Origin of the sequence: Streptomyces sp. NPDC127190, assembly GCF_042672505.1 — a bacterium.
Classification (GTDB): domain Bacteria; phylum Actinomycetota; class Actinomycetes; order Streptomycetales; family Streptomycetaceae; genus Streptomyces.
The window spans coordinates 53852-111522 of record NZ_JBHXVE010000021.1 but is presented as its reverse complement, the minus strand read 5'-3'; the positions used below and the strand labels follow the sequence as shown (position 1 = coordinate 111522).

Below are 57671 nucleotides of genomic sequence, written 5' to 3'. Positions count from 1 at the left end.
CGCCCGGGCTGCTCGACCTGGACACCGACCAGCTGGAGGCCACCGGCCTGTACCGGCTGATGCGCTCGGCGGGCATCACCCTGCACAGCGCCCGCCAGTCCATCGGCGCCCGCGGCGCCACCGCCGCCGAGGCCGAGCGGCTCACCGAACCCGAGGGCGCCCCGCTGCTCACCATGCAGCGCACCACCTTCGACGACACCGGACGCGCGGTCGAGTTCGGCGACCACATCTACCGCCCCGCGCGCTACTCCTTCGAGTTCCAGCTGCTCGTCCGCCCTTGACGACCGCCCCGGCCTTCGTCCCAATGTCCGGACAATGTGACCGGTGAGGGCCGACCCGGTCGTGTCATGGGTGTTCCCTGTGTTCGATACTGAAGTGTTTGGGGCTGGTGAGGTCGCCGCCGGACTGTGCCGACGGTGAGATCGCCCGCCCCTCACGCACGTCGGAGCAGAACAAGAGCACAGGAAGAAGGGCACGGCCTCGTGGCACGGTTTCGGACCTGGGTAGGCATAGCGCTGGCGGGGGCACTCTCCGTGTCCCTGGCCGGGTGCAGCAGCACCGGCGGCAAGCGGGCGGAGGACGCCCGCAAGGCGGCCGCGGCCCAGGGGCGGGCGGCGGTGAACACCCCCCGCTGGACCTTCGCGATGATCACGCACTCGGGAGACGGCGACACCTTCTGGGACATCGTGCAGAGCGGCGCCAAGCAGGCCGCCGTCAAGGACAACATCAACTTCCTGTACTCGCACGACGACGACGCCCAGCAGCAGGCCCAGCTCGTCGACGCGGCGGTCGACAAGAAGGTCGACGGCATCATCCTCACCCTCGCCAAGCCGGACGCCATGAAGGCCGCCGTCGCCCGCGCCGAGAAGGCCGGCATCCCGGTGATCACGGTCAACTCCGGATCCGAGGAGTCCAAGGCCTTCGGCGCCCTCGTCCACATCGGCCAGGACGAGACCGTGGCCGGCGAGGCCGTCGGCGACGAGCTGAACCGGCGCGGCCGCAAGAAGGCCCTGTGCGTACTGCACGAGCAGGGCAACGTCGGCCACGAGCAGCGCTGCGACGGCGTCGCCAAGACCTTCCACGGCACCCTGCAGAAGCTCTACGTCAACGGCACCAACATGCCCGACGTCCAGTCCGCCGTCGAGGCCAAGCTCCAGGCCGACAAGGACATCGACGCCGTCGTCACGCTCGGCGCGCCCTACGCGGACACCGCCGTGAAGGCCAAGGGCGACGCCGGCAGCAAGGCCGAGATCGACACCTTCGACCTCAACGCCAAGGTCGCGGCCGGCCTCCAGGACGGCACCCTCGGCTTCGCCGTCGACCAGCAGCCGTACCTCCAGGGCTACGAGGCGGTCGACCTGCTGTGGGCCTACAAGTACAACGGCGACGTCCTGGGCGGCGGCAAGCCGGTGCTGACCGGCCCGCAGATCATCACCAAGGACCAGGCCGCCACGCTGGCGAAGTACACCGAGCGGGGCACCCGATGAGCGCGGCCACCGACGACAAGATCCTGGACGAACGGCTGCTGCGCACCTCCGTGCCGCGCCGGCTGCTCTCCCGCCCGGAGCTGGGCTCGGTGGTCGGCGCCCTCGCGGTCTTCGTCTTCTTCGCCTGCGCCGCCGACGGCTTCCTGCGCGCCGCCAGCCTCAGCACGGTCCTGTACGCCTCCTCCACCATCGGGATCATGGCCGTACCCGTGGCCCTGCTGATGATCGGCGGCGAGTTCGACCTGTCGGCGGGCGTCCTGGTGACCTCGTCCGCGCTGGTCTCCTCGATGTTCAGCTACCAGATGACGGCCAACACCTGGGTCGGCGTCGGCGTCTCCCTCCTGGTCACCCTCGCCATCGGCGCCTTCAACGGCTTCATGCTCAGCCGCACCAAGCTGCCCAGCTTCATCATCACGCTGGGCACCTTCCTGATGCTGACCGGCATGAACCTCGGCTTCACCAAGCTGATCGACGGCACGGTCTCCACCAAGACCATCGCCGACATGGAGGGCTTCTCCAGCGCCCACGCCGTCTTCGCCTCGACGCTCACCGTCGGCGGCGTCGACATCAAGGTCACCATCCTGTGGTGGCTGGGCCTGGTCGCCCTCGGCTCCTGGATCCTGCTGCGCACCCGCGCCGGCAACTGGATCTTCGCCGTCGGCGGCAACGAGGACGCGGCCCGCGCGGTCGGCGTCCCCGTCGCCCGCACCAAGACCGGCCTCTACATGGGCGTCGCGTTCGGCGCCTGGATCTCCGGCCAGCACCTGCTCTTCTCCTTCGACGCCGTCCAGTCCGGCGAGGGCGTCGGCAACGAGCTGATCTACATCATCGCGGCCGTCATCGGCGGCTGTCTGATCACCGGCGGCTACGGCAGCGCGGTCGGCTCCGCCGTGGGCGCCCTGCTCTTCGGCATGACGAGCAAGGGCATCGTCTTCGCCGAGTGGAACCCCGACTGGTTCAAGTTCTTCCTCGGAGCGATGCTGCTCCTCGCGACCCTGCTGAACGTCTGGGTCCGCAAGCGCGCGGAGGCGAGCAAGTGACACTCGTGGAGCTGACCGACGTCAGCAAGCACTACGGCACCGTCCGCGCCCTGGAAGGCGTCTCCCTGGAGGTCCACGCGGGAGAGATCACCTGCGTCCTGGGCGACAACGGCGCGGGCAAGTCGACCCTGATCAAGATGATCGCGGGCCTGCACCGGCACGACGGCGGCACCCTGCGCATCGAGGGCGAGGAGACCCACCTCGGCTCCCCGCGCGAGGCCCTGGACCGCGGCATCGCCACGGTCTACCAGGACCTCGCCGTGGTCCCCCTGATGCCGGTCTGGCGGAACTTCTTCCTCGGCTCCGAGCCGCGCAAGGGCACCGGCCCCTTCAAGCGCCTGGACACCGACCTGATGCGCCGCACCACGCGCGAGGCACTGCTCCGCATGGGCATCGACCTGCGCGACGTCGACCAGCCCATCGGCACCCTCTCCGGCGGCGAGCGCCAGTGCGTGGCGATCGCCCGGGCCGTCCACTTCGGCGCGAAGGTCCTCGTCCTGGACGAGCCGACGGCGGCCCTGGGCGTCAAGCAGTCCGGTGTGGTCCTCAAATATGTGGCCGCAGCACGCGACGAAGGCCTGGGTGTTGTCTTGATCACCCACAACCCGCACCACGCATACCTGGTGGGGGACCGGTTCGTGCTGCTGCGCAGGGGCACGATGGTGGGCAATTACACACGGGACGAGATCACGCTCGACGAGCTGACGAAGCAGATGGCCGGCGGAGCCGACCTGGACGCTCTGGTCCATGAACTCCAGCGCGGTTGAGGGGCGCAGGGGGCCGGACGGGCCACCACGGCGCACCCCGCGCCCGGCGACGCTCCCGCGCCCCCGCCTCCTACCCGCGCGGCACCCCACGCGCGCGTGCGGCACAATCGACAAGCGATGAGCACCTACCGCGACCTCACCGCCCCCATCGGCTCCCGCCGGGCCCCCGTGCTCCGCACGGTCGGCACCAGGGAACGCCGCTCCCACCTGACCGCACCCCGGGTGCCGACGGTCGGCATCGACATCGGCGGCACCAAGGTCATGGCGGGCGTCGTGGACGCCGACGGCAACATCCTGGAGAAGCTCCGCACGGAGACCCCGGACAAGTCCAAGAGCCCCAAGGTCGTCGAGGACACCATCGTCGAACTGGTCCTCGACCTGTCCGACCGGCACGACGTGCACGCGGTGGGCATCGGCGCCGCCGGCTGGGTCGACGCCGACCGCAACCGCGTCCTGTTCGCCCCGCACCTGTCCTGGCGCAACGAACCCCTCCGCGACCGCCTCAGCGGCCGGCTCTCCGTGCCGGTCCTCGTGGACAACGACGCCAACACGGCCGCCTGGGCGGAGTGGCGCTTCGGCGCCGGCCGCGGCGAGGACCACCTCGTCATGATCACCCTCGGCACCGGCATCGGCGGCGCCATCCTGGAGGACGGCCAGGTCAAGCGGGGCAAGTACGGCGTCGCCGGGGAGTTCGGCCATATGCAGGTCGTGCCCGGCGGCCACCGCTGCCCGTGCGGCAACCGCGGCTGCTGGGAGCAGTACAGCTCCGGCAACGCCCTCGTCCGCGAGGCCAGGGAGCTGGCCGCCGCCGACTCCCCGGTCGCCTACGGGATCATCGAGCACGTCAAGGGCAACATCGGCGACATCACCGGCCCGATCATCACCGAGCTGGCCCGCGAGGGCGACGCGATGTGCGTGGAGCTGCTCCAGGACATCGGCCAGTGGCTCGGCGTCGGCATCGCCAACCTCGCCGCCGCGCTCGACCCGTCCTGCTTCGTCATCGGCGGCGGCGTCTCGGCCGCCGACGACCTGCTCATCGGCCCCGCCCGGGACGCCTTCAAGCGCCATCTCACCGGCCGCGGCTACCGCCCCGAGGCCCGGATCACCCGCGCCCAGCTCGGCCCCGAGGCCGGCATGGTGGGCGCCGCCGACCTGGCCCGGTTGGTCGCCCGCCGGTTCCGCCGCGCCAAGCGGCGCCGGGTGGAGCGGTACGAGCGCTACGAGCGGTACACCCAGGGCCGCCGCGACCGGGACATGGCATGATCGCGTCCCTGCCCCGCCAGGCCGCCCCGCCGGACGAACCGCACCGCCCCGTCGAGAACCCGGGCCGGCGGATCCGGCGCCGCGCGCTCACCCTGCTGATCATCATGCTGCTGATCGGCGTGCCCGCCCGCTACCTGGTGATCTCCGCCAACCTCAGCCGGGACAGCGGCAAGGACAAGCAGGCCAAGTACACGGCGACGGGCCTGACCCCGGGCATGCCCGCGAAGGTGCAGCGCCGCCTCTACCAGGTGGCCGTCCCCTACCCCGCCGACGACGTGGCCTCCTACGAGACCAACAACTGGAAGACCAGCCGCCTCTATGTGGAGTTCCGCACCAACCCGGCCGGCCTGGACGTCTTCCTGGAGTCCATGGGCGTCCGCCGCGACCAGCTGAAGAAGGGCGACATCGCCATCAGCGACCGCGACCAGAAGGTCAGCGGCTGGACCTTCGCCGACACCGGCACCTGGTGGGGCCTCACCCACACCCAGAAGAACCCGGCGCCCACCCAGGACGTCGTCGTGAACCTGGCCGACCCGGAGTACCCGACGGTCTACGTCGTCTCCCGCACCGTGCCGTGACCGCCGGCCCGGCCGGGTGCCCGGGGCCGGTTGTCAGACCCCGCCCGTAGAGTCGAAGACATCTGATCCGGCACACGGGCGGGAGGTGGCAGAACGTATGAGCACAGGCACGGCCGCGGCGGCGGCGCGCACGGCAGAGGCCCGGCGGACCGGGCACCCGGTCCCGGTGCGCCTCGCCTCCGTCTACCTGCCCGCGCCCCTCCCGCGCGAGGGCCGCGTCGCCTTCTGGGACCCCGCCGGCGACCCCCTGTCCGAGGGCGGTACCGAGGGCGCGGGCCCCGGGCCGGCCACGGCCGTACGACACGAGGAGCTGACCGTCGTACGACGTCAGGGCGCCACCGTGCGCCGCCGGCAGGTGCCCGCGCTGACCCTGCCGCTCCCCGACGCCCTGCCCCTGCTCGTCGGCGCCCGGCGCGACCCGGCCGCCCACCCGGCCACCGCCTGCTGGGGCGCCGCCACGCTGCACGCCCTGCGGCTGGTCGCCCGCGGCCGGCTGCTGCCCGGCCTCACCCCGAGCGGCCACGACGCCTGGCGGGCCGGCCCGCTCGACCCCGCCGACCTCGCCCACCTGCGCGCCATCGCCGCGGCCCTGCCCCCCGAGGGCCACGCCGTGCCCCTGCCCGGTCCCGGCCCGCTGCGGCTGCCCGAGCCGGAGGCCCTGCTCCGCGCCTTCCTGGACGCGGTGGCCGACACCCTGCCCCGCACCCCGGCCGCCCCCCACACCGCCGGCCGGCCCTTCGCCGCCCGCGAGCCCCAGCCGCTGCCGCACGCGCACGCGTGGGCCGCCGAGGTCGCCGCCGGCATGGACGCGGGCGTCCGCGTCTCCCTGCGCCTGGACCTGTCCGCGTACGACGTCTTCGACACCGGGGCGGAGGACGGAGTACGGCACGCGGGCGCGGCGATCGTGCAGGTGCACAGCCTCGCCGACCCCACCCTGGTGGCCGACGCGGCGGCCCTGTGGGCGGGCGAGGCCGACACCGCCTTCGGCCCCCGGGCCCGGGTGGACGCGGCCCTCGCCGTGCGGCGCGCGGCCCGGGTCTGGCCGCCGCTGGAGCGGCTCGCCGAGCAGGACGTGCCCGATGTCCTCGCCCTGTCCCAGGAGGAGGTGGGCGACCTGCTCGGGGCGGCGGCCGGCCGGCTGGCCGCCGCCGGGGTCGCCGTGCACTGGCCCCGGGACCTCGCCCGCGACCTGACCGCGGCCGCGGTGGTCCGCCCGGCACCCGGCTCCGCCACCGACGGCACCGGCTTCTTCGAGAGCGAGGAACTGCTCCAGTTCCGCTGGCAGCTCGCCCTCGGCGGCGACCCGCTCAGCGAGACCGAGATGGACACGCTCGCCGAGGCCCACCGGCCCGTCGTCCGCCTGCGGGACCGCTGGGTGCTCGTGGACCCCGCCCTCGCGCGCAAGGCCCGGCAACGCGAACTGGGTCTGCTCGACCCCGTCGACGCCCTGTCCGTCGCGCTCACCGGCACCGCCGAGGTCGACGGCGAGACGGTCGAGGCCGTCCCCGTCGGCGCCCTCGCCGCCCTCCGCGACCGCCTCACCGCCGGACTGCGCCCCGCCGTCCCGCCGCCCGGCCTCGACGCCACCCTCCGCGACTACCAGCTGCGCGGCCTGGCCTGGCTCGACCTGATGACCTCCCTCGGCCTCGGCGGCTGCCTCGCCGACGACATGGGCCTCGGCAAGACCGTCACCCTCATCGCCCTGCACCTCACCCGGGCCCGCACCGAGCCCACCCTGGTCGTCTGCCCGGCGTCCCTGCTCGGCAACTGGCAGCGCGAGATCACCCGGTTCGCGCCCGGCGTCCCCGTGCGCCGCTTCCACGGCCCGGACCGCACCCTGGACGGCCTCGACGGCGGCTTCGTCCTCACCACCTACGGCACCCTGCGCTCCACCGCCGACCGACTGGCCGCACAGCCCTGGGGCATGATCGTCGCCGACGAGGCACAGCACGTGAAGAACCCCTACTCGGCCACCGCCAAGGCGCTGCGCACCATCCCGGCACCCGCGCGCGTGGCACTGACCGGCACTCCCGTGGAGAACAACCTCTCCGAACTGTGGGCCCTGCTCGACTGGACCACCCCCGGACTGCTCGGCCCGCTCCAGTCCTTCCGCGCCCGGCACGCCCGCGCGGTGGAGACCGGCGAGGACCCGGAGGCGGTCGAGCGCCTCGCCCGCCTGGTTCGCCCCTTCCTGCTGCGCCGCAAGAAGTCCGACCCCGGCATCGTGCCCGAGCTGCCGCCCAAGACCGAGACGGACCACCCGGTCCCGCTCACCCGCGAACAGGCGGCTCTCTACGAGGCGGTGGTGCGCGAGTCGATGCTCGCCATCGAGACCGCCGAGGGCATCGCCCGCCGCGGGCTGGTCCTGAAGCTGCTCGGCGCGCTGAAGCAGATCTGCGACCACCCCGCGCTCTACCTCAAGGAGGAGGCCCCGGCCGGGCGCCTGGTCCACCGCTCCGGCAAACTCGCCCTGCTGGACGAGCTGCTGGACACGGTGCTCTCCGAGGACGGCTCGGCGCTCGTCTTCACCCAGTACGTCGGCATGGCCCGCCTCATCACCGCCCATCTGTCTGCCCGCGCGGTACCCGTCGACCTGCTGCACGGCGGCACACCGGTGCCGGAGCGCGAGCGCATGGTCGACCGCTTCCAGAACGGCGAGACCCCGGTCCTGGTGCTGTCCCTGAAGGCGGCCGGCACCGGGCTGAACCTCACCCGGGCCGGCCATGTCATCCACTTCGACCGCTGGTGGAACCCGGCCGTGGAGGAACAGGCCACCGACCGCGCCTACCGCATCGGACAGACCCAGCCCGTCCAGGTCCACCGCCTGGTCACCGAGGGCACGGTCGAGGACCGCATCGCCGAGATGCTCACCGCCAAGCGCGCCCTGGCCGACGCCGTCCTCGGCTCCGGCGAGGCGGCCCTCACCGAACTGACCGACCGCGAGCTGTCCGACCTCGTCTCGCTGCGGAGGACGTCATGACGGGCACGGGCATGGGCACGGGCACGGGCACCGGCGGCGAACCCACCCGGCCCCGCCCCGCCGACGCCGCCCGCGAGGCGCTCCGGGCGGCCCGCCGGAAGGCGGCCTCCGTCGCACCGGAGCAGCCGGCGCAGGACCCGGCCCCGGCCGCCACCGGAGCGGCCCCCGGCCCCGCCGCCCAGCCCAGCCGACCCGCCGCCCAGCCCAGCCGACCCGCCGACGCGGCACGAGCGGCCCTGCGAGCGGCGGGGGAGCCCCCGGCGCGGGCGGATGGCGGACTGGCAGCGCTGGCAGAGGTTGCGGCATCGGTGACGGGGGGCCTTGCGCCGCGGGCGGACGCGCGTGTGCGAAGCGCGGAAGCATCGGCGGCGGATCCATCGGTTCCGGCGGCGGATGCTTCCATCGCGTCGGTGGATGCTGCTGTTTCGGCGGCGGATGGTTCGGTCGCGTCGGCGGGTGCAGCTGTTTCGGCGGCGGATGGTTCGGTCGCGTCGGTGGATGCTGCTGTTTCGGCGGCGGATGCTTCCATCGCGTCGGTGGATGCTGCTGTTTCGGCGGCGGATGGTTCGGTCGCGTCGGCGGGTGCAGCTGATCCGGCGGCGGATGGTTCGGTCGCGTCGGCGGACGCGTCCGCCCCGTCGCCGTACGCCTACGTTCCGGCGGCCGATGTCGCTGCCCCGGCGACCGAGGAAGGCCGCGGCGAGGCCACACCGCCGGCACCGCGCTCGGGCGCCGATGCCGATGCCGATGCCGCTGCCGTGGCCGGACGCTCCGATGCCGCCCAGTCGGGCGCGCCGTCCGCTGCCCTGGCGTCGGCCGGGCGGTCCGCTGGGGCCACGTCGAGCGGGCAGCCTGCGCAGACTGGGCGGCCCGGGGATGTCGCTCGGGAGGCGCTGCGTGCCGCGCGGCGGGAGGCGGCGCTGGCCGAGGCGACGGAGCCCCGGCGGCGCGGTCGTACAGCCGCGCGTCCCGGTGTCGACGCACCGCGCAGCGCGCCCGTGTCCGGGCCGGACTCCGGTACCGCCCGGGTCAAGGCCGCCCAGGAGATGCGGCAGTACCTGGCGACCGCCTTCCGCATGCCCGCCTGGGCCGAGACCCCCGACGAGACCTCCGACGAGACGACGGGCACGGAGCCGGCGACGGACCACGGCGACACCCGCACGCCCCCCGACAACGGCACCGACACCGCCACCGACACCGCCACCGGGCCCACCGGCGAGACCGACACCACTCCCGCCGTACCACCCACCATGGCCAGCCCTCGTCGCGACACCGAACTGCGCCGTACCTTCCCGGCGTTTCCGCCGCGCGCGGCCGGGGCGGAGGAGCGGCCGTTCGCCGCGACCTGGTGGGGGCGTGCCTGGACCACCGCGCTGGAGCGGGGCGCGCTGGACCCCAAGCGGATCGCCCGCGGACGCGGTTACGCCGACCAGGGCCTGGTGGACGCGATCACCGTGACACCCGGACTGGTCCTCGCGTACGTCCGCGGGAGCCGGCCCCGCCCCTACCGGGTGCAGCTGCGGATCCGCACCCTGGAGGACGCGGACTGGGCGCGGTTCCTGGACACGGCCGCCGACCGGCCGGGGCACATCGCGGCGCTCCTCGACAAGGAGCTGCCCCAGTCCCTCGCCGACTGCGGGGTGCCGCTGCTGCCCGGCCCCGGCGACATCGCCCCGCGGTGCAGCTGCCCCGACTCGGGTCACCCCTGCAAGCACGCGGCGGCGCTGTGCTACCAGACCGCGCGGCTGCTCGACGCCGACCCGTTCGTCCTGCTCCTGCTGCGCGGCCGCGGCGAGCAGGAGCTGCTCGACGCGCTCTCCCGGCGCAGCGCCGCCCGCGCGGCCCGCGCCGCCCAGGAACGGCAGCCGCGGCCGCTGCCCGGCGTACGGGCGTCGGAGGCCCTGGCCGCGCGTGAACTCCCGCCGCTGCCATCGCCGTTGCCGCTGCCGCCGCACCCCGAGCAGCCCCCGGTGTATCCGGCGGCGCCCGGCGGCCCGGACCCCCTGGCGCTGGACCAGCTGGCCACCGACGCCGCCGCCCGCGCCCATGCCCTGCTCGCCACCGGATGCGACCCGGTCGGCGGACTGACCCTGTGGCAGGACGCGGTGCGGCTCGCCGCCGCCCGCCCCGGCTCCGGCCTGACCGCCGCCACCCGCACGCTGTACGCCACCCTGGCCACCGCGGTCGGCCGCACCCCGGCCGACCTCGCGCGGGCGGTCGCCGCGTGGCGGCAGGGCGGCATCGAGGGGCTGGCCGTGCTGGAGGAGCCCTGGGACCCGCCGGCCGGCCGCTTCGACCGGGCCCGCCCGTTGCTGCTCGCCGCCGACTTCCCGGCGTTCCGCCCGTGGCGCAACCGCCTCACGCATCCGCGCGGCCGGCTCCAGCTCAGACTCGGCCGCGACGGCCTCTGGTACGCCTACGAGTCGGAACCGGGCCAGGACGACTGGTGGCCCCGCGGCACCCCCGACCCCGACCCGGTCGGCGCCCTGACCGGCCTCGGCACCCCGGACGACCTCTGACCTCGCCGCTCAGCCGCTCGCCGCTTGCGCCGGGATGGGGACGGCGGTCCAATGCTGAGGGTGACCACCGATGGGCACCGTTGTCCGGGCGCCGGGGCCGGAGCGTGCGGGAACCCTCTCGAGGAGCTTTCGCTGGAGCAGCTCCGTCGGCGTACGAGCATGAAGTGGCGCACCCATCCGGCGGACGTCCTGCCCCTGTGGGTGGCGGAGATGGACGTCCCGCTGGCGGCGCCGGTCGCCGACGCGTTGCGCGAGGCCGTCGACGCCGGTGACACCGGGTACCCCGCCGGGACCGAGTTCGCCGAGGCGCTGGCCGGCTTCGCCGCACGGCGCTGGCAGTGGGACGGGGTGGCGGTCGACCGCCACACGGTGGTGCCGGACGTGATGACGGGCGCGGTCCAGGTGCTGCGACTGGTCACCGGCCCCGGCGACCCGGTTGTCGTCAACTCCCCTGTCTACGCGCCCTTTTACGCCTTCCTCGCGCATGACGGCCGCCGGATCGTGGAGGCGCCGCTCGGACCGGATCTGCGGATCGCCCTGGACACGCTGGAGGAGACCTTCCGGCGTACCCGGCAGGAGAGCGGCGACGGCGGGATCGCCTACCTTCTCAGCAGCCCGCACAACCCCACCGGCACGGTGCACACCTCCGCGGAGCTGGCGGCCGTGGCGGCGTTGGCGCGCAGGTACGGGGTCCGTGTCGTCGCCGACGAGATCCATGCTCCGCTCGTGCTGCCGGGCGCCGGGTTCACGCCGTACCTGAGCGTGCCCGGGGCCGAGGACGCCTTCTCGCTCATGTCGGCGAGCAAGGGCTGGAACCTCGCCGGGATCAAGGCGGCCCTCGCCCTCGCCGGGCCCGAGGCGGCGGCCGATCTGCGCCGGATCCCGGAGGAGGTCCACCACGGTGCCAGCCACCTGGGCGTCATCGCCCACACGGCGGCCTACCGCCACGGGGAGGAGTGGCTCGACGCACTGCTGGCAGGGCTCGACGCCAACCGGGCCCTGCTCGGCCGGCTCGTCGCCGAACACCTGCCCGGGATCGGCTACGCCCGGCCGGAGGCGACCTATCTGGCCTGGCTCGACTGCCGGTGCCTCGGCGTCGACCCGGAGGAGGGAAGCACGGGCCTCGCCGTCATCACCGACCTGGTCGGCCCCGCCCAGCTCTTCCTGAAGCACGCCAGGGTGGCACTCTCCTCCGGTCATATCTTCGGAAGCGGGGGAGCCGGGCACGTCCGCCTGAACTTCGCCACCTCCCGGTCCGTCCTCACCGAGGCGATCACCCGCATGGGCCGGATCGCCGCCCTCCAGCGGAGTCGGCTGCCCGGGGTGTGATCGCCGTCGCGGTGGGGGCCCGCGCAGCCGCCCCGCCGTACGAAGGCTCCTCCCGGTGCGGGATACTCTCCCGATGGGTTCACGCACGTCCCGGTCGAGTCAGCCGGTCACCATACGGAGGGCCGTCGCAGGGGACGCCAAACGGCTCACGCGGCTCGTGCGCGGCTCAGGGGCCTACGAGGGCATGTACGCGTCCGCAGTCGCGGGCTACCGGGTCGGTCCCGACTACATCGAGGCCCACCGCACCTTCGTGGCCGTCGGCGCCGACGAGCAGGGAGGCCGGGTTCTCGGGTTCTACTCGCTCGTCCTCGCTCCACCGGAGCTGGACCTGTTGTTCGTCGCCGACGAGGCGCAAGGACGGGGCATCGGCCGGCTGCTCGTCGCGCACATGCAGGCCGAGGCCCGCGCCGCCGGGCTCGACCGGGTCAGGGTCGTGTCGCATCTCCCCGCCGCGGATTTCTACCACCGCATCGGCGCGGTGCGGACCGGCACCGCGCCCGCGAACCCGCCCGCCGTACCGTGGGACCGTCCCGAATTCGAATTCCGTATCCCTGTGGAATGACCGGGGGCGTAGACGGCGCCGTGAGGGTTACCCGACGGGTATGGCGAAGTTGCATCTTCCAGGGCGGGAAGCGCACCACAGCCGCGACGAGTCGCAGGCTCGCCGGGTGGCGCCCGAGGAGGCCGGACCCGCGCCCGAGGTGGAGCGCCGGGCACCCGATACGCCGACCAAGCTGCCCAAGGGCGCATGGCGCGGTGTGCTCAAGGGGGCGCTGCGGGAGTTCAAGGACGACGAGCTGACCGACCGCGCCGCCGCCCTGACGTACTACGGCGTGCTGGCGCTGTTCCCGGCGCTGCTGGTGCTGGTGTCACTTCTGGGCCTCACCGGCAGGTCGACGACCGATGCCCTGCTGGCCAACGTCAGAAAGCTCGCCCCCGGCTCCGCCAGGGACATCATCACCCGGGCCGTGGAGCAGTTGCAGAACAACGCGGGGGTCGGCTCCGTCATGGCGGTCGTCGGCATCGTACTGGCGGTGTGGTCGGCCTCCGGATACGTGGCCGCGTTCATCCGCGCGTCCAACGCCGTCTACGACATGCCGGAAGGCCGCCCGGTGTGGAAGATCCTTCCCGTACGGCTGGGCGTGACCATCGTTCTGATGGTGCTGGCGGTGGCCAGCGCGCTGATCGTGGTGTTCACCGGCGGCCTCGCCCGCCGCGCAGGAGCCGCGCTGGGTGTCGGTGACGCGGCGCTGACTGCGTGGTCGATCGCCAAGTGGCCGGTCCTGATCATCCTGGTCACCGTCATGATCGCCATCCTGTACTGGGCGAGCCCGAACGCCAAGGTGAAGGGCTTCAAATGGATCACGCCCGGCAGCCTGCTCGCCCTGGTCATCTGGATGATCGCCTCGGCCGGGTTCGCGTTCTACGTCGCGAACTTCGCCTCCTACAACAAGACCTACGGCACCATGGCCGGCGTCATCGTCTTCCTCGTGTGGCTGTGGATCACCAACCTGGCCATCCTGCTGGGCCTGGAGTTCGACGCGGAGACCGTCCGCCAGCGGGCCATCGCGGGCGGCCTCCCGCCCGACACCGAGCCCTACACCCAGCCCCGCGACACCCGGAAGTGGGACGAGGACGACCGACGGCGCCTGGACGGCGGCTGAACACGCCGCCGACGGTCCTGGTCAAGTCCTCGTACGGCCGGCTGTCGACCCCCCCCACAGCGGACCGCCCCGGCATCGGCGTCGACGGCCCGGCCCTGGCCACGGGCCGTGCCGGAGATCAGGCGGCTCTCCCCTCCACCGCCTGACAGTGGGTTGTGCCGCATCCGAACGAAGTGCCCTGCGCCGAGCCCAAGGCCGGCAGCGGATGTGGCTTGCGGACGGGTGCTCGGCCGCCGGGACGCGCTCTAGACTGCGACCGCTCCGAGATCTGACGATGTTCTGGAGGGTGTGCAGGATGAACCGAGCTCTCACGACCGCACTGGCGGCAGCAGCGTTGGTCGTGTCCGGGGGTGGCACAACCGCCTACGCTTCCGATGCCCCGCCGCGAACCACGCACGGTCCTTGCCAGTACACCGAGACACCGGACGAGCCGGCGGCGCGGCCGGTTCCCCTGCCGCCCGACCCGGGGCACACCCCCAGCCGCGGCACTGTCGGTGTGGCTGTCCGGACCAGCCAGGGACCGCTCCCGCTGCGTCTGGACCGGGCGAAGGCGCCGTGCACGGTCCAGAGCTTTCTGCACCTGGCGCGGCACCGGTTCTTCGACCGTACGGTGTGCCATCGGCTGACGGCGTATCCGACGCTGAAGGTCCTCCAGTGCGGCGATCCGACCGGCACCGGCGAGGGTGGGCCGGGGTACGCGTACAAGGACGAGCTGCCGGTGGACCTGCCGCCGGCACCGACCGATCCGACCGGCACCCGTCGCCTCTACGGGCGCGGTCTGCTGGCGATGGCCAACGCCGGGCCGAACACGAACGGCTCGCAGTTCTTCGTCGTCTACGGCGACTCCGCGCTGCGACCGAACTACACGGTGTTCGGCACGGTCGGTGCCGTCGGCCTGAAGACGCTCGACAAGATCGCTGCCGGCGGAATCGAGCCGACCGGCCAGGACCCCGCGCCTGTCGACGGCACGCCCGCGCTGAGGACCGAACTGCTCAGCGTCCGGCCGTCCTGCCGGCCCTGATCGACTGGGGTGCGGCGAAGCCGTACCGGAACGCTCCGGTGCGGCTTCGCCGCGGGTTCGACTGCACGGGCAGCGGACGCGTTACTTGAGGGAGCCTGCGGTCAGGCCCTTTCGCCAGTAGCGCTGGAGGCTGATGAAGGCGATGAGCAGCGGGACCAGCGAGAGCGCCGCACCGGTGATCGACAGCAGCGGCGGCACGCCGTTGGCGAACTCCGAGCGCCACTGCACCAGGCCCACCGTGACGGGCTGGAGTGAGGAGGAGTTGAGCATGAGCGAGGGCAGCAGGTAGTTGTTCCAGATGCCGACGAACTGGAACAGGAAGACGGTCACCAGTGCGGGGGCCATCAGCGGCAGGGCGACCTGGAAGAAGGTGCGCTGTTCGCCTGCTCCGTCCAGCCGTGCGGCCTCCAGCAGCTCGTCCGGGACGGACGCCGCGGCGAAGATCCGGCAGAGATAGACGCCGAACGGACTGACACAGCTGGGCAGCAGCACCGACCAGTAGGAGTTGGTGAGGTCGAGCTTGGCCATGAGCAGGAACAACGGCAGCGCGAACATCGGCGCCGGGATGAGAACCGAGGCGAGGATGACGTTGAACACGCTTTCCCGGCCGCGGAAGCTGAACTTGGACAGCGCGTAGCCGGCCATCGCGGACAGCAGGGTGCTGACGGTCGCACCGACGAGGCTGTACAGCGCGCTGTTGGCGAGCCAGGTGGAGAAGATGCCGCCCTCGAAGCTGAACACGGTTCTGACGTTGGCGACCAGGTCGAAATGGGAGAACCACAGCGGCGCACCGGTGTAGAGATAGCCCGAGCCCTTGGTCGCGGAGACGAACAGCCACCACAGCGGGATCAGCGTGTACACGGCCATCAGGCCCAGCACGCCGTTGACGGCGACCTTGCTCGCGATCTCGGTGCCGCGCGGGGCCGGTCGGATCGGTCGGCTGGCCCGGGTCACGCTCATGCCGTCGCTCCCTTGCGCTGGGTGTACTTGAGGAATCCGAACGAGAGCACGAGGGTGAGCAGCGCGAGTACGACGGACTGGGCGGCGGCCAGGTTCTGGTTGCCCATGTCCATGCCCAGGGTGGTGTTCATGATCGGGGAGAACGTCGGCGAGACGCCCGGGACGCGCGCGCCGACCAGCACCGCCGGCTCGGTGTACAGCTGCGCCGTCCCGATGATGGAGAAGACCGTGGTCAGCACCAGCGCGGGACGCACCAGCGGGATCTTCACCGCCCACGCCAGGCGCCATCCGGTGCAGCCGTCGAGCGCGGCGGCCTCCATCACCTCGGCGGGGAGCGTCTGCAACGCGGAATAGATGATCAGCATGTTGTAGCCGGTCCAGCCCCACGTGATCATGTTCCCGATCGAGACCGGTACCCACGACGGCGACAGGAAGTCGACGTCGATCCCGATGCGGGACAGCGGCCCGGTGAACGGCGACAGGCTCTTCGCCAGGAGGAAGGACCACATCACCGCGGCGATCGCGCCCGGCAGCGCGTAGGGCAGGAAGAACGCGAGCCGGAAGGTCTTCCGCAGCCGGGCCGAGCGGGAGTCCAGCAGGAGTGCGAGAAGGAGGGCCAGGCCGAGCATCACCGGCACCTGGACGCAGCCCAGCAGTACGACCCGGACGATCGACGCGATGAAGTCGTGGTCGCCGAAGGCATCGGCGTAGTTGGACAGTCCCGCGAACTCCGTGGACTGCGTACCGCCGAACAGCCCCGCGCGGTGGACGGTGAAGAAGCTCTGGTAGACGGCGTAACAGATCGGCGCGACCATCATGGTCAGGAAGAGCACCGCGAACGGTGCCAGGAAACCCGACGCGGTCAACGCGGTACGGCGACCGGTGCCGCGCCGAGGCCGGCCGGCGGGGGAGACGCGGGGGGTGACCGCGGGCACCGGCCGCGGCGGCGACGCGGTCCGGGCGCTGCTGGGACTGCTCATGGAAACCTCGCTGGGCGGTTCGTCGTCGGGGAGCGGGCTCCCGCGGCGCCGGGTACGGGCGGCCGCGGGAACCCTTGGGGCGGCTGAAGTGCCGCTGCCTCAGCCGTTGGTGACGGACAGTCCGAGCTTCTTGATCGCGGCGACCGTCGAGGCCTGGACCTTGGTGACCGCGTCCGGATAGGTGCCGGAGCCGATGGCACCGGTGAAGTCCGTCTCGACCTGCTGGTAGGTCGGACCGTTGGTCCAGGTGGTGGGGACCTGCGCGGCGGAGGTCTTGTACAGGTCGCCGACCTTCTGGCCGCCGAAGAACGGGTCACCCCCCGTGAGCGACGCGTCGTCCTGTCCGGCCTTCGACGCCGGGTACAGGCCGCCCTCGATCCCCGCCTTCACGGCCTGCGGATCGCTGGACAGGAACGCGGCGAACTGCGCGGCTTCGCGGGGCGTCTTGCACCCGGTCATCACCGAGGTGGCCGAGCCGCCGTTGCTGGCGCTCGTGCCGTCGCCGGCCTTCCAGGTCGGCATCGGGGCGACCCGCCACTTGCCGGCCTGGTCCTTCAGGTCCGACTTCAGGCCGTAGGAGGCCCAGGACGCGTTGACGAACGTCAGCACCTTGCCGGCTTCGGAGGCCTTGTCGAACTGCGGGTCCCAGGCGTTGCCCGTCTTCGTCACCAGACCCTTGTCCTTCATGCCCTGCCAGAAGGCGGCGACCTTACGGGTGCCGGGGTTGTCGATGCTGACGGTCCAGCTGCTGCCCTTGGTCGAGTACCAGGACTGGCCGGTCTGGAGGCTGTAGGCCGCCAGATCGTTGGCGTCGCCGGGCGCGGTGCCGAACTTCACGCTCGGATCGGCGGCGGCGACCTTCTGGGCGTCGGCCATGTACTGGTCCCAGGTGGCCGGCGGCCTGGTGATGCCGTACTTGGCGAACAGGTCCTTGCGGTAGAAGAGGACCATCGGGCCGACGTCCACCGGGACGCCGTAGATCTTGCCGCCGATGCTGGAGGCCGAGACGGCCGACGGGATGTACTTGGCCATGTCGGCGCTCGCGTACTTCGTGATGTCCATGATCGTGTTCTTCACGAGCATCGACGGGATGGTCTGGTACTCGATCTGGGCCAGGCACGGGCCCTGGCCGGCGGTGATCGCGTTGCTGATCTGGGTGTAGCCGCCCTTGCCGCCCGACGGGATCTTCTTGAAGGTGACCTTGGTGTTCGGGTGGGAGGCGTTCCACTGGTCGACGATCTTCTCGTACGGAGCCCAGCCCCAGAACTGCATGTTCACCGGGCCGGCCTGGCTCTTCTCCGAGTCGTCGGAGGTGCTCTTGGTGCTGCTGCACGCGCCGAGGCCGGCGACGAGGAGCGCCGCGGTGGTGATGGTCAGGAGTCTGCGGGTGCGTATGGTGGTGCTGTTCATGTGAGGCAACCTTCTGTGACAAGGGCTGACTTGCTGGATGACCGGTGGGCGGGCGGGCAGGGCCCGTCTACCGGCCGGTGCCGAACTCCATGCCGAACGCGGTGGGGACCGCGGCCAGGACGTGCGGTGCCGACGGCCCCGGGCCGCAGGCCGTGCTGCCCAGGCCGTGGTGGGCGTGATCGAGGTGCAGATGGAGTCTGCCGTCGCGGACCAGGTCGTACGGGTGAGTCGCGGCGGCCAGGGCTTCGGTGCTCCACGGGCGAACGGTCAGGTCGATGACCGGGTCGCCGGTGATGAGCAGGGTGCCGTCCGGGGTGGTGATCCTGGCGCGGCGGACCTGGTGCCGGTTGCCGTTCTCCTGCGGGCGGACCTGAGGGGTCTGCATCGCCGAGACGGTCGACAGATGGCGGCCGACGCGAGCCGCGGCGCGGAAGTCGCGGTACGCCTCACCGGGACCGGGACCGAACCACTCGACGTCGGCGTCGGTGCCGGGCAGCGACATCGCGACCCCCAGCCGGGGCAGCGGCACCGGCCATGGGCCGTCGGGGGTGACGACGGCGTCCAGCCGGAGCCGCGCCCGGCCCGCGTGCGGTGTGTCGCAGGCCGACCAGCGGTAGACCACGCCGAGCCCGGAGGAGGACCCGGCGGCGGCCAGCCGGGCGGTGACCGTCAGTCCCGACGCGTCGGGCTCGACACCCAGCACATCGTGGCGCATCCGGTGCAGTCCGGCGGCGAACCAGGCGTCGGACAGCGGCTCGCCGAAGGCGTTGAGCAGGTCGTTGTCGATCGGGGCCCGCCAGATGTCCAGCCTCGGACCGTCGAGCTCCAGGTCGCCGAGCCGGATCAGCACCCCCGTGCGGGCGTCGAACCGCGCGGGACCCAGGGCGATGTACCCCTCATGGGCGAAAGCCGGCGCCGGCGCGAAGGGGACGGGCGAGGCGGCCGGGGCCACGACCAGCCCCTGGGCCCAGGCGATCTCGTGACCGGCCGCGGCCCAGGACTCGTCGGCGGCGAGCACCGCGGTCACCGTCAGCCACACCTCGTGGCCGGAGTCGTTCTTGCGCGCCGCGTCGAGCGCGACGGTGACCTCGGCGGGCCATGCGACGGTGGTCGTCGTACCCGGAGCGGTCGCGGGCACGGTCAGGCCGCCGGAGCCCACCGGCTCGCCGCCGTCCTCCACGGTCCACCGGAAGTCCAGGTAGCCGCTGTCGCGGACGTGGTGCAGGTTGTGCACGCGGATCCGCCCGGCCGCCGGGTCGATGTGGATCCGGACCGGTTCGATGACCTTCTTGTACTCGACCAGGCCCGGTGACGGCGTGCGGTCGGGGAAGAGCAGCCCGTCGGCGACGAAATTGCCGTCGTGTACCTCCTCGCCGAAGTCTCCGCCGTAGGCGTAGAACGTGGGGGAGTCCTCCTGCCCGGTGCGCCGGGCGATCCCGTGGTCGATCCACTCCCAGACGAATCCACCGGCCAGGCGCGGATGTGCCTCGATGACCTGCTGGTACTCGGACAGCCCGCCGGGGCCGGTGCCCATGGCGTGTCCGTACTCGCACAGCACGGCCGGCAGGGCGCGGCGGTGTGCGTCGTCGGCCGGATCGGCCGTCGGTGCCTCCTGGCCGCGTCCTACGGCGGCCAGCTCGTCCACACCCATGTACATGCGGGAGTACAGGTCGACGTACGCGCAGCTCGCGTGGTCGCCCTCGTAGTGGATCAGGCGGCTGTCGTCGCGCTGCCGGATCCACGCGGCCGCGGCGGCCAGGTTGGCTCCGGTGCCGGACTCGTTGCCCAGCGACCAGACGATGACCGAAGGGTGGTTCTTGTCGCGCTCCACCAGCCGCGCGGCCCGGTCCAGGTAGGCCTCGCGCCACGCGGGGTCGTCGCTGGGATTGCGCCGCCAGCCGCCGGGTTCGAAGCCGTGCGTCTCGAGGTCGCCCTCGCAGAACACCCACAGGCCGTGCTCGTCGCACAGGTCCAGGAAGCGGTGGTCGGGCGGGTAGTGGCTGGTGCGCACCGCGTTGATGTTGTGCTGCTTCATGAGCAGCACGTCGGTCAGCATGATGTCCTCGGTCAGGGTCCGTCCCGTCAGCGGATGCCATTCGTGGCGGTTGACGCCCCGCAGGGAGATCGGCCTGCCGTTCACGGTCAGGACGCCGTCCACGACGGCCACGGAGCGGAAGCCGATGCGCAGCGGTATCCGCTCCCCGGCTTCGGAGACCAGTTCACCCGTGTACAGCCGAGGTTGCTCGTCCGACCAGGGCTCGACGCCGTCGATCAGATGCGGGCCGGCCGGATCGGCGGCGGATATGCCGAGCTCGGGCACCGACAGGGACACCGGGGTGGGGGCGGTGACCTCGACGGACAGGGTGCCCTGGCCCGTCGTGTGGTCGTAGGCGGCGTGGACGAAGAAGTCCTCGACACCGCGGGCGGCCACGGTCACCGACCGGAAGATCCCGGACAGCCACCACATGTCCTGGTCTTCCAGGTAGCTGCCGGACGACCACTGGTGCACGCGGACGGCGAGTACGTTCCGGCCGGGCCGCAGACTGCCGGAGACGTCGAACTCGGTGGTCAGTCGGCTGCCCTTGCCGTCGCCGAGCCGGATCCCGTTGAGCCATACCGCGAACGCGGAGTCGACGCCCTCGAACCGGAGCACCGCAGCCGCCGCCGGGAACCCGTCCGGAACCTCGAACACACGGCGGTACTCACCGGTCGGGTTCTGCCGGGGCACGCGTGGCGGGTCGACCGGGAACGGGTACAGGATGTTGGTGTAGGCCGGGGCGCCGTAGCGCGGTTCGCCGGGCAGACCGGTCATCTGCCAGCAGGACGGCACGGCGAGCAGGTCCCAGGCGGCGTCGTCGAAGTCCGGCGCGGCGAAGTCCCCGGTGAGGTCGTCCACCCCCGACGCCAGCCGGAATCTCCAGGTGCCGTCGAGCGAGATCGTGGGCAGGTCGGAAGCGAACGCGGCGCGCGGGCGCAGCCGTCCGGTGCCCGGCGACCGGTCTTCGACGTAGGCGTTGGGGTCGAGGCCGTTCACGGTGAAGGTGTTTCCTCTCGACATGCCCCCGTGGTGGCGGGAACCGGCTGGGAAGGACTGCGCCGACGGCTCATGGGGTGTGCCGTGGCAGGTCAGGCGGTGCCGGGCGGCAGACGGTCGCCCCGGGCGGGGCCGCTGCTGTCCCGCACGGTCAGGGTCGGGCGCAGCAGTGTGACGGCGTTGGTCGGCGGCCGGCCGGAGTCGACGGCTCGCAGCAGGAGTTCCACGGCCTGCTGGGCCATCTCGCGTTTGGGGAAGGTGACCGTGGTCAGTGCCGGTCGGATCCGCCCGACCTGGGCGATGTCGTCGAAGCCGACGACGCTGACGTCCTCGGGGACCCGCCGCCCGGACCGGACCACCGCCTCGACGGCACCGACGGCCAGGACGTCATGGGTGGCGAAGATCGCCGTCAGCTCCGGATCCGCCTCCAGCGCCGCGCAGGCCGCGGCGAACCCGCCTGCGGCGTCGTCGCTGGTGCAGGCGAACACCTTGCGGTCGTCCAGCCCGTCGGCGGCGAACGCCCGGCGCAAGCCCACGACGCGCGGTGTGTGTGCGGGGAGGTCGGCGATCACCGCGACATTCCGGTGGCCGAGATCCCGCAGGTGGCACCCGGCCAGAAAGCCCGCGTGCTGGTAGTCGATGGACACCACCGGGAGGGTGGTCGGCGGGTCGCCCTCCCAGGCGAACAGCGCGACCGGGAAGCTGGCCGCGGCGAGCATCGGCAGTTGCTGTTCGACGCCGTTGTCCCCGGCGACCAGCAGGGCGTCCACCGAGCGGGCCGTGAGGTTCTCCAGGTGGGCCCGGGTGTAGTCGGGATCGTCGCGGGTCGTGGCGAGCAGCAGGTTGTATCCGTGGCCGACCAGGAGGTTCTCCACCTCCTCGACCACCTCCGAATAGAAGGCGTTGGCCACCGACGGCACGAACAGGCCCACCGTCGACGTGCTGCCGGTGCGCAGTGAGCGCGCCACCAGGTTCGGCTTGTAACCGAGTTCGGCGATCGCCTTGTTCACCTTCGCCAGGGTCTCCGGCCGCACCTTCTTACCGGAGACCACGTTGGAGACGGTCTGTTTGGTGACCCCCGCCCTCGCGGCTACATCCGCCATTGTCACCACGTAGGCTCCCCGAAACATTTATCGATCCACGAAAGTGGCGTCAGCGTAGGGCGGCTGTCGCAGCAGGGCAAGTCCTCGCACCATGGCCGTAATTGAGCCGTTACGGCGCACGGTGAGGGCGCGACGGGCAAGTTACGGCGGCTTTCCACGAGTTGCGGCGCACGGAGCATTGACGCCTCCAGAAATACGGCAGTAACGTCCCCGCCACGCCGATCCCTTGGATCGGTCCACGTGGTGGCGCCGGTTCCGCGCATGCTCCGCGCCCTCTCCAGCAGGCGGCGAGTGCCTGAACAGACCTGGAGGGGACTCGTCCTGAGGAGATGACAGACATGACCAGACCGGCCGGCGGCGACGTCGACCCGAACCCCGCCCCGGCGCGACGCGCCTCGCGCGTGATGCGCTTCCGCGCGGCCGCCGCCGGCGCCGTCATCGCGGCGGCGAGCCTCCTGCTCACCGGCGTCGTCCCCGCCCACGCCGCCACCACCGTCCACACCTACGCACCGACGGGAGTGGGAGGCGGTACGACGACGTCCCCGGACGTGGCGTCCACCAAGTACCAGGTGCAGGTGGCCGGCACGCCCGTCCAGGCTGTCCAGTACACCGAGAACGGCCACAACTTCGACATCGCCCGCTTCGCCTCGGACTCCCGGACACCGACGATCACGGTCACGCTGCCCGGCACCACGATCGACACGGTGAACGTCTACCCGGCGCGCCACTACCCCGCCGGCAGCGTCTCGGTGAGCACGGACAAGCACACCCTGACGTTCCGGATGTCAGCCGCCGCCGGGTTGAACCAGGCGATCGTGATGGTCAACGGCGACTCGACCAACGCCACGGGACAGCCGTACCTGGCGGTCGTCGACGACCCTCTGGAGGACCCGGCGCAGCGCCCGGACACCACGAGCGCACCGGACGGTTCCGGCGTCAACATGCAGACCGGTGTCCTCAACTTCCAGGAGTTCGCTGCGAAGTACCTCGCGGCGCACCCGAACAGCGCGGCCCAGAAGGCTCCCGCCGCGACGACCAGCTCCATGGCCGGCAAGACCGTCGACGGCACCTCCGTCCCCGCCGGTCAGAAGACCTCGGCCGGGAGCCTGGTGAGCGCGAGCAGCGTCAATGTGCGGTACCCGAATGTGCGGGTGATGGCCGCCGACGACGTCACCTACGCCCTTCAGGCCGCCCTCGACACCATCAAAGCCCACCCCACGGCGCTCAACACGCTCTACTTCCCGAACGGCACGTATGTGTGGTCCGGTCTCCTGGTCAACGGCCTGGACGGCAGCAAGCTCAAGGGCGGCAAGCTGAAGATCTACACCGCCGAAGGGGCCCTGCTGAAGAACCGCGTCCAGGCGTACATGGAGGCGTTCGAGCCGGCGATCGGGATCATCAACTCCAGCAACATCGAGATCGACGGCCGCGGCGTCTTCGACGGTAACGGCGTGGCGAACTACCGCAGTGACTCGCACGACGCCTACCGCAGCCAGCACCAGGGCGGCGTCATGGTCATGCACTCGTCGGACATCACGTTCAACGACACCTACGAGCGCAACGCGAAGCAGTGGAACTACGAGACCCACACGGCCAACAGGGTGACGTTCAACAACATCAAGGCCCTCACCCCGTACCGCCAGCCGTGGATCGACGGGACGGACTTCGCGAGCGGCCAGGACATCACCGCCAACGGCGTCTTCACCCTCGGCAACGACGACGCGTTCGCCTCCGGCCACTACAACCCCAGCGACGGATTCGCCCCCCTGGCCTCCGGCGTGTGGACCAACTTCCAGCTCGGCACCTCCAGCGCCGACGTCCAGGGCTATGTCAACGCGGTGGCCGCCCACGACGCCGTCGCCGACGATCTCGGGTTCGACTCCTACCACTGGGACCACGAGGACTCGAAGAACATCTCGGTCAGCAACACGCTGAACTGGTCCGTCGCCGCCGGCAACGCGATCCGGATCGGATGGAGTTCGTACGGGTACCGGCTGACGAACTACACGTTCGACAACTTCAACTCCGTGTCGCCGGCGGCCGGCGGCATCTTCACGCACAACAGCCCCAACCCGTACCCGCGCATCCAGAGCATCGTGGTGAAGAACAGCTCGATCGACACCTCCCGGTTCACCCAGGGACCGATCGGGCTCAACGGCGGCAACGGATCCACCCAGACCATCACCGCCGACCAGCAGGCGACCTACGGGTACGCCCCCAACCCCGACGGGTCGGGCACCACGTACACGTACACCAGGGCCCCGATCGGCACCTTCGACCTGGACAACGTGTGGTTCTCGCAGCAGAACACGAGCAGCACGCTGAACGGCGCCACGAACGTGACCCTGAACAACATCCGTGTCGCCGGCCGGCTCGTCGAATACACCGGCCAGCTTCCGCTGACGACGAGTGGCATCGGCACGCTGACCGCCACCTACACGGACGCGAACGGCCAGACCCAGAACGTCAAGGCCGGCGCCCTCACCAGCGGTGACACCTGGGTGGGTGCGTGGACGGGGGACCAGACCACGAACAACTCCGCGGACCTGACCCTCGTCACGCGCAACACCGGGGCCGGCCTGATGGGCGAGCAGTACACCACGGGATCCGGGGACGGAAAGCTCACCTACATCCAGTTCCCCCTCGCCGGCCTCACCAGGGCACCGAGCCGGGCGACACTCCATCTCACCTACGTCGGCCACCGCTATGCGACGGTGCCGTCGACCGACACCGACCAGCTCCTCGTACAACCCGTCAGCGACACCACCTGCACCGGCGGCGGCACATCCTGCCCGGTCACCACCATGACCTGGCAGAACCGGCCGAGCTTCACCGCCACGACCTCCTCCGTCGCCACGTCGGCCACCTTCACGCTCGGTTCGACCGTCATCCCGGAGGGCGGCGGAACCCACCAGGACAACGCCGTCGACGGCCGCGACATCACCGTCGACATCACCTCCTTCGTCCAGGACGCCTACGCGGCCAACCGGTCCACGCTCCTGCTCGCCGTCTGCAACGCCGGGGGCACCAACCACGAGCTGCGCTTCGTCAGCTCCGAAGGCGCCACCGGCTCCGGAAAGCTCACCCACGGGACCGCCGAGATGGCGCCCGGAATGACCGTGACCCCGTAGCCACCCGAGGCCGGTCCGTCCCCGCGGGGCGGGCCGGCCTCAGCCGTCCGGTTCCGCCGTCGACGGCCGATCCAGCCACCGCATGTCCGACAGAGCGCTGTTGTCCGCCACCGCACCCGCACCGGTGGCACCCCTGGTCCCCGTGGTACTCACCGTCCGACAACGGAGTCCCCCCATGTCACTGCACGGCCTTCCCCTCAACCGCCGGCGCTTCCTCACCGCGGCCGCCCTCGCCGCCGGCGCCACGGCCCTGCCCGGCCTCGTCCTGGCCGACCGGGCTGCGGCCGCCGTACCGCCCCAGGTCACCCTCCCCGACCGCGGCATCTGGGACAACGACACCGCCTCGGCCTGGACCGACGGGTTCCTGAGCGGAAACGGCGAGTACGGGGCCGTCTACTACGGGGCGCCGACGCTCGAGAAGATGATTTTCAATCATCACCGGTTCGTGCTGCCCAACGGCAGCCGGAACGTCATGCCCCCGGTGATCGCGCCGTATCTCGAGACCGCCCGGGACCAGGCGCTGGCCGGTAACTACTCCGATGCCTCCGCCACCTTCGCCCACGGCTGGAGCCTGCGCTGGACCCAGACCTTCCACCCCGGCTACGAACTCCAGCTCAGCACCCCGGGCATGACCACCGTCAACGACTTCGCCCGCATCACCGACTTCCGCACCGGAGAGATCACCCACACCTGGACCGACCCGTACGGCACCTGGAAGCGCCATGTCTTCGTCTCCCGCGCCGACCAGGTCATCGTGCACGAGCTGCTGCCCGCCACCGGCCGCACCGTGGACACCACCATCAGCGTCAACACCGCTCTCACAGGCGTGCCGACCAGTGTGTCCTTCACCACCACCGCCACCGTCACCAGCGGCGACGGCTACCTGAACCTGCGCGGCACCTACCCCTCCGGCGGTGCCTACGGCTACGAGGGCGCCACCCGCGTCGTCGTCTCCGGCAGCGGCTCCTCCGTCACCGCCGACGGACAGACCCTGGCCGTCGCCAAGGCCACCAAGGTGCTGCTGCTGACCAAGCTCGCCCGGTACGAGACCTCCACCGGCTGGAACAGCCGGCCCTTGCAGACCGCCCTCGCCGCGCTGACGGCCGACTACGCCACCCTCCTGGGCCGCCACGCCCCCAGACACCAGGCCATGTACGACCGCTCCAGCATCGACCTCGACGTCCCCGCCGCCGACCGCCGGCTGGCCACCAGCGAACTCATAGCCCGCCAGAACGGCAACGCGTCCGCCATCGACGTCGCACTGCTGGAGCGGATGTACGACTCCGGCCGCTACCTCTTCATCAGCTCCAGCGGGGTCCTGCCACCACGCCTGACCGGCATCTGGACCGGCACCTGGAACGGCTCCTGGGCCGACGACTTCACCACCGACGCCAACATCAACCTCCAGGTCGCCGGCGGCAACATCCTCGACCTCACCGACGCCATGCAGGGCTACTTCGACCTCATCCTCGGCCAGCTCGCCCACTGGCGCGAGAACGCCACCAACCTCTACGGCGCCCGCGGCTTCCTCGCCCCGTCCCGGACCGACGGCGAGTACGGGCACATGCTGCACTTCAACAGCGGCAGCTTCCCCGGCGAGGCCTGGACCGGCGGCGCCGACTGGCTGCTCCACCCGCTTCTGGAGTACTACCAGGTCACCGGCGACACCGCCTTCCTGAAGAACAAGCTCGGCCCCGCCCTGATGGAACTGGCCCTGTTCTACGAGGACTTCCTCACCCGCACCGACTCCCACGGCAAGGCCGTCTTCGTCCCCTCCTACTCCATGGAGAACACCCCCACCAGCACCGGCCAGGCGTTCTCCATCAACGCCACCGGCGACATCATGGCCGGCCGGCACGCGCTCCAGACCGCGATCGACGCGGCCAACATTCTCGGCCTGGAGCAGGGCAGCGGCCAGGGCGTGCAACGCTGGACAGCCCTGCTCGCCAAGCTGCCCGACTACACCGTCAACAGCGACGGGGCGCTCGCCGAGTGGTCCTGGCCGGGCCTGACCGACCGCTACGACCACCGGCACGCCCAGCACCTGTACGGTGCCTGGCCGCTGCACGAGATCAACCCCGAGGACAAGCCCGACCTGGTCCAGTACGCCCGCACCGCCCTGGACAAGCGAGGCGACCAGAACTACTCCGCCCACGGCAGCCTCCACCGGGCGCTGGCCCGCGCCCGCCTGAAGGACGGCCCCGGCGTCTACGCCAACCTGCTGAAGATCTACGGCAAGAACATGGTGTGGCGGTCTCTGATGACCTCCCACAACCCGGACCTGACCACCTACAACTGCGACGCCGCCAACACCATCCCCGCCGTCCTCGGTGAAGCACTCGTCTACACCCGCCCCGGTGTCCTCGAGATCCTCCCCGCCCTCCCCGACCAGCTCCCGAAAGGCACCGTCAACGGCGTCCGCGGCCGCAACCGGATCACCATCCAGTCGCTGTCCTGGGACACGGCGGCCCGCACCGCCACCGTCACGCTCACCTCCGCCATCGACCAGGACATCACCTTCATCTGCCGGCGCGGCATCACCTCCATCAGCACCGGCGCGAGCGTCACCACGTCGTCGGTGGGCAACCACGCCCGCACCGTGTCGCTGACCGCCGGCACGAAAACCACGATCACGATCGGCCTGCTGACCGGCTCCTTCAAGCTGGTCAACCGCAAGAGCGGCAAGGTCCTGGACGTCTCCGGCGCCTCCACCTCCGACGGCGGGCCCGTCATCCAGTACACGTGGTCCGGCGGCGCGAACCAGCAGTGGAAACTGCTCCCCGACTACGACGGCTCGTTCCGCCTCTCCAACGTCCACAGCGGCAAGCTGCTCGACGTCCCGGGCGGCTCCACCAGCGCCGGCACAGCCCTGGACCAGTCGTCGGACACCAACGGCACCCTCCAGTGGTGGAAGCTCGTGCCGGCGGCCACCAGCGGCTACTACCGCCTCGTCAACGTCAGGAGCGGCCTGTGCGCAGACGTGCAGAGCGGCTCCACCGCCGACGGCGCCAAGGTCATCCAGTGGCCCGCCAACGGCGGCTCCAACCAGGAATGGCAGCCAGTGGGGCTGTGACGGTGCACCCGTGCGTTGACACATAGCGACAGACCGGACCTGGACGATCCAGTGACCGGGTTGCCGTACCCGCATCGACGAACAAGGGAGTTCACTGTGCCTGTGCTGATCACGCTTCGACGACTGCGCCAGGGGGTGGTTGTCTGCCTGGCCGCGGTGGCGCTCGCCTTCGCCGGCCTCGGCGCCTTCAGCGGCGCCGCGCAGGCCGCCACGCAGGGACCCTGCGACATCTACGCGGCGGGCGGCACGCCGTGCGTGGCGGCGCACAGCACCACCCGCGCGCTGTTCGCCGCCTACAACGGCCCGCTCTACCAGGTGCAGCGGGCGTCGGACAACACGGTGCAGAACATCGGGGTGCTGTCCGCCGGTGGTGTCGCCGACGCGGCGGCCCAGGACTCGTTCTGCGCGGGCACCACCTGCACCATCACCCGTGTGTACGACCAGACCGGCGGCGGCAACACCCTGGTCTACCAGGGACCCGGCGGGACCGGCGGCGCCGACACGGCGGCCATGGCGACCACCGAAGCGCTCGGCGTGGGCGGCCGGAAGGCCTACGCGCTGTACATCAACCCCGGCAACAGCTACTTCGCGTACAACTCCACCGGGGGCGTGCCGACCGGCAGCTCGCCCGAGGGCGCGTACATGGTCACCAGCGGCACGCACGTCAACAACGGCTGCTGCTTCGACTACGGCAACACCGAGACCGACCACAAGGCCGACGGCAACGGCGCCATGGACGCGATCAACTTCGGCACGGAATGCTGGTTCGGCGGCTGTAGCGGGACCGGGCCGTGGGTGCAGGCGGACCTGGAGAACGGCCTGTTCTCCGGCGGCAGCAAGACGTGGAACCCCCACCAGGTCTCCCAGACCAGCCGCTTCGTCACCGCGATGCTCAAGAACGACGGCACCACCCGGATGGCACTCAACGCCGCCGACGCCCAGTCCGGAAGCCTGACCCAGCTCTACAGCGGCGCACTGCCCACCGGCTACAACCCGATGCACAAGCAGGGCGCCATCATCCTCGGCAGCGGCGGCGACTGCTGCCAGACCAACCGCAACGCGAGCGCGGGCACCTTCTACGAGGGCGCCATGGTCAAGGGCTACCCCTCCGACGCCACCGACGCCGCGGTCCAGGCCAACATCGCCGCGGCCGGCTACAGCACCGACACCACCACCCCCTTCACCCCGGGCGCGAAGGTGTCGCTGCGGGCCACCACCTCCTGCTGCACCGGCGACTACCTCAAGCACGACACCAGCGACGACAACGTCGTGATCGCGCCGGTGACCTCCAGCAGTTCGGTCACCGACAAGGGCAACGCCACCTGGATCGTCCGCGCCGGCCTGGCCGACAGCAGCTGCGTCTCCTTCGAGTCGGCCGACGCACCCGGCCGTTACCTCAGGCACTACGCGTTCCAGCTCCACCTCCAGCCCGACGCCGGCACCAGCCAGTTCGCCGCCGACGCCACGTTCTGCCCCAAGCCGGGGAACAGCGGAACGGGTTATTCCTTGCAGTCCTTCAACTACCCGGCCAGGTACATCCGCCACTACCGCTTCACCGGCTACATCGCGAGCAACGGCGGTACCAACGCCTGGGACACGTCGTCGTCGTGGGCCCAGGACACCAGCTGGCTCGCCGCATCTCCCTGGAGCTGACGAGCCTCCGGCACGCGCAGCCACCCGGCCCGGCCGACGGCCCGGCCGGGTGGCTGCGCGAGGCTAACCGGTGACGCGCCGGAAGGTCCACCGCTGGTTGGAGCCGCCGGTGTCGCGGTACTGGATGAGCGCGGCGCCGTCGGCCGTACTGCCTCCGCCGACGTCGAGCACCTTGCCGCTGTTGCGGTTGACCAGGACGAACTCGCCGCCGGTCTGCGGGCGCAGCTGCCACTGCTGGCTCGTCCGGCCGTCGGCGGTCGCCTGCACGACCCGCGCGCCGTCCGCCGTCGAGGACCCCGCCACGTCGAGGACCTTGCCGCTGTTGACGCACATGATGGTGTGGTAGCCGTCCGCTGTCGACTGGAAGGCCCACTGCTGGTTCGGCCTGCCGTTGCCGGGCCACTGGATCACGGCGGCGCCGTCCGCCGTGGCGGCGCCGGAGACGTCGGCGACCTTGCCGCTGCGCACGCTGACACATGTGTAGGCCCTGGTGGGCGCGAGGGCGTACTGCACCGAGTCGAAGTCGACGTAGCCGGCGTTGTTGGGGTTGTAGGTGTACAGGCCGACCCGGTCACCGCGGTAGCCGCCCCAGGAGAGCTGGTAGGTGCCGCCGAACGAGGTGAACGTGCTGCCGTCGAGGCTGTAGGAGAACTGGCTGACCCCGTTGACGTCCCAGGTGGTACGCAGCCACACGGCGTCCTGTGCGACCACCGGACCGTAGGTCAGGGTGCCGCCGGCGTTGTGCGCGAGCGTGGTGGTGGTCCCCGAGCGCCGCACGCCCAGCCCGGCGTAGGTGCCCGCGTAGTGGCACAGTCCGGCGTGCTGGCCGTCGGCGAGGCCGGCCAGTTCGAGGCGGACCGTCACCGTCGCGTCCGACGTGCGCAGCACCCGCTGGGTGAGGGTGTTGCCGACCTTGGTCAGGTTGTCGGCCACCAGCGGTGCGAACGCCTTCAGCCGCAGGTAGCCCGGGCGCTCGGTGAGCGACCAGTGGTCCGCGCGCGGTTGGTAGTACCACTCCCACTGCGGCTTGAGGCGGCTGTCGGTGAACAGGTCGCTGGTCACCACGGGCGGCAGCGCGTCGACCGGCAGACCGGGGGTGCCGCCGGCGGGCACCTTGCCCGTCCACACCATGGTGCCGATGCCGTCCGCGCCCACCTGGCCCAGGATCGGCCAGCCGTCCACCCAGGTCACCGGCAGCAGGGACAGCGGCCGCCCCTCCCAGGCGCCGTGGCCGTGGTGGGTCACGAAGTACCAGGTGCCGTCCGGGGTCTGCACCAGCCCGCCCTGGTTGGGCTCGCGGTCCACCGAGGCGTTGACATGCTCCAGCTGCCGGGTCTCGAAGGGGCCGTACAGGCTGGAGCCGCGGTTCATCATCAACACCCGGCCCTCGGACTTCACCTCGCTGTACAGGTGGTAGTAGAGGCCGTTGATCTTGTACAGCTTGTTGGCCTCGCTGCCCGTCGACTGGTGGATGACGGTGGGCGAGCCGACCAGCGACTTCCCGTCCCCGGACAGCCTGAACAGGTTGATCTTGTAGCCGTCCGCGTAGTGCGAGCTGACCAGGTAGCCCTGGCCGTCGTCGTCCCAGAACGGGCACGGGTCGTCCCAGCCGGAGGTCCGCCACACCGACGTCAGCGGATCCCACGGCCCTTCCGGCGACGGGGCCGACGTCATGAAGAAGCCCTCGTCGGGGGTGTTGAAGTACACCCAGAACCGCCCCGCGTGGTAGCGGATGGCCCCGGCCCACACACCACGGCCGTAGCGGTTCATCTGGTCCCAGTTCAGCGCCGGTCCGATACGGGTCAGATCGTCGACCGCGCCGCCCAGCGTCCGCCAGTTGACCAGGTCCTTCGAGTGCAGGACGGCCACGCCGGGCGAGTACCCGAACGTGCTGGTGATGCCGTAGTAGTCGTCGCCGACCCGGATGCAGTCCCAGTCGCTGAAGTCGCCCGGGAGGACGGGGTTGACATAGGTGCCGTCGCCCTGGTCCCCCCAGGTGCCGGCGGGAGGTGTGGCCGCCGCGGCCCTGCCGGGGGGCAGCAGCCCCGGCAGCAGCAGGGCCCCGGTGCCGACTGCGGCGAGCCGGCCGAACTGTCTTCTGGTGATGTCCACGATGTCCCTCCTGTCAGGGAGTCAGTCCGCGCTCACGGCTTGCCACAGCTGGCTGTCGGCGTTCGTGTCCGTCGTCTGCACGAGCTGGGCGCCTGCCGATGTCGAGGAGCCGGACACCGCGAGCAGCTTGCCGCTGTTCACGTTCTTGATCTTGTAGTAGCCGTTTCCGGCGGCCACCAGGGTCCAGTGCTGGCTCGCGGCGTTGCTGTCGGGCTGCTGGACGACGGTCGCGTCGTCCGTGGTGGACCCGCCGGTGACGTCCAGCAGCTGACCGCTGTTCTCGTTGACGATCTCGTAGGCGCCGCCACCGGCCGGGAGCCACAGCCAGCGCTGGTTCTGCCCTGCGGTGTCGTTCCACTGGATGGCGTTCGCCGCTGCGGCGGTCGACGCGCCCGAGATGTCGATCACCTTGCCGCTGTTCTTGTTGAGGACCTTGTAGAGCACGCTCGCGCTGGGGAAGGGGATGGAGGCGAACGCGTCCAGGGCGCAGACGGTGTTGGAGGAGGCCGTGTTCTTCGTTCCGGTGCACACGACCTTGATCGTGTGGGAGCCCGCGGCGAGATCCGTCTTCTCGAACAGCGGCACCTGCTTCGTCACCGTCGAGGCATAGGCGTCGATGCCCGACTGTGCGAGGGTGCCGTCGAGGTAGACGTCGACCTTGCCCATGTTCGGCTGCTTCATGCCGAGGTACCGGACGCCCGAGCCGGTGAACGCGTACTGGACGTAGTCGCCCGCCCTGTTGGTGTAGCTCTCGGACCCCTTGAAGTCCTGCGAGTCGTTCCAGCTCGACCAGCTGGGGGAGTAGGTGAGACCGGAGTCCTTGTCGTCGACGTAGGTCCATCGCTGGCGGACCAGCGCCTTGGACGCGGCGGACGCGTTCCCCTGGGCGTCCACGACATAGAGGCGGTAGTCACCGGGCTTCGGCGGGACGGCGATGGCCGTCGCGGTTCCGGCCGCCTTCGTCATGGCCGGGCCGACGGCGAACGTCGTCGTACCGGCGGGAGCCAGCCAGAGCGTCCTGGTCGCGTCACCGAGGGGGCGGACGGGGATGGACGACATGCCCTTGCCGGTGAACGTGCTGGCGGGCAGGGCGTAGTCCTGGAGCGCCAGGTTGCTCCGCGGGACGAGGTCCTTGTAGGCGTCCTCGAGGCCCGCGTTCACGGCGATGCCGTACGCCTGCGACGGCCACACCTTGTCCGGGTACGCGTGCACGTCCTGAATGGTGCTGTTCGGGACGCTCTTGCTGAAGATCTTGTTGAGGGTGCCGTAGGTGTTGGTGATGGTGAGGTCGTGCTGCCGGCCCCAGGTGCCGGAGTTGATGGTGTACGCGACATTCGGGTCCACGTCGAGGACGTTGTCGTGCTCGTTGAGGTAGGCGGAACCCTCGTCCGGGTGCATTCCGTACTTGTGGCCGGCCGGCACACCCTGGATGTAGTTGTTGCTGATCTCGGTGTTCGGCTGGCTGCCCAGCGTGTAGATGGGAGCGGAGTCGCCGAGCACCTGCATGGTGTCGACGATCTCGTTGTACTTGACGGTGTTGTTCCTGGCCGTGGTGGTCGGGTTCCCGGGATTGACGGAGTTCGCCGAACCGTCGAAGTTCCACCATCCCCAGCCGAGCGTGATGCCCGCCCAGGGGGACTTCTCGATCCGGTTGTGCTGCACGGACAGGGAGTCCACGAAGTACGCCGACACGGGGCTCGACCCCTGGAACAACACGGCGCTGTCGTAGAGGTAGTTGTCCGTGACCGATATGTTCTTGCAGACGCCCTCGACGTTCACCGGGTACTTCTCGTGGTTGGTCGAGGTGTAGTCCCCGATGTACACGTGCTGGGGGTGCCCCACGGTGACGGCGGATCCGGCGATGTCGTTGGTGACGTTGCCGGTCAGCTGTGTGTCCGTCACGTCGTTGGCCAGGGTGATGCCGTCGGCGCCGGTGTGCTGCACGGTGTTGCGCGACAGGACGATCCCGTCGGCGTTCTCGATCTGGACGGCCGCGGGCGGCAGGTCGACGTTGCGGTAGGTGTACGCGTGGAAGTTCTGCCTGGCGTACACGTTCGAGCTGGCGTTGCCCTGCGTTCCCTGCCGGAACACGGAGCCCGCGACGTTGACCAGGTTCCAGTCGGAGTGCTCGACCGTGAGCCCGGAGAACGTGATGTTCCGCGCGTGGTCGCTCGTGGACTTCCCGGCGATCTTGAGCAGGGTGGACACGTTGTTCGGCGCGAAGACATCCGCCGTGGTCATGTCCTCGGAGCCGGACTTGTAGTAGTAGAGGGTGTGCTTCGCCCTGTCGAAGTAGAACTCCCCCGGCTGGTCCAGGAATTCGTACGCGTTCATGAAGGTGTGGGTGCCGTCCGCCTTGAAGGGGCCGTACGGCGGCGCCTGGGCGATGGCCGCCCCTGGCTGCTGGAACAGGGCCACGCGGTTGGCACCGTCCGAGCTCGTGGTGATCTGCCGGACCCCCACGATGGCCGTGGTCCAGGTCGTCGCCGACTTGATCTCGACGTCGTCCTGGTTGGCGGCGACGGCGGGCAGGTCGGAGAGGCTGTACTTGGCACCGTCGCACTGCGAACCCGACTCCCAGGCCCAGGGCGCCTGGCCGGCCGTCACGGTGTAGGTCCCGTAGCAGCCGGCCGAGTTGATCGTCTTGGAGGCCATCTGGGCGCGCTTGCCGTTGACATACAGCGCGCGGAGCTTGTCGTCGCGGTTGAGCGTGGCCTTCCAGATGTTCCCGCTGTGCTGGGTCCAGCCGGTGACCTGAACGCCTCCCTCCAGGACCGGCTTCTCGTTCTGGTAGGCGGCGTACACGACATGGTGGCCGTTCGTCCCGGAGTCGGCAGGCGTGAAGTCGATGGTGCTGCTCACCGGGTAGGTGCCGCCGCGGAGATAGACGGTGATGTCCCCGGTCATGTTGTCGTTGACCGTGCGTACGACGTCCCGTGCGTGCTGGAGCGTCTTGAACGGCGCGCTGATCGTCCCGGGGTTGGTGTCGCTGCCGTTCGGGGCGACGTAGTAGGTCGCCTGGGTCGCGGCCGTGGCCGGGGTCGGCGTCGTGAGAGAGGTCAGCAGCACCGCGGAGAGGCCCGTCGCGAGCGCTGCTGACACCGTGCGGGTGGGGGAGGTGCCGGGCTTCATCGCCTGCCCCTCCTGTGCTGGGGGCGGGCGGTCGGGGATGCGTTCATACGGCGGCTCCGAGGGTGGGGTCAGTGCGGTGACACGGTCCTTCAGCACGAGCGCCGACGGAGGTCAGCCGGAGACGGGGAGGCGGTAGAAGGCGGTCGCGGTGCCGGCGAGCACCGCGTGGATCTCGGTGGCGGAACAGCCGTCGAGCAGCTCGTCCACGGTGGCGGCCCAGCGGTTCCAGCCGCCCGCGAGGTTCGCGACGGGCCAGTCGGATCCGAACATCAGGCGGTCGGGGCCGAACGACGACAGCAGTACGTCCCACACCGGGCGGATGTCGGCGGTGGTCCATCTGTCGTGGTCGGCCTCGGTGATCAGCCCCGACACCTTGCAGACCACGTGGGGGTGTGCGGCCAGCAGACGCACCTGCCGTTCCCAGTCGGCCAGGTCGCCGTCGGCGATCGGCGGCTTGCCCGCGTGGTCGAGGACCTGGGGCAGGTCGGGGAAGCGCTCGGCCAGCCGGATCGCCTGGTCGAGCTGGTGGCTGCGGACCAGCACGTCGTAGCCGAGCCCGCGGTCCCGGAGGGCCGCCAACCCCCGTTCGACGTGGGGGCGTTGCAGCCACCCCGGCTCCGTCTCGCCCTGGACGAGATGGCGCAGGGACCGCAGATACGTCCCGCCCGGCCCGGCGAGCAGCCCGTCGAGATCGTCGCCGATCGCCGGGGACGTCAGGTCGGCCCAGCCGACGACGGCCCCGATCAGCGGCTCCTGTTCCGCGAGGGCGAGCAGGTCCTCGGTCTCGGGCAGGTCCGGGATGCACTGCACGGCCACCGTGCGGTGCAGACGGCGGCCGGCGATGGTCCGGGTGGCGGTGGTCCGCAGGTCGGCGGGGGTGAAGGTGCGGCGGATCGTCGTCAGGGCGGGGTCGTCGAGCCAGGGCTGCGGACGCTGGTCGAGGTCCCACAGGTGGTGGTGGGCGTCCACGATGCCCGGGACGGGGGTGGCGGTCATGACGCGGGTCCGGGGAGCGGGCTCAGGTGCCAGATCTCGGTGAGTTCCGTCCACTGGCGGGAGTCGCCCCGGTCGGGCCACGGCTCCTGGCAGGGGTCGGTGAGCTTCCACCACTTCTGGGTCTCGGGGTCGGCTTCGAGTGCGGCCATGTCGGCCTCGAAGTCGTCGCCGTGATATTCGAGGTAGGCGAACAGCACATCGCCGTGCAGGTAGATGCTGTAGTTGCGGATGTTCGCCCGGTGCAGGGCGGCCTCGACGCCGGGCCAGACGGCCGAGTGGAGTTCGAGGTACTTCTCGCGGTGCTCGGGGCGGAGCCTGATGGTCTGGGCGATGCGTCTCATCACGCACCCTCCTGAGGGGTGAAGGGGGTCCGGTAGCTGGGAGTGTGGGCACGCAGCCGGAGGCTCAGGGTGAGCCGGATGCGGGTGGACGCGGGCAGCCGGACCGTCAGGTAGGCGCCGTCGCAGTCCTGCTCCTTCTCGGTGACGACCGGCTCGGTGTGGCCGTAGTCGTACATGTCGCCGATCCAGCCGTCGTCCTCGCAGGTGGTGTAGCGGACGGAGGTGATGGTGTGTTCGGCGAAGGCGCCCGCCTGGACGATCACCGTGCGGTCGGTCTCGGGCGCGAGGTTGACCAGTTCGACGGTGGTGGCCTCGGGGTCGATGGAGGTGACCAGGGCGGCCACGTCCGGCGGCAGGCCGGCGCGGCGCGCCTCGGCGTCGTGGTAGCGCAGCCGGGCCTGCTGGAGACCGCCCTGGTACAGCACCTGGGGGCCGCCCCAGGTCAGCTGGACGAGGGCCTCGGTGACCACGGGGTTGCACAGCTGCCACACGTGGATGTCGGCCTCGGGCACGTCCAGGTCGCGGTAGCGGTCGATGCGCCGCAGCCGGTGGCGGACCTGGGCCTGGGCGGCCGCGAGGATGCGCTCGGGGTAGTCGGGGTCGTCACCGGCGAGGAAGGCGAACCAGGCCTTCTCGTGCCCGGACTCCTCCTTGGCCCGGAACGGCCGTACGGTGCGCCAGTCGATGCCGTCGGCCTCGCGCAGCCGCTCCAGCCGGGCGCGGTCGGCCTGGGAGGAGGTGTGGTGCCACAGGGCCACCGGGACCGGCGGGGTGGCCGGGTTGAAGTCGAACCAGCCGGAGTCGTTGTGCCGGAACGGCAGGTGCGGGGTGGGCGTGTGGACGTCGGGGCCGAGTTCGACCGCCCACTTGGAGGGCAGGCTGGAGTCCGCCTCGGTGTGCGGCATCACCTTGGCCTCGTCGATGAGGGTGTCGAGGGAGGTCGCGACCATGGCGAGGTAGTCGTCGTCGCCGGTGACCGTGGCCGCCGCGAGCGCCGCCACGCAGGCCGCGTGGCCGAGGCTGTGCCAGCCGTGCGGCCAGGACCAGCCGTAGTGGCCGCCGTACCAGCGGCCCTCCAGCAGACTGCCGACGACCCCGTCCGGGCCGACGTTGTCCGGGATCAGGCCGCCGTGTTCCCGGGTCCGCTCGCGCCACGCGCCGACGTACTCGACGATCCAGTCGCGGTAGCGCTCCTCGCCGGACAGGATCCAGGCGTTGAGAACCAGCCCGGCCGCGGCGAGGTTGACGGCGGTGTCGCCGACGCCCATCCGGTCCCGCATCTGGTCGCCCAGCCGCGGGTCCGCCGACAGCGGGAAGGGACCGCCGTCGGCCGCCTCGGGGATCCATTCGAGGGGGAAGCCGTAGGTCTCGGCCTCCTTCGGCAGCCAGGGGTAGACGTCGCCGTCGAACAGGCCCGTGCGGTCGGGGTCGCTGCCGTTGTGGGGGCGGGTGATGATGCGGTGTTCGGGGTCGTAGTTGCCCTTGGCGGGGTCGACGTACAGCTCGGCGAAGCGCAGGGCGCGCTCGCGCCAGCGGTCGGGGGCGGCCATGCACAGGAAGTAGAGCAGCAGCAGGCTCTCGCCCTGGTGGAACCAGTCGTAGCCGCGCTCGTACTCGTCGCGCAGCATGTCCAGTTCGGTCAGCTGGCGGGTGACGCCCTCCCAGTGCTTCTCACTGGCGGGCAGCAGGTCGTCGGCGCCGCCGAGGAGGTAGAGCTGGGGCCAGTTGAAGAACACCTCGTAGAAGTCGTCCACACCGTCGCGGGTGGTCAGCGGGCCGGTGTAGTTCAGCCGCCCGTCCGGGCCGGTGAAGTCGCGGGCGAAGCGCCGCCACCCGTGGTCGAGCAGGTCGAACAGCGACCGCTGGGCCACGGCCCATCCGGGGGGTTCGAGCAGCGGCACCCCCGCCTCGATCTCGGGTGGCGCGGCCGGCTGGTCGCGGGGGGCGTCCTCGGCCGGGGTGCGGTCGGCAGGGCTGAAGGGCATGGGAGATCTCCGTTCGGGACGGGCTGCGGGGACGGCGCACGCCGGGGACGACGGCCGGGCGGACGAGGCCGGTGTCACTCCTTGGTGGCGCCGGCGAGCATCCCGCTGACCAGGAAGCGCTGGGCGAAGAGGAAGACGACCAGCACGGGCGTGATGGCCACGAGCGTCGCCAGAGCCAGCTGCGGGCGCTGGATCGCCAGGTCACCCACGGTCGGATTGAACGACGGTACGTTGCTGAGCAGGTTGCCGACGCCCACCTGGACCGGCATCTGACTGCTGTCGGGGAGCATCACGTACGGCAGGAAGTAGTTGGTCCAGTTGGCGACGAAGCTGAAGAAGCCCACGAGCGCGATGACCGGCGTCGCCAGCGGCAGCGCTATGTGCCGGAAGACGCCGAACTCCGAGCAGCCGTCGATCCGTGCGGCCGCCAGCAGGTCCTTCGGTACGGCGGTGGTGAAGTAGATGTACGTCAGATACACACCGAAGGGGTAGAACGAGTACGGCAGGATGATCGACCACATCGTGCCGATCAGATGCACCGCGTTGATCTCCAGGAACAGCGGCACCACCAGCGTGGCGTTCGGCATCAGCATCACGACGAGGGTCGCGATCAGCAGGGTGTGCCGGCCGCGGAACTCGGTCATCGCCAGCGCGTATCCCGCCGGAACGGCGACGCACAGCGTGATGACCAGCGAGATCACCGCGTACAGTGCGGAGTTGCGCAGCCACAGCAGGATCGCGTCGTCCTGGAATGCCGTGAGCGCGTGCCAGTTGGCCTTCAGCGCGTGCCAGGAGCCGAAGGAGAGCGGGCTGTCGTGGACCAGTTGCTGGTCGGTCTTGGTCGCCGCGAGCAGCAGCCAGAGCACCGGCAGGACGAAGAACACCACGAACACGGCCAGTACGGCGCCGGTCAGCAGCCGGGAGGCCACGCGCCGCTGGGGACGGGTGCGCCGCCGCTCCGGAGCCCCCTGGTGCGTGCCGCTCATGACGGATGATTCCCCCTTCGCAGGCCGGGTGGCGGCGACCGGGGTGGCAAAGGACTTATTCGGCATCGAAGAACCCCGACCGTGCGACGAATACTGCGGCGGCCGACACGCTGACGACCAGGAGCTCCACCGAGACCGCGGCGGCGCCGTTGATGTTGTTCATCTGGAAGGCGAAGTCGTACGTCAGCTGGTTGAGCGAGTAGTCGCGGCCGGCCACGCCGGTGCTGGCGAGGGAGAGCAACTGCGGCTCCACGAAGAGCTGGGCTCCGCCCGCGAACGCCAGGATCACCATGTACACGATCCACTTGCGGAGCATCGGGATCTGGATGTGCCAGGCGGTCTGCCAGGCGCCCGCGCCGTCGATGCGCGCGGCTTCCATGACATCTTTGGGGATGTTGTTGAGCGCGCCGTACATGACGACGATCCAGCCGCCCGCGCCGGTCCAGAACGCGATGATCGTGAACAGCAGGGGCAGGTTGCCGGGCGCGATCACCTCGCCGAAGGTGTGGAAGCCCAGCGCGCCCAGCAGCGAGCTGACCGGGCTGACGGTCGGGTCGAGCATGAACAGCCACACCAGCACGCTCGCGGCGCCGGCGAGCGCTCCCGGGATGTAGTAGAGGAAGCGCAGCGCCTTGCCGGCGGGAGCCGAGGTCAGGCGGTGCAGCAGCAGCGCCAGGCCGACCACGAACACCACCAGGGACAGGAGCCAGAAGACGAGGTAGACGGCGACATGGCTCACCGCGTCCAGGAAGCGGAAGTCCTGCGCCGTGGTGACGAAGTTGGAGAAGCCGGTGAACGTGCCCCCGGCGTCGGTGAAGGCGAAGTAGATCGCGTAGGCGGTCGGCAGGACGCCGAAGGCGATCAGCAGGATCACGTAGGCGGCGACGAAGGCCACACCGGCCCGGCTCTGCCGTGTGGTGCCGCGAGGGCGCCGGGCAGCAGAGCCGGCCGGGGAGTGGGTGAGGGTCACTGGGAGACCTTGTATCCGTTGGACTTGGCGTACTTGGTGATGGAGTCCTGCCAGGCGGGCAGCATGGAGGCGATGGACTTGCCCTGGGTCAGGCCCGGCTTGACGGTGGCGGCCCAGATCGCCTCCTGGCTGAACTGGCCCGATCCCCAGTCCGGCCAGACCTGGGTGGACGCGGCCTTGAGGGCGCTCAGGTCACTGGCGAAGTATCCGGAGGCGGCCTGCCCCTTCAGCCACACCTCGGCGGCCGGCGCGTACGCGGGGAAGCCGGGGGCCTTGGCGCCCTGGTAGGCGTTGTCGGTGGTGACCCACTTCAGGAAGTCGGTGGCCGCCTTGATGTGGGCGGAGTGCTTCGACAGCAGCCAGGTGCCGCCGCCGACGTTGCCGGTGGACGGCGACGCGTCCCCCTGCCACTGGGGCATGGGCGCTGCCGCGATCTGCTTGGCCGGGGTCTTGAGGCCGTCCTTGAACACCGCGCCGCCGTACCAGGCGGGGCCCGGCATCAGCAGGACCTTGTTCGCCTTGTTCTTGCTGAAGTCGGTGCTGAAGACGCCGCTGATGGACATGGACTTCGCCTTGATCAGCGTGTCCATGAGCTTGGCCATCTTGGTGCAGGCCTCGCTGGTGGTGTTCACCGACACCGACTTGGGGCCGGTGATGTGGTTGGCGCCGCACTTGCTCGCCCACAGGTAGATTTCGGGGGCGAAGGAGTCGCCTGCGTCACCCACCAGGTAGCCGGGGTGCTCCTTGGCCACCTTCTCGCCGAGCGCCTGGTACTCCTCCCACGTCGTGGGCACCGTGTAGCCGAACTGCTTCAGCAGCGGCGCGTTGTACCAGAGCACCGCCTGGGAGAGATCGTTGCGCAGGCAGTAGAGGGTGCCGTTGACGGTGCAGACGTCGTTGGCGCCCTTGGCGAAACCGGCCAGGGTCGCGTCCGGGATCAGCCCCTTGTTCAGCGGCGCGGCGAAGCCGGCGTCGACCGCCCAGGTCACCTCGTTGTTCTGGGAGCTGAAGACCACGTCCGGCCAGCCCTTGCCGGTGCGGTTGAACAGCTGGACCTTCGTCTGGAGGTAGTTCGAGCCGTTGGCGTCGCCGTCGTAGCTGACGATGTTCAGCTTCACGTTCGGGTGCTGCCGCTGGTACAGCTTCGCGGCATCCATCCGGGTCGCGTCCACCCAGACGGTCAGCGCACCGTCCGTCTGGCGCACCTGCGCGAAGCCGTCCTTGTTCGTCGTGGCCGTGGCGCCGCCGTTGCAGGCGGAGACGGTAAGCAACACGGTGGCCGCGCAGCCGGCCAGCAACGTCGCACGCCTCCTGCTGGACGCTCTCTCCTGGCCGGACGAAGGCTTGTTGACGGTCATGTGCGACTCCACTGGTTTCACAGGGCGCCCCGAGTAGGCGGGTAGGTGGCGCGTGTATGGGGACGACGCCGGGCCGTACCGGTCGGGCGTCGGGGACCTCGGACGGCCGTGCCGCTTGCCGCCGCGGAAGAAATTAGGCGCCTTATCAAGGGATCAGTCAAGGGTGTGAGCAGGCTCTTCCTCATGGCTTATGACTGATGCCCCGTATCGACATGGGAAAAGTCCCTCATATCCGCTTACGAGCCCTGGACTTGCTGCACTTCTGCGGTGTAGACCTTCCCCCGATGAGTACGACTCATCGGGGGGTGGGGATACGATGAGCATGGCTCCACATCGATCAACCGCCCTCGCGGCAGTCATCCCGAAGGCAGGACAGATGAACGACACACCCGCGACCGCTGCGGCAGAGACGGTGAACGGTGCGGACGCGCGGCCCGAGTACCGGCCCGGCTACGAGGTCGTGGCGGAGCGGATTCTCGAGTTCATCGCCGAGTCGCGTCTGGTGGCGGGCGACCGGCTGCCCACGGAGAACGATCTGGCCCAGCGGCTGAACACCAGCAGGGCCGTGGTGCGGGAGGCCGTGAAGATCCTTTCGGCGCTCGGCCGGGTCCGGGCGCACAAGGGGCGCGGACTGTTCGTCGCGGACGACGAGGGCCTGCTCAGCACCAGCCGCTGGGGCGGCTTCTTCCGCCCGGTCGACCTCGATCACGTGCTCATGCTGTTCGAGTTCCGCAGGGTGCAGGAGATGGCCGCGAGCAGTCTGGCCGCCACCCGGGCCACCCCCGCCGAGCTGCGGACCATCGAGGTGGCCGTGCAGCGGTGCCGGCACGGCTTCGTCCACGGTCAGGTCGAGGAGTTCAACCAGGCGGACGAGGACTTCCACGGGGCCGTGGCCGCGGCCTCGCACAACGCCTTCCTCGTCAGCGCGGTGCGGGACGCGCGACGCCTCCAGCGGCAGTCCAGCGCGATCGGGATCCATGACACCTTCGGTGAGGGCACCGAGTCCGCGGTCGTGGAACACGAGGTGATCTACCGGGCCATTCGCGACGGCCGCCCCGACGAGGCGGCCGAGGCCACGGCGGCACATCTCGACAGGACGCTGGAGGACTACCGGCGGGAGATCCAGCGGCGCCTGTTCGGATAGCGAGACCTCGCCGGGGCCCTCTCGTACGACCGCTCCTGCCTGCGGCGAAGCGTCACCGCACGTCGAACCGGTCGACGACCAGCCAGCTGCCTCCCGTCTTGGTCAGGGTGAGGGTGTGGCGCCCGAGGGGCAGGTCGCTGACGGAGTACACGGTCCGCTGGGCCTGGCGGCTCGCGGAGGACGCGTTGACGGTGCCCCGGGAGGCGCCGTCGAGGGAGACCGCGAGGGAGCCCTCGTCGGAGTTGGTCTCGGTGACGAGGCTGATCCCGGTACCGGTGAAGGTGACGGTGGCCGAGTCGCCGTCGGCCGTGGTGGCGTGGACGTCGTCCTGGTAGTCGCCGAAGCCGCGGTTGGCGGAGTAGCGCCAGGAGGCGCCGGTATAGGTGAGGGAGGAGTCGGTGTCGTTGTGGACGCCGGTGACCTCGAAGCCGTCCAGGGAGGCCCAGGTGCCGCTGCGCTTGACGAACCGGACGGTGTGGCTGCCCGGGCTCAGTCCGCCGGTGCTGTAGAGCACCGCCTGGGCCTGGCGGGTGGTGGCGTGGGTGTCGACCAGGCCCTTGGAGGTTCCGTCGATGAAGACCTCGGCCTGTCCCTGGTCGGTGTTCCTCTCGCCGATGACCGAGACACCGGTGCCGGTGAACGTCAGCGAGGCGCTGTCGCCGTCGGTCTTCGTGGCGTGTACGGCGTCCTCGTGGTCGCCCACGCCGCGGTTGCCGTTCGCCGTCCAGCTGCCGGTGTAGGAGATCGCGGTGTCGTCGTCGTCCATCCAGCCGGTCAGCGGCCTGTGCGCGGCGTCGGGGCCGGCGGCCGCGATGATGTCCCGGGCGGCGGAGGGCCAGGCGCCGCCGGAGACGATCGTGGCCTGGCTGAAGGTGATGCCGGTCCCGCTGTTCCGGTAGGTGGCGGTGTCGGAGTAGTTGTCGTGGATGTCGATGTCGTGGATGGTCGGCGTCCACATGCCGATCCAGTTGCCGCCGACGATGCGGGAGACGTTGTCGTGGGTGTTCCAGTACGAGCTGCCCTCGTCCTGGTACAGCATGTTGTTGGTGTGGTTGCCGACCTCGACCAGGTTGCCCGCGAGGACGGACGTGGTGGAGCCGTCGCCATTGCCCTGGCCGCCGTTGGTGTAGATGGGGCCGCCGTCGTGGAGGACGTTCATCACGTCGTGCACGTGGTTGTCCAGGACCTGGTTGGCGCCGGCGTAGAGGGTGCCGTGTGCGCAGGTGTGCAGGCCCTGGGCGGACTGCATGGAGCACGGTGAGGCGTAGCCCCAGCCCCAGCCGACCGACATGCCGGAGTAGGGGGTGTGGCCGATGTCGTTGTGCGAGACGGTGAGGCCGCGGGTGTAGCCGGCCCAGATGCCGACCGCGTCGGAGTAGTCCCGGCCGACGTCGGAGATCCAGTTCTGGGTGACGGTGTCGCCGGTGGTCATGCGGTGGGTGTCGGTGAGGTAGTAGTCGTCCACCTCGCCCACGGAGACGCCGCCACCGGAGGTGTCGTGGATGACGTTCCCGGTGATCGTGGAGTCCTGGGTGCCGTCGGCGAGGTCGATGCCGGTGCCGCCGGTGTGGGTGATCTCGTTGCCGGTGAAGGTGATGTGGGATCCGCGGTGGACCTGGACGGCGGCGGGGATGCGGAGGGGGGCGTTGTCGTTGCCGGGGTCCCAGAGCACGCCGGCCTGGTTGTCGATGTAGCCGGCCGTGGAGGGCAGGGTCCAGGTGGTGTAGGCGAAGGTCAGGCCCTGGAAGGTGATGTCGTGCGCGGGCGTGATCGCGTCCGGCACCACGGTGAAGCCGTCCAGGAGCATGGTTGTCCCGCCGGTCTTGACCAGCTTGATGGTGTGCCGGCCCTTGGCGAGGCCGCTGACGGAGGCGACGACCTGCTGGGCGAGCCGCGACGAGCCGGAGGCGGACCCGCTCTGCACCTTGGCGCCGTCGACGTAGACGTCGATGCCGCCCTCGTCGGTGTTGGTCTCCGAGAGCACGTCGATCCCGGTACCGGAGAAGGTGTAGCTCACCGAGTCGCCGTTGGCAGTGGTGGCGTGGACGTCGTTGGAAAGGTCACCCAGGTTGCGCCCGCTGGAGGAGCTCCAGGATCCGGTGTAGGTGATGGCCGGGTCCGTGTCGTCGACCGGCGCGAGGTGGCCGGGCGTGCCCTGCACGTTCAGCAGCGTCTCGGTGGTGGGCAGCTCCACGTCGGCGGTGGTGAGGTCCTCACCGCTGCGCGGCTTGTAGTACAGGTAGCCCGCCGAGCTGTCGAGGTAGAACTCGCCGGGGGAGTCGAGCAGTTGGTAGGCGTTCTCCACGGAGGTGATGGAGGTCAGCTTCGGCAGTCCGGCGCCGTTGAAGGGGAAGCCCCGGTTGGGCACCGAGGTGTTGTTGTTCCTGAAGCAGGCCGGGTCGACGTCGAGGCTGGACCCGCCGCCACTGGGCGTGGTGATGCTCGCCAGCGGGCAGCGCATCTGCTTCCAGGCGTTGTTGTCCACGATCTCCACCGAGGAGGCGTTGGTGAACGACGTGTAGGAGGAGTCGCCGGTGGTGAAGCTCGACCCGGAGAGGGTGAAACCCGAGGGGTTCAGCGGACCGCGTGCGCGCTGGGCCCGTACCCCGTCGACGAACAGCTGCCGGCTCCGCGTGCCGGCCGGCACGGCGGCGCGGTAGATGTTCTTGCCGCTGTCGAAGAGGGAGAACCCGCTGACCTTCGTCGCCCCGCTCAGGACGGGCTTCTCACCCGGATAGGCGGCATAGACCACCTTGTGGCCGTTGCGCCCGGAGTCGGACGCGCCCAGGGTGAAGGCCTGGGACAGGCGGTAGGTGCCGCCGCGCAGAAAGACGTCGATGTCGGCGGCCATGGCGGGGGCGAGGCCCGCCACCTTGCTCCTGGCGCCGTCCAGGCTGCACGGCGCGCTCGGTGAGCAGGTGCTGCCGGACCCGGAAGGCGACGCGTACAGCACGGTCGGCGTGGCGGCGTACGCCGGACCGGCCGGGGACAGCGCGGCGCAGACGACCGCGCCGACTGCCCCCAGCGCACCGTAGAAACCGCGGGCTCTGGAACGGAACATGGAGGGGTACTCCTTCGGGATCGCGGACATCGGATGTGTGCGGCTACGCGCCCTCCACCACGACGATGTCGAGGGTCCTCGGCCCGTGCACGCCCTCCACCCGGTCCAGTTCGATGTCGCTGGTCGCCGAGGGGCCCGAGATCAGGGTCAGCGGACGGTACGGGTCCAGGCGGTGCAGCGCCTCGGGCACGTCGGGTGCGATCTGATCGGCTCGGACCACGCAGATGTGCTGGTCCGGGAGGAGCGTCAGGGCCCGGCGCCCCTGGCCCAGGCCGTGGTCGAGGGCCACGGTGCCGGTGACGGCGATGGCCACGGCGACCGTGGTGAGGACGGCGTCGGCCGCCTCGAGCTGTCCGACGGTCAGCGGCGGGACGTCCGCCGGCAGCGACCAGGGCCCGTCGGGGACCAGACCGTCGGGCAGCCCGGGCGGCACCACCAGGGACCGGGCTCCGGTACGGGCGAGCGCGTCAGCGACGGCGCCCGCGGCACCGGACGCCGGAACCCGGACCACCGTGGCGCGGTACTCGGCGGCACGCTCGGCGAACAGCCCGACGATGTCCTCTCCCGCGTGGTCGGCGCGGCAACCGTGCGGACCCGGCCGGTCATCGGGACGCTCGGAGCCGGGAACACCGGACAGCGCCCCCCGGACCGCGCTCAGGACCGTCTCGCGGTCGTTCCCCGTCATCGCTTCCCTCCCGCCGTCGTACGGCCGTCTTCGCGGGTGGGCGTTCTGGTACGGCGCCACCAGGCGCGCAGCGACTCCCGGGCCGGGGCGGGTGTGTCCCGGGTGGCGGACCAGCGGGCGAGCGGGCCCGGCAGGGCGCCGATCCGGCCGTCGCGCGCCACCAGCCGGGCTCCCAGGGCGGCCAGCCTCTGGGCCGCCGACAGGCGCCCGGGGGAGGACAGGACGGCGCCGGCGGCCTTCATGGCGAGCGCCTCAGGGGTGGGCAGCAGCCGGTCGCGGCGTCTGGCCTCCACCGCCTCGGCCCGCAGGTGGACCAGCACCTCGGGAATGTTGATCTTCACGGGGCAGGCGTCGTAGCAGGCACCGCACAGAGTCGAGGCGAAGGGCAGCGAGGCCGCGTTGTGGACGCCGACGAGCTGCGGGGTGAGCACGGCGCCGATCGGGCCGGGATACACCGAGCCGTAGGCGTGGCCGCCGGTGCGCTCGTAGACCGGGCAGACGTTCAGGCAGGCGGAGCAGCGGATGCAGGACAGTGCCTGGCGCCCGACCTCGTCGGCGAGGGTCGCGGTGCGGCCGTTGTCGAGGAGGATCAGATGGAAGTTCTGCGGACCGTCGCCCTCGGTGATCCCCGTCCACAGCGAGGTGTAGGGGTTCATCCGCTCGCCCGTGGACGAGCGCGGCAGCAGTTGGAGGAAGACCTCCAGGTCGGCGAAGGACGGCAGCACCTTCTCGATGCCCATGACGGTGATCAGCGTCTGCGGCAGGGTCAGGCACATCCGCCCGTTGCCCTCCGACTCCACGACCACGACCGTGCCGGTGTCGGCCGCCGCGAAGTTGGCGCCGGAGACGGCGACCCTGGCGCGCAGGAACTTCTCCCGCAGATGGAGCCGGGCGGCCTCGGCGAGGTCGCGGGGGTCGTCGGTGAGTTCCTCGGGAGCCGGCCTGCCCCGCTTCCCCATCTCCCGGCGGAAGATCTCCCGGATCTCGGAGCGGCCCCGGTGGATGGCCGGCACCAGGATGTGGGACGGCCGGTCGCCGCCCAACTGCACGATGAGTTCCGCGAGATCGGTCTCGTTGGCGCGGATGCCCGCCTTTGCCAGCGCCTCGTTGAGACCGATCTCCTGGGTCGCCATCGACTTGACCTTGACGACCTCCTCCTCGCCGGTCTCCTTCACCAGCGCGGTCACGATGCGGTTGGCCTCGGCGGCGTCCGCCGCCCAGTGGACGACTCCGCCCGCGGCGGTCACCGCCTTCTCCAGGCGCAGCAGATGGTGGTCGAGATGGCGCAGGGTGTGGCGTTTGACCGCGGCGGCCGTCTCCCGCAGGTCCTCCCAGTCCGCCAGTTCGGCGGTGACCGCCAGCCGCTTGTCCCGGATGGTGCCGGTCGCCCGGCGCAGGTTCGCCCGCAGCCGGGTGTCGGCGAGCGCGGTGCGCGCCGCCTCGGGGAAGGCCGGGGTGCCCAGCCATACGACGTTGTCGGCGCCGCTCACCGTACGTCCCCTTCCGTGGAGGCCAGGATCTCGGCCAGGTGCAGCGTGCCGACGCCGGTACGCAGCCGGGACAGACCGCCGCCGATGTGGGTGAGGCACGAGTTGTCGCTCGCGCACAGGAACTCGGCACCGGTGCCCTGCACATGGCGCATCTTGTCGGCGAGCATGGCGTTGGACACCTCGGAGTTCTTCAGCGCGAAGGTGCCGCCGAAGCCGCAGCAGGACTCCGCGGCGGGCAGTTCGACGAGGTCGATGCCCTCCACCGCGCGCAGCAGCCGCAACGGCCGGTCGCCCACCCGCAGCATGCGCAGCGAGTGGCAGGTCGGGTGGTACGTGACACGGTGCGGGAAGTAGGCGCCGACGTCGGTGACGCCGAGAACGTCGACGAGGAGTTCCGACAGCTCGTACACCCTGGGGACCACGTGCTCGACCGCCTCGGCGAGGGCGGCGTCCCCGTACTGGGAGGCCACCACGCCGTGGTGGTCGCGCACCATCGCGGTGCAGGACCCGGAGGGGGCGACGACGGCGTCGTAGCCCGCGAAGACCTCGGCGAAGCGGCGCACCATGGGCAGGGTCTCGGGGCGGTAGCCGGTGTTGAAGTGCATCTGACCGCAGCACGTCTGGCCTTGCGGGAACTCGACGGTGTGGCCGAGCCGTTCCAGCAGCAGGGTCACGGCCTGGCCGGTGCGCGGGAACATCGTGTCGTTGAAGCAGGTGATGAACAGCGCTATGCGCATGGCAGCCCCTGCCGAGCGGTGTGGGCGCGGACCTTGCTGTGCAGGGAAATGCTCATGACGGCTCCCACGTGGCCGTCGGCACGGGGGTGTTCACGTCCAGCAGGCCCTCGGCGCGCAGTTCGTCCCACAGGACGTGCGGGAGGGGGCGGCGCAGCTGTTCCACCGTGTCGCGCACCTCCTCCGGCGACCGTGCGCCGGTCAGGACGCTCGCCACCGCGGGGTGGCCGAAAGGGAAGCGCAGGGCGGCGGCCCGCAGCGGCACGCCGTGGCGTTCGGCGACCGCCAGCAGCCGCAGCGCCCGGTCGAGCACCGGCTGCCGGACAGGCGCGTAGTCGTAGGTGGCGCCGGGCCGGGGCGCGGTGAGCAGCCCGGAGTTGAACACGCCGCCGATGACGACGCTACGGCCGCGGGCGGCCGCCTCCGGGAGCAGTTCGGTGAGCCCGTCCTGGTCCAGGAGGGTGTAACGGCCGGCGAGCAGCACCACGTCGATGTCGGTCTCGCGCAGGAACCGGGCGGGCAGCGCCGACTGGTTCATCCCGACGCCGATCGCCCCGATCACGCCTTCGGCGCGCAGCCGCTCCAGCGCCGGGTACGCCTCGCGCAACGCCTGCTCGGCGTGGTCGTCCGGGTCGTGCAGGAGGGCCACGTCGACGCGGTCGACGCCGAGGCGTTCCAGACTCGCCTCCAGGGAGCGCCGTACCCCGTCGGCGCTGAAGTCCCAGACCCGGCGGTGGGTGGCCGGGACGGCGAAGCCCTGGGCGAGGTCGTCACCGGCCGCGCCCTCCGGATGCGGCACGAGAAGCCGGCCCACCTTGGTGGAGAGGGTGTACGCGTCCCGGGGGCGGCCGCGCAGTGCCGCACCCAGCCGCCGCTCGGACAGGCCGAGACCGTAGTGGGGTGCGGTGTCGAAGGTGCGGATGCCGGCGTCCCAGGCCGCGTCCACCGTGGCATGGGCGGCCTCCTCACCGACCGGCTGGTAGAGGTTGCCGAGGGCGGCACAGCCCAGCGCCAGCTCCGAGACCGGTACCGCGCTGCCGCCCAGCGTGGTGGTTCTCACGACCCCTCCACCGGACGCAGCCGCAGTCCCTGCATGCCGCCGTCCACCGCGAGGGCGGTGCCGGTGACGGACGCGGCGGCCGGACTCGCGAGGTAGACGATGGCCGCGGCGACCTCGTCGGCGGTGACCAGGCGTCCCATGGGCTGCCTGGCGTTGAGGGCGGCGCGCTCGGCCGCGGGGTCGTCCGCGGCGTCGAGGAGCCGGGAGACCCACGGGGTGTCGGCGGTGCCGGGGTTGACGCAGTTGACGCGGATGCCCTCGCGGACGTGGTCGGCGGCCATGGCGAGCGTCAGGGAGAGGACCGCGCCCTTGCTGGCGGAGTACAGGGCGCGCTGCGGCAGCCCCGCGGTGGCGGCGATGGAACAGGTGTTGACGACCGCCGCGTGGGACGAGCGTCGCAGATGGGGCAGGGCGGCGCGGGTGGTGCGGACCATGCCGAGGACGTTGACGTCCAGCACCCGGTGCCAGTCCTCGTCCGGGTTGTCCTCGATGGTGCCGATGGCGCCGATGCCCGCGTTGTTCACGAGGATGTCCAGGCCGCCGAGCCGATGGGCGGCCTGTTCCACGGCGGCGCGCACCGAGGCGTCGTCCGTGACGTCGGCCGTGATGCCGAGCAGCGGTGCGGGGGCTGGGTCCGGATCGAGGTCGAGTACGGCGACCGCCGCGCCGCGGTCCGCCAGCGTGCGGGCCGTGGCGAGCCCGATGCCGGAGGCGCCGCCGGTGACGACGGCGCGGAGCCCTGAGAGATCGGTCATGCTGTCCCACCCTGTGCAGCGCGGTCGGCCACCCGGAACGAGCCGTCCGGGTAGCGGGATGCGGTGATGGACTCATTCTTCATGGTGGCGGAGAAGCCGGGCGCGAACGGCGCGGTGTAGTGGCCGTCGCGCAGCACCACCGGCGTGGTGAAGTGCTCATGGGGGTGGTCGACGAACTCGATCACACGGTTCTCGGTCGTACCGGACAGCGCCGGCTTGATCTGGGTGAAGCCGTCGGCGACGTACCGGAAGTCGGCCGTTTCGACCGCGGTGATCCGGGCGGAGGTTGCCGTCACGAGGGCGCTGCCCCTCACGCCTCGGCGAAGGTCTGGCGCTGGCTGCCGAGGCCGTCGACGGAGAGTTCGACCGTGTCGCCGGGGCGCAGGAAGGGGGTGCCGGGGAGACCCAGGGCCACGCCCGCAGGGGTACCGGTGTTGATCACGTCACCCGGCTCCAGGACCATGTACTGGCTCAGGTACGACACGATGTGGTCGACCGGGAAGATCATGTCGCTGGTGTGGCCGTCCTGCCGCTTCACGCCGTTGACGCTCAGGTGCAGTCCGAGGTTCTGCGGGTCGCCGACCTCGTCGGCGGTGACCAGCCAGGGGCCGAGGGGGTTGAAGGTCTCACAGGACTTGCCGAGGTCCCACTGCGACGAGTACTCCAGCTGGAACTCCCGCTCGGAGACGTCATGGCTGATCGCATACCCCGCGATCACGTCCCGCGCGGCCTCGGGGCCGTCCAGGTAGCGGGCCCGGCGGCCGATGACGACCGCGAGCTCGACCTCCCAGTCGGTCTTCGCCGAGTGACGGGGAATCAGCACCTGGTCGTACGGGCCGACGACCGTGCCCGGGTCCTTCATGAACACCACCGGGCGGGCGGGGATCGCCGCGCCGGTCTCGGCCGCGTGGTCGCGGTAGTTCAGGCCGATGCAGACGATCTTGCCGGGGCGCGCGAGGGGTGCGCCGATCCGCAGACCGTCCGCGTCCAGCTCGGGCAGCTCTCCCGCCATGACGGCCGCGCGGGCCCGGTCGACTCCGCCGGACGCGAGGAAGGTCCCGTCGATGTCGTGGGTCACGGAGCTCAGGTCCAGCAGCCGGCCGTCGTCGGTGCGGACGGCGGGCCGCTCCTGTCCGTGGGCTCCGACGCGTAGCAGTTTCACCGGGCAAGCCCCCCTGGTCATCGGATGCATGGCGCACCGCGACCTTAAGATGCGGCTGTCACTGCTGGCAATGGATTCATCGGGTGTATTTTCCTAGCCGTGCAGCCCGGGCATCTGATGGTCGCCTCTCTTCGTGGGGGTGACTCCTCGATATCCGAGATACATCGGATGAATGGCCCAAAGGCGTGGTCGGATCGTCATCATCGTCGCCCTGATAACCTCCCGAACCGGGCCCGGCGGGGCTCGCCCCACTCATCCCCGGCACGGAGAGGCCTGCCCGTGGCACTGACGGACGACGCGATCGACAAGATCAAGTCAATGATCGTCAACGGCGAACTCGCGCCCGGCTCCCGCCTGCCCAAGGAGGAGATCCTCGCCGAACAACTCGGCCTGTCCCGGAACTCCCTGCGCGAGGCCGTTCGGGCGCTGACCGCCATGCGCATCCTGATCACCCGTCAGGGCGACGGCACGTACGTCTCCAGCCTGGAGCCCCACCTCCTGCTCGAGAGCCTCTCCTTCGCCGCCGACGTCTCCCAGGGCCGGACGGCTCTCCAGCTGCTCCAGGTACGCCGGCTGCTCGAACCGCAGGCGACAGGACTGGCCGCCGCGCTCCTGACACCGGAGGACCTCCAGGAACTGCGCGACATCCTCGACCGGTCCCGGACCGTCGCCACCGTGGAGGAGTTCGTCGCCCACGACACGGCCTTCCACCTCAGAATCGTGGAAGCCGTCGGCAATCCCGTCCTGTCGATGCTGCTGCAAGTGCTCTCCACCCGAACCCAGCGGGTCCGCATCGTCCGCGGCATCAAGACCCGGGACGCCCTGGACAACGCCCACCACGACCATGAGCAGATCCTCGCCGCGCTCCAGTCACGCGACGCCCTGCTGGCCGCTTCCGCCGCGACCGTCCACATCACCGCCGTGGAGCAGTGGCTGGCCGCCAGCCTGACCGACGCCCCCTCGGGAGCCGCCGAGGAATGACCAGGCCCGGCCGGGTGGGCCGGCCGGGCGCTGCGCGGTCTGTCAGCCGATGTCCGTCAGCCCATGTCCGTCAGGAGGGCCTTCAGTTCCTTCTCCTGCTGCGCGGGCGACATCGGCGGGTTCGAGTGGTCGATGCCGAAGGTCTTGAGCATCTTGTCCATCTGGGCGTCGATGGAGTCCCAGCCGGTTCCGTCCAGCGGCTGCAGCGAGTCCTGATCGGCGTCCCACAGGTCACGCAGCTTCTGGGCGGCCGCATGGGCTCCGGCCGCGTCCCCCGAGCGTGCGTCCTTGAGCGAGGTCGACGCGAGCTTCTTCAGCGCGGCGACCTTGGCGGGCGGGAACTTCTTCACCGCCTGGCCGGGAGCCATCTGGACGGCGGAGGTGTTGTCCTCCTCCGGCGCCGGACCGACGTGCGGCTGGCCGTGGGCCCAGACCAGCAGGCCCACGGTGGCGACGGCGAGCAGTGCGAAGCAGCCCAGCGCGATGCGCTCCTTGCGGGGATCGCCGGCGGCCGGTGCGGCGTGGGTGGCCTCGTGGGTCTCGGCCACGTCCGAGCGCGTCACCGTCAGGTAGACCACCGTCGCCAGGATCAGACCCAGGAAGATCAGGCTGGTGGTGAAGGTGCCCAGGTCGAGACCGGTCGGGTCGCCCGGGCTCTGGGCGACCTTGGGGGAGGCGAGCCAGTCGCCGATGTTCGCGCCCAGCGGGCGGGTCAGGATGTAGGCGAGCCAGAAGGACAGCACCGGGTTCGCGCCGAACTTCCACAGCAGCGTGATCGCCGCGATGAGGCCGAGCGGCAGCAGGACCGAGACTCCCGGGCTCCAGCCGGTGAGTTCGAGGGTCCAGTCGCCGGTCGCGGTGCCGAGCGCGAAGGTGACGAGAACGGCCAGCCAGTAGAACGACTCCCGCGGCAGCGTCGTGACCGAGTGGATCGAAAGGGTGCGCTCGCGCAGCCACCACACGCCGAAGACCACCGCGAGCAGCACCGAGAAGACCGCGGAACTGATCCACAGCGGCACGTTCAGCTGGTCGGTCAGGATGTCGGTGTAGAGGGTGCCCGTGACGCTGACAACGACCACGGTCAGCCAGTAGGGGAACGGAACGTACCGCTTCAGCCGCAGCTGGACGGCCAGGACCACCGCGAACACCGCGGTGAAGATCCAGGCCGTGTTCACCAGGCCGACGCCCAGCTTCATGTCGATCCAGTCGGCGAAGCTCTCACCGACGGTCGTGCACAGGACCTTGATCACCCAGAACCAGATGGTGACCTCGGGAACCTTGTTGAGCATGAGACGCCCGCTGCGTGGGCGTGCTTCCGTTGTCGTTGTCATGCGGGGAGGTTTACGCCGGGAACCTGCACATAACCTGACTACGCGGTGGCACCGGCGGCCGGGAGCGTCACCTCGACGTGCCCGCGGCCGTCCGCGATCGCGCGCACCTCCGCACCGGCCGAGGCGGCGATGCGCCGGACCACCGGCAGCCCCAGCCCGTACCCGTCGCCGCCGGTCACCCCCGCTACGAAGACCCGGTCGACGTCCGCGGGATCGAATCCGGGGCCGTCGTCCAGGACATCCACCACCACGGCCTCGCCCTGGTTGCGGGCGGTGATCCACACCCGGGACTTCGCATGCCGCAGGCCGTTGTCCAGCAGGGGGGACAGCAGCGACACGGCGACGTCGGCCGCGACGGCGACCTCGACCTTCGCGGGGAAGGCGACCTCGACCGCGCGGCCGGCGATCGCCTGCCGCGCGGCGGAGCGCAGGTCGCACCGGGTTCCCTTGTCCGTCCGTGCGCGCGCGGCGCGCAGCAGCGTCGTGATCGCCGCATCGAGGCGGTCCACCTCGCTCAGCACCGCCTCCGTCGGCACCGGCTCGCCGGACAGCTGCGCCAGCTGCGCCTCGGCCCGCAGGACCGTGAGCGGTGTCCGCAGCTCGTGGGCGATCTCGTCGGTGAGCCGGCGCTCGTCCGCCAGCGCGTTGTCGACGCGCTCCAGGAGGTGGTCCAGGGTCCGCCCCAGTTCCCCGAACTCGTCGCGGGGGACCCCGAGGTTGAAGCGGCGCCCTGGTTCGTGCTGGCCCCAGTCGTCGGCGAGGGCGGCCATCTCGTGCACGACCCGCAGCGCGCGGCGCACCACGAGGTGGGCGACACCGCCGGCGAGCAGGATCGTGAGGCCGCCCAGTATCAGGGACAGGGCCAGGCTGCGCTGCTCGGATGTCTCGTACGGCGTGAGGTCCACCCGCACGATCACCATGACGTGATGGCCGTGGACCGGGACCTTCCGCGCGTACAGGAGGTAGTCGCCGACCGTCGCGGTCTGCGGTCGCCCGGAGTCCGCGAGCTGCTCGACGCGGTTGACCAGGCTCGGCGGGACGTCTCCGTCGATCAGGCGGCCGTCGGCATACACCCAGGCGACCTCGTCCAGCGCCTCGCTGCTGTTCTCCGTCAGTACGACGCGGCCGCCCACGGTGGTCACGTTCGCCGCGACCGCCTCGGCGCGCGTCCGTGCCAGATCGTGCGCGTCGGCGTCGGTCACCCGGCTCAGCAGCACATGCGAGACGACGACCAGGATCGCGACCACGGCGGTGGCGATCAGCACGGTGAGGGCGACGACCCGCTTACGGAATCCCGTCACTGCCATCGGTAGCCCACACCGCGCACGGTCGCCAGCCGCTCGGCCACACCCAGCGGACCGAGCTTGGCCCGCAGCCGGCGCACATAGGAGTCGAGGGTGTTGTCGCTGACCTGCGCCCCGTGCGGCCAGCCGGCAGCGATGAGGGCGTGCCGGCGCACCGCGTCGCCCTGCGAGGCGATCAGGCGGCCGAGCAGCCGGAACTCGGTCGGGGTCAGGCTCATGCTCGCCGCATCGTAGGTCACCACGTGCTTCGCCGGATCGAGGACGACCTCGCGCGGTGCGGGCGCCACGGTGGCCCGGCGCAGCAGCGCCCGGACGCGGACCAGCAGTTCCGGGATGTCGAAGGGTTTGGTCATGTAGTCGTCGGCGCCGGCCTCGAATCCGCCCACCTTGTGATGCAGTCCGTCCAGGGCGGTGAGCATCAACACCGGCGCGTCGACGCCGCGGGCCCGCAGGGCCAGGCAGACGTCGCGGCCGTCGGCGTCCGGGAGCCCGAGATCCAGCACGACCAGATGAGGCGCCGGTGCGAGCTGCCGCAGCAGGCTGTCGGCCGTGGCGGCGACGGAGACGGTGTGCCCGTCGTGCTCCAGGGCGCGCTTGAGGACGCCACGGACCGCCGCGTCGTCTTCGCACACCATGATGAAAGCCACGGGCCGACCCTAGATACTCCCGGCCCAGTTCTCCATCTTCCCAGGTCAACCGCCTGACGGCCGATGTTCTAGGCGACCGGACGCCACACCGCGGGAGGCCGGACCCGTACGACTCGGCTGGCGGCCGTCTTCTGGAGCAGGCCGTAGGCGAGGACCGGGAGCAGCAGGTGTGGCTTGTCCGGGAGCACAGAGGTGATCAGTACGGCGCCGGCGCTGCTGTTGTTCATGCCGCAGGCCAGGGTGAGCGAGGAGGCGGCGGGCGGGTCCAGCCGCAGCAGCCGCGCGGCGCAGCGGCCGAGCACGAACGACAGATGGCAGACCAGTGCGGCCACGACCAGCGCGGCGCCCAGCAGCAGCGGGCGTGGCCGAGCGACGAAGGAGCCGAGGGCGCCGCTGGCGTTGACGTACGTCAGGACCAGTGAGCCGGCCAGCGCCACCGGCACGACCGTGCCCAGCGCCCGGCCGAGCGACGCCGCGGGCAGGGCGAGCCGGACCAGGATGCCCGCCGCGCAGGGCAGCACCACGCCGACGAAGGTGAAGCCGCCGCCCGCAAGGTGGACACTCGCGGCGAGCGAGCCGGCGTATCCGCCGCTGAGCAGCGGAGCCAGCAGCTCGATCACCAACGGTGTGGTGAGTGGGCTGATGAGGGTGGAGGCGAGGACCAGGCCGACCATGGTCGGCTGGTCGCCGTCGCCCTTGCCGGTCCACACCGTGGCGCCGGCCGCGACGGGCATCGCCGTGATCAGGATCATCGCGGTGACCAGGCCGCTGCCGCCGTCGGCGTCGGGCGAGGCGTGCAGCAGGACCACGATGAGCGGGATGACCAGCAACGGGATCGCCAGGTGCAGCGCGAGCCCGGCGAGCAGTGCACTCGGGCGCCGCAGGACTCGGACCAGCTCACGGACGGGGACCTGGAGTCCGGAGGAGAACATCACCAGCCACAGCAGGCAGGGTGCGGTGGACACCGGCAGTCGGATCAGTGGTCCCAGCGGCAGTGCGTGGGGGTGGCGCAGCCACAGGCCGGGGCCCGGTACGAGCAGGGCTGCGGCGTAGCACAGGACGACGGCCCGGCCCAGCCGGCGCCGCAGCCAGGCGCTCGCACGGTCAGTGGGCGCCGGTGTCGCGGTGGGGGCTGGTGCGTGCATGGCGGTCTTCTTCCGTCGTGGGGGCAGGGGCGGGACGGAAGACCGTTATGCGGAGACCATGTGCGTGCGTGTGCATGGAGCCATGGTGCGGGCACGGAGCCGGCGGGGCGGGTGATCCACGGCGGCAGTCAGGATGTGTTCAGGCAGCCGCCCCTTCCCGCCCCCGCACGGCCCCCGGGCTAAGCGGTGGAAGGCAGCACGTGGTCGCCGATCTTGTCCGTGCTCAGGCACAGGGAGCAGACGGCCGCGTCGTGTGTGGCACAGGCGGTCAGGTCCGGGCGCTCGTACGGCCGTTGGCAG

At 70.9% G+C, this 57671-nt stretch carries 42 protein-coding genes and 1 pseudogene (2 of these 43 running past the window's edge); 17 read left to right on the top strand and 26 right to left on the bottom strand.

All coding sequences use genetic code 11. The annotated features are described in order from the left end of the window. The 12 genes from ACFVIU_RS28475 to ACFVIU_RS28420 form a co-directional block, all read left to right on the top strand. Positions 1–281, top strand: partial view of a GntR family transcriptional regulator gene (locus ACFVIU_RS28475; RefSeq protein ID WP_385845990.1) — the end only. The gene continues 457 nt to the left of window position 1, outside the view; the window shows 281 of its 738 coding nt (coding positions 458–738); its start codon lies off the left edge, out of view; the stop codon is at positions 279–281. Positions 282–482: 201 nt separating this feature from the next. Next, a complete protein-coding gene (locus tag ACFVIU_RS28470; protein WP_385845969.1) occupies positions 483–1487 on the top strand; it encodes a sugar ABC transporter substrate-binding protein in 1005 nt (334 codons plus the stop codon). Further along, positions 1484–2527 (top strand): ABC transporter permease, encoded by a 1044-nt coding sequence (locus ACFVIU_RS28465; protein WP_385845968.1) that lies wholly within the window; start codon positions 1484–1486, stop codon positions 2525–2527. The genes ACFVIU_RS28470 and ACFVIU_RS28465 overlap by 4 nt, the downstream gene beginning before the upstream one ends. After that, entirely contained in the window at positions 2524–3294 is a 771-nt protein-coding gene (locus ACFVIU_RS28460; protein WP_385845967.1) for an ATP-binding cassette domain-containing protein, read from the top strand. The genes ACFVIU_RS28465 and ACFVIU_RS28460 overlap by 4 nt, the downstream gene beginning before the upstream one ends. Before the next feature lie 117 nt (positions 3295–3411). Next, the gene (locus ACFVIU_RS28455; RefSeq protein ID WP_385845966.1) at positions 3412–4557 is read left to right on the top strand and encodes an ROK family glucokinase; all 1146 of its coding nucleotides are present in this window, start codon (positions 3412–3414) and stop codon (positions 4555–4557) included. Further along, a complete protein-coding gene (locus ACFVIU_RS28450) occupies positions 4554–5135 on the top strand; it encodes a sugar kinase (RefSeq protein ID WP_385845965.1) in 582 nt (193 codons plus the stop codon). The genes ACFVIU_RS28455 and ACFVIU_RS28450 overlap by 4 nt, the downstream gene beginning before the upstream one ends. A 97-nt stretch (positions 5136–5232) precedes the next feature. Beyond that, positions 5233–8115, top strand: coding sequence for an SNF2-related protein (locus tag ACFVIU_RS28445; protein WP_385845964.1), 2883 nt, complete (start codon positions 5233–5235; stop codon positions 8113–8115). A 536-nt stretch (positions 8116–8651) separates the two neighbouring features. Then, positions 8652–10634, top strand: coding sequence for an SWIM zinc finger family protein (locus ACFVIU_RS28440; RefSeq protein ID WP_385845963.1), 1983 nt, complete (start codon positions 8652–8654; stop codon positions 10632–10634). 51 nt (positions 10635–10685) lie between these two features. After that, entirely contained in the window at positions 10686–11963 is a 1278-nt protein-coding gene (locus ACFVIU_RS28435; protein ID WP_385845962.1) for a MalY/PatB family protein, read from the top strand. Positions 11964–12036: 73 nt separating this feature from the next. Then, a complete protein-coding gene (locus ACFVIU_RS28430) occupies positions 12037–12525 on the top strand; it encodes a GNAT family N-acetyltransferase (RefSeq protein WP_385845961.1) in 489 nt (162 codons plus the stop codon). 40 nt (positions 12526–12565) lie between these two features. Next, complete coding sequence (locus ACFVIU_RS28425; protein ID WP_385845960.1) at positions 12566–13627, top strand: YihY/virulence factor BrkB family protein; 1062 nt, start codon at positions 12566–12568, stop codon at positions 13625–13627. Positions 13628–14123: 496 nt separating this feature from the next. Further along, a complete protein-coding gene (locus ACFVIU_RS28420; RefSeq protein WP_385845959.1) occupies positions 14124–14648 on the top strand; it encodes a peptidylprolyl isomerase in 525 nt (174 codons plus the stop codon). 81 nt (positions 14649–14729) lie between these two features. Here the strand turns inward: ACFVIU_RS28420 and ACFVIU_RS28415 are convergent, their stop codons facing one another. The 5 genes from ACFVIU_RS28415 to ACFVIU_RS28395 form a co-directional block, all read right to left on the bottom strand. Beyond that, positions 14730–15608, bottom strand: coding sequence for a carbohydrate ABC transporter permease (locus ACFVIU_RS28415; protein ID WP_385845958.1), 879 nt, complete (start codon positions 15606–15608; stop codon positions 14730–14732). Then, positions 15605–16588, bottom strand: a complete 984-nt coding sequence (locus ACFVIU_RS28410; protein WP_385845957.1) for a carbohydrate ABC transporter permease — start codon at positions 16586–16588, stop codon at positions 15605–15607. Before ACFVIU_RS28410 ends, ACFVIU_RS28415 begins: the two co-directional genes overlap by 4 nt. 99 nt (positions 16589–16687) lie before the next feature. After that, positions 16688–17998 carry an ABC transporter substrate-binding protein gene (locus ACFVIU_RS28405; protein WP_385845956.1) on the bottom strand — a complete coding sequence of 437 codons (1311 nt, stop codon included), beginning with the start codon at positions 17996–17998 and terminating at the stop codon, positions 16688–16690. A 67-nt stretch (positions 17999–18065) separates the two neighbouring features. Beyond that, positions 18066–21056 (bottom strand): glycoside hydrolase family 2 TIM barrel-domain containing protein, encoded by a 2991-nt coding sequence (locus tag ACFVIU_RS28400; protein ID WP_385845955.1) that lies wholly within the window; start codon positions 21054–21056, stop codon positions 18066–18068. Between the two features lie 68 nt (positions 21057–21124). Beyond that, positions 21125–22135 carry a LacI family DNA-binding transcriptional regulator gene (locus ACFVIU_RS28395; protein WP_385845954.1) on the bottom strand — a complete coding sequence of 337 codons (1011 nt, stop codon included), beginning with the start codon at positions 22133–22135 and terminating at the stop codon, positions 21125–21127. Positions 22136–22473: 338 nt separating this feature from the next. Between ACFVIU_RS28395 and ACFVIU_RS28390 the strand changes: the two genes are divergently transcribed. From ACFVIU_RS28390 to ACFVIU_RS28380, 3 genes are all read left to right on the top strand, one after another. Then, complete coding sequence (locus ACFVIU_RS28390) at positions 22474–25266, top strand: glycosyl hydrolase family 28 protein (RefSeq protein WP_385845953.1); 2793 nt, start codon at positions 22474–22476, stop codon at positions 25264–25266. A gap of 175 nt (positions 25267–25441) precedes the next feature. After that, complete coding sequence (locus ACFVIU_RS28385; protein WP_385845952.1) at positions 25442–28339, top strand: RICIN domain-containing protein; 2898 nt, start codon at positions 25442–25444, stop codon at positions 28337–28339. Between the two features lie 96 nt (positions 28340–28435). Next, positions 28436–29992, top strand: a complete 1557-nt coding sequence (locus tag ACFVIU_RS28380; RefSeq protein ID WP_385845951.1) for an alpha-L-arabinofuranosidase B — start codon at positions 28436–28438, stop codon at positions 29990–29992. 63 nt (positions 29993–30055) lie between these two features. On the opposite strand, the gene ACFVIU_RS28375 is transcribed toward ACFVIU_RS28380, so the two are convergent. The 8 genes from ACFVIU_RS28375 to ACFVIU_RS28340 all read right to left on the bottom strand — a co-directional run bounded on the left by ACFVIU_RS28375 (position 30056) and on the right by ACFVIU_RS28340 (position 41872). Then, the gene (locus ACFVIU_RS28375; protein ID WP_385845950.1) at positions 30056–32104 is read right to left on the bottom strand and encodes a family 43 glycosylhydrolase; all 2049 of its coding nucleotides are present in this window, start codon (positions 32102–32104) and stop codon (positions 30056–30058) included. A gap of 21 nt (positions 32105–32125) precedes the next feature. Then, positions 32126–35236 carry an RICIN domain-containing protein gene (locus ACFVIU_RS28370; RefSeq protein ID WP_385845949.1) on the bottom strand — a complete coding sequence of 1037 codons (3111 nt, stop codon included), beginning with the start codon at positions 35234–35236 and terminating at the stop codon, positions 32126–32128. 111 nt (positions 35237–35347) lie between these two features. Then, positions 35348–36232 (bottom strand): amidohydrolase family protein, encoded by an 885-nt coding sequence (locus tag ACFVIU_RS28365; protein WP_385845948.1) that lies wholly within the window; start codon positions 36230–36232, stop codon positions 35348–35350. Beyond that, complete coding sequence (locus tag ACFVIU_RS28360) at positions 36229–36573, bottom strand: L-rhamnose mutarotase (RefSeq protein WP_385845947.1); 345 nt, start codon at positions 36571–36573, stop codon at positions 36229–36231. Before ACFVIU_RS28360 ends, ACFVIU_RS28365 begins: the two co-directional genes overlap by 4 nt. Continuing rightward, positions 36573–38558 carry a hypothetical protein gene (locus ACFVIU_RS28355; protein ID WP_385845946.1) on the bottom strand — a complete coding sequence of 662 codons (1986 nt, stop codon included), beginning with the start codon at positions 38556–38558 and terminating at the stop codon, positions 36573–36575. Before ACFVIU_RS28355 ends, ACFVIU_RS28360 begins: the two co-directional genes overlap by 1 nt. A 74-nt stretch (positions 38559–38632) precedes the next feature. Continuing rightward, on the bottom strand, positions 38633–39544 hold the full coding sequence (locus ACFVIU_RS28350; RefSeq protein ID WP_385845945.1) for a carbohydrate ABC transporter permease: 912 nt from the start codon (positions 39542–39544) through the stop codon (positions 38633–38635). Positions 39545–39599: 55 nt separating this feature from the next. Beyond that, a complete protein-coding gene (locus ACFVIU_RS28345; protein ID WP_385845944.1) occupies positions 39600–40514 on the bottom strand; it encodes a carbohydrate ABC transporter permease in 915 nt (304 codons plus the stop codon). After that, entirely contained in the window at positions 40511–41872 is a 1362-nt protein-coding gene (locus ACFVIU_RS28340) for an ABC transporter substrate-binding protein (RefSeq protein WP_385845943.1), read from the bottom strand. Before ACFVIU_RS28340 ends, ACFVIU_RS28345 begins: the two co-directional genes overlap by 4 nt. A 376-nt stretch (positions 41873–42248) precedes the next feature. Here ACFVIU_RS28340 and ACFVIU_RS28335 point away from each other — a divergent pair, with 376 nt between their 5' ends. Next, positions 42249–43016 (top strand): FadR/GntR family transcriptional regulator, encoded by a 768-nt coding sequence (locus ACFVIU_RS28335; protein WP_385845942.1) that lies wholly within the window; start codon positions 42249–42251, stop codon positions 43014–43016. A 52-nt stretch (positions 43017–43068) separates the two neighbouring features. Here the strand turns inward: ACFVIU_RS28335 and ACFVIU_RS28330 are convergent, their stop codons facing one another. The 8 genes and pseudogenes from ACFVIU_RS28330 to ACFVIU_RS28295 form a co-directional block, all read right to left on the bottom strand. Beyond that, positions 43069–46077: a right-handed parallel beta-helix repeat-containing protein gene (locus tag ACFVIU_RS28330; protein WP_385845941.1), complete on the bottom strand. Its 3009-nt coding sequence runs from the start codon at positions 46075–46077 to the stop codon at positions 43069–43071. Between the two features lie 43 nt (positions 46078–46120). After that, complete coding sequence (locus tag ACFVIU_RS28325; RefSeq protein WP_385845940.1) at positions 46121–46762, bottom strand: lactate utilization protein C; 642 nt, start codon at positions 46760–46762, stop codon at positions 46121–46123. Next, complete coding sequence (locus ACFVIU_RS28320) at positions 46759–48252, bottom strand: LutB/LldF family L-lactate oxidation iron-sulfur protein (RefSeq protein WP_385845939.1); 1494 nt, start codon at positions 48250–48252, stop codon at positions 46759–46761. Before ACFVIU_RS28320 ends, ACFVIU_RS28325 begins: the two co-directional genes overlap by 4 nt. Further along, complete coding sequence (locus ACFVIU_RS28315) at positions 48249–48989, bottom strand: (Fe-S)-binding protein (RefSeq protein WP_385845938.1); 741 nt, start codon at positions 48987–48989, stop codon at positions 48249–48251. The genes ACFVIU_RS28320 and ACFVIU_RS28315 overlap by 4 nt, the downstream gene beginning before the upstream one ends. A 52-nt stretch (positions 48990–49041) precedes the next feature. Next, positions 49042–50046 (bottom strand): aldo/keto reductase, encoded by a 1005-nt coding sequence (locus tag ACFVIU_RS28310; protein ID WP_385845937.1) that lies wholly within the window; start codon positions 50044–50046, stop codon positions 49042–49044. After that, positions 50043–50801 (bottom strand): SDR family NAD(P)-dependent oxidoreductase, encoded by a 759-nt coding sequence (locus ACFVIU_RS28305; RefSeq protein ID WP_385845936.1) that lies wholly within the window; start codon positions 50799–50801, stop codon positions 50043–50045. The genes ACFVIU_RS28310 and ACFVIU_RS28305 overlap by 4 nt, the downstream gene beginning before the upstream one ends. Then, positions 50798–51013 (bottom strand): annotated as a pseudogene (locus ACFVIU_RS28300) (fuconate dehydratase); the annotation flags it as partial. The gene ACFVIU_RS28305 and the pseudogene ACFVIU_RS28300, both read right to left, overlap by 4 nt. 98 nt (positions 51014–51111) lie before the next feature. Then, complete coding sequence (locus ACFVIU_RS28295) at positions 51112–51963, bottom strand: fumarylacetoacetate hydrolase family protein (RefSeq protein WP_385845989.1); 852 nt, start codon at positions 51961–51963, stop codon at positions 51112–51114. Positions 51964–52242: 279 nt separating this feature from the next. Between ACFVIU_RS28295 and ACFVIU_RS28290 the strand changes: the two genes are divergently transcribed. Further along, positions 52243–52944 carry a FadR/GntR family transcriptional regulator gene (locus ACFVIU_RS28290; protein WP_385845935.1) on the top strand — a complete coding sequence of 234 codons (702 nt, stop codon included), beginning with the start codon at positions 52243–52245 and terminating at the stop codon, positions 52942–52944. Between the two features lie 56 nt (positions 52945–53000). Here ACFVIU_RS28290 and ACFVIU_RS28285 read toward each other — a convergent pair whose 3' ends face one another. The 5 genes from ACFVIU_RS28285 to ACFVIU_RS28265 form a co-directional block, all read right to left on the bottom strand. Then, positions 53001–54233, bottom strand: coding sequence for a hypothetical protein (locus tag ACFVIU_RS28285; RefSeq protein WP_385845934.1), 1233 nt, complete (start codon positions 54231–54233; stop codon positions 53001–53003). Positions 54234–54313: 80 nt separating this feature from the next. After that, positions 54314–55582, bottom strand: a complete 1269-nt coding sequence (locus ACFVIU_RS28280; RefSeq protein ID WP_385845933.1) for a sensor histidine kinase — start codon at positions 55580–55582, stop codon at positions 54314–54316. Further along, positions 55573–56226: a response regulator transcription factor gene (locus ACFVIU_RS28275; RefSeq protein ID WP_385845932.1), complete on the bottom strand. Its 654-nt coding sequence runs from the start codon at positions 56224–56226 to the stop codon at positions 55573–55575. Before ACFVIU_RS28275 ends, ACFVIU_RS28280 begins: the two co-directional genes overlap by 10 nt. A 68-nt stretch (positions 56227–56294) precedes the next feature. Beyond that, positions 56295–57371 (bottom strand): sodium-dependent transporter, encoded by a 1077-nt coding sequence (locus ACFVIU_RS28270; RefSeq protein WP_385845931.1) that lies wholly within the window; start codon positions 57369–57371, stop codon positions 56295–56297. A gap of 179 nt (positions 57372–57550) precedes the next feature. Beyond that, positions 57551–57671, bottom strand: partial view of a purine-cytosine permease family protein gene (locus tag ACFVIU_RS28265; protein WP_385845930.1) — the end only. Its footprint extends 1529 nt past the window's final position; the window shows 121 of its 1650 coding nt (coding positions 1530–1650); its start codon lies beyond the right edge, outside the window — the gene reads right to left on this strand; its stop codon occupies positions 57551–57553.

Bases quoted from the DNA above. Each gene is read 5' to 3' on its own strand.
- ACFVIU_RS28465 (WP_385845968.1), top strand. From the start codon at position 1,484: ATGAGCGCGGCCACCGACGACAAGATCCTGGACGAACGGCTGCTGCGC.
- ACFVIU_RS28455 (WP_385845966.1), top strand. From the start codon at position 3,412: ATGAGCACCTACCGCGACCTCACCGCCCCCATCGGCTCCCGCCGGGCC.
- ACFVIU_RS28450 (WP_385845965.1), top strand. From the start codon at position 4,554: ATGATCGCGTCCCTGCCCCGCCAGGCCGCCCCGCCGGACGAACCGCAC.
- ACFVIU_RS28445 (WP_385845964.1), top strand. From the start codon at position 5,233: ATGAGCACAGGCACGGCCGCGGCGGCGGCGCGCACGGCAGAGGCCCGG.
- ACFVIU_RS28435 (WP_385845962.1), top strand. From the start codon at position 10,686: ATGCTGAGGGTGACCACCGATGGGCACCGTTGTCCGGGCGCCGGGGCC.
- ACFVIU_RS28430 (WP_385845961.1), top strand. From the start codon at position 12,037: ATGGGTTCACGCACGTCCCGGTCGAGTCAGCCGGTCACCATACGGAGG.
- ACFVIU_RS28425 (WP_385845960.1), top strand. From the start codon at position 12,566: ATGGCGAAGTTGCATCTTCCAGGGCGGGAAGCGCACCACAGCCGCGAC.
- ACFVIU_RS28415 (WP_385845958.1), bottom strand. From the start codon at position 15,608: ATGAGCGTGACCCGGGCCAGCCGACCGATCCGACCGGCCCCGCGCGGC.
- ACFVIU_RS28410 (WP_385845957.1), bottom strand. From the start codon at position 16,588: ATGAGCAGTCCCAGCAGCGCCCGGACCGCGTCGCCGCCGCGGCCGGTG.
- ACFVIU_RS28405 (WP_385845956.1), bottom strand. From the start codon at position 17,998: ATGAACAGCACCACCATACGCACCCGCAGACTCCTGACCATCACCACC.
- ACFVIU_RS28400 (WP_385845955.1), bottom strand. From the start codon at position 21,056: ATGTCGAGAGGAAACACCTTCACCGTGAACGGCCTCGACCCCAACGCC.
- ACFVIU_RS28395 (WP_385845954.1), bottom strand. From the start codon at position 22,135: ATGGCGGATGTAGCCGCGAGGGCGGGGGTCACCAAACAGACCGTCTCC.
- ACFVIU_RS28390 (WP_385845953.1), top strand. From the start codon at position 22,474: ATGACCAGACCGGCCGGCGGCGACGTCGACCCGAACCCCGCCCCGGCG.
- ACFVIU_RS28385 (WP_385845952.1), top strand. From the start codon at position 25,442: ATGTCACTGCACGGCCTTCCCCTCAACCGCCGGCGCTTCCTCACCGCG.
- ACFVIU_RS28370 (WP_385845949.1), bottom strand. From the start codon at position 35,236: ATGAAGCCCGGCACCTCCCCCACCCGCACGGTGTCAGCAGCGCTCGCG.
- ACFVIU_RS28365 (WP_385845948.1), bottom strand. From the start codon at position 36,232: ATGACCGCCACCCCCGTCCCGGGCATCGTGGACGCCCACCACCACCTG.
- ACFVIU_RS28360 (WP_385845947.1), bottom strand. From the start codon at position 36,573: ATGAGACGCATCGCCCAGACCATCAGGCTCCGCCCCGAGCACCGCGAG.
- ACFVIU_RS28355 (WP_385845946.1), bottom strand. From the start codon at position 38,558: ATGCCCTTCAGCCCTGCCGACCGCACCCCGGCCGAGGACGCCCCCCGC.
- ACFVIU_RS28350 (WP_385845945.1), bottom strand. From the start codon at position 39,544: ATGAGCGGCACGCACCAGGGGGCTCCGGAGCGGCGGCGCACCCGTCCC.
- ACFVIU_RS28340 (WP_385845943.1), bottom strand. From the start codon at position 41,872: ATGACCGTCAACAAGCCTTCGTCCGGCCAGGAGAGAGCGTCCAGCAGG.
- ACFVIU_RS28335 (WP_385845942.1), top strand. From the start codon at position 42,249: ATGAACGACACACCCGCGACCGCTGCGGCAGAGACGGTGAACGGTGCG.
- ACFVIU_RS28330 (WP_385845941.1), bottom strand. From the start codon at position 46,077: ATGTTCCGTTCCAGAGCCCGCGGTTTCTACGGTGCGCTGGGGGCAGTC.
- ACFVIU_RS28325 (WP_385845940.1), bottom strand. From the start codon at position 46,762: ATGACGGGGAACGACCGCGAGACGGTCCTGAGCGCGGTCCGGGGGGCG.
- ACFVIU_RS28315 (WP_385845938.1), bottom strand. From the start codon at position 48,989: ATGCGCATAGCGCTGTTCATCACCTGCTTCAACGACACGATGTTCCCG.
- ACFVIU_RS28305 (WP_385845936.1), bottom strand. From the start codon at position 50,801: ATGACCGATCTCTCAGGGCTCCGCGCCGTCGTCACCGGCGGCGCCTCC.
- ACFVIU_RS28285 (WP_385845934.1), bottom strand. From the start codon at position 54,233: ATGCTCAACAAGGTTCCCGAGGTCACCATCTGGTTCTGGGTGATCAAG.
- ACFVIU_RS28280 (WP_385845933.1), bottom strand. From the start codon at position 55,582: ATGGCAGTGACGGGATTCCGTAAGCGGGTCGTCGCCCTCACCGTGCTG.
- ACFVIU_RS28270 (WP_385845931.1), bottom strand. From the start codon at position 57,371: ATGCACGCACCAGCCCCCACCGCGACACCGGCGCCCACTGACCGTGCG.